58 protein-coding genes and 1 pseudogene (2 of these 59 cut by a window edge) are annotated in these 56,638 nt (G+C 53.2%); 33 read left to right on the top strand and 26 right to left on the bottom strand.

Translation table 11 applies throughout. The features are described from left to right. From CKQ54_RS05630 to npr, 11 genes are all read left to right on the top strand, one after another. On the top strand, positions 1-109 hold the final stretch of the coding sequence (locus tag CKQ54_RS05630; RefSeq protein ID WP_120162161.1) for a calcium/sodium antiporter. It extends 869 nt beyond the left edge of the window; 109 of the gene's 978 nt are visible here — the last part of the coding sequence; its start codon lies beyond the left edge, outside the window; it ends in the stop codon at positions 107-109. A 19-nt stretch (positions 110-128) separates the two neighbouring features. Continuing rightward, positions 129-1,115: an arabinose-5-phosphate isomerase KdsD gene (gene kdsD / locus CKQ54_RS05625; protein WP_112288372.1), complete on the top strand. Its 987-nt coding sequence runs from the start codon at positions 129-131 to the stop codon at positions 1,113-1,115. Between the two features lie 16 nt (positions 1,116-1,131). Continuing rightward, positions 1,132-1,698, top strand: coding sequence for a 3-deoxy-manno-octulosonate-8-phosphatase KdsC (gene kdsC, locus CKQ54_RS05620; protein WP_113876727.1), 567 nt, complete (start codon positions 1,132-1,134; stop codon positions 1,696-1,698). Then, positions 1,695-2,264, top strand: coding sequence for an LPS export ABC transporter periplasmic protein LptC (lptC, locus tag CKQ54_RS05615; RefSeq protein WP_112288370.1), 570 nt, complete (start codon positions 1,695-1,697; stop codon positions 2,262-2,264). Before kdsC ends, lptC begins: the two co-directional genes overlap by 4 nt. Then, on the top strand, positions 2,242-2,799 hold the full coding sequence (lptA, locus tag CKQ54_RS05610) for a lipopolysaccharide ABC transporter substrate-binding protein LptA (RefSeq protein WP_112288369.1): 558 nt from the start codon (positions 2,242-2,244) through the stop codon (positions 2,797-2,799). The genes lptC and lptA overlap by 23 nt, the downstream gene beginning before the upstream one ends. 5 nt (positions 2,800-2,804) lie before the next feature. Next, positions 2,805-3,530, top strand: coding sequence for an LPS export ABC transporter ATP-binding protein (gene lptB / locus CKQ54_RS05605; protein ID WP_112288368.1), 726 nt, complete (start codon positions 2,805-2,807; stop codon positions 3,528-3,530). Positions 3,531-3,632: 102 nt separating this feature from the next. After that, positions 3,633-5,066, top strand: coding sequence for an RNA polymerase factor sigma-54 (rpoN, locus tag CKQ54_RS05600; RefSeq protein ID WP_120162162.1), 1,434 nt, complete (start codon positions 3,633-3,635; stop codon positions 5,064-5,066). Between the two features lie 23 nt (positions 5,067-5,089). Next, a complete protein-coding gene (gene hpf, locus CKQ54_RS05595) occupies positions 5,090-5,377 on the top strand; it encodes a ribosome hibernation promoting factor (protein ID WP_013577259.1) in 288 nt (95 codons plus the stop codon). Positions 5,378-5,475: 98 nt separating this feature from the next. After that, a complete protein-coding gene (gene ptsN, locus CKQ54_RS05590; RefSeq protein WP_192878634.1) occupies positions 5,476-5,958 on the top strand; it encodes a PTS IIA-like nitrogen regulatory protein PtsN in 483 nt (160 codons plus the stop codon). Between the two features lie 67 nt (positions 5,959-6,025). Beyond that, positions 6,026-6,880, top strand: coding sequence for an RNase adapter RapZ (rapZ, locus tag CKQ54_RS05585; RefSeq protein ID WP_013577261.1), 855 nt, complete (start codon positions 6,026-6,028; stop codon positions 6,878-6,880). Beyond that, positions 6,877-7,149 carry a PTS phosphocarrier protein NPr gene (npr, locus tag CKQ54_RS05580; RefSeq protein WP_120162163.1) on the top strand — a complete coding sequence of 91 codons (273 nt, stop codon included), beginning with the start codon at positions 6,877-6,879 and terminating at the stop codon, positions 7,147-7,149. Before rapZ ends, npr begins: the two co-directional genes overlap by 4 nt. 190 nt (positions 7,150-7,339) lie before the next feature. On the opposite strand, the gene CKQ54_RS05575 is transcribed toward npr, so the two are convergent. From CKQ54_RS05575 to CKQ54_RS05530, 10 genes and pseudogenes are all read right to left on the bottom strand, one after another. Next, positions 7,340-9,259, bottom strand: coding sequence for a BglG family transcription antiterminator (locus tag CKQ54_RS05575; protein ID WP_120162164.1), 1,920 nt, complete (start codon positions 9,257-9,259; stop codon positions 7,340-7,342). Between the two features lie 88 nt (positions 9,260-9,347). Further along, positions 9,348-10,547, bottom strand: coding sequence for a lactonase family protein (locus CKQ54_RS05570; RefSeq protein ID WP_120162165.1), 1,200 nt, complete (start codon positions 10,545-10,547; stop codon positions 9,348-9,350). A 120-nt stretch (positions 10,548-10,667) separates the two neighbouring features. Then, positions 10,668-11,408, bottom strand: coding sequence for a 2-dehydro-3-deoxy-phosphogluconate aldolase (gene dagF / locus CKQ54_RS05565; protein WP_120162166.1), 741 nt, complete (start codon positions 11,406-11,408; stop codon positions 10,668-10,670). Continuing rightward, positions 11,405-12,532, bottom strand: coding sequence for a DgaE family pyridoxal phosphate-dependent ammonia lyase (locus CKQ54_RS05560; RefSeq protein ID WP_120162167.1), 1,128 nt, complete (start codon positions 12,530-12,532; stop codon positions 11,405-11,407). The genes dagF and CKQ54_RS05560 overlap by 4 nt, the downstream gene beginning before the upstream one ends. Then, positions 12,522-13,655 (bottom strand): amidohydrolase/deacetylase family metallohydrolase, encoded by a 1,134-nt coding sequence (locus CKQ54_RS05555; protein WP_120162168.1) that lies wholly within the window; start codon positions 13,653-13,655, stop codon positions 12,522-12,524. The genes CKQ54_RS05560 and CKQ54_RS05555 overlap by 11 nt, the downstream gene beginning before the upstream one ends. 79 nt (positions 13,656-13,734) lie before the next feature. Next, positions 13,735-14,381: pseudogene (locus tag CKQ54_RS05550) on the bottom strand (DUF4310 family protein). Between the two features lie 12 nt (positions 14,382-14,393). Beyond that, entirely contained in the window at positions 14,394-15,170 is a 777-nt protein-coding gene (locus tag CKQ54_RS05545) for a DUF4311 domain-containing protein (protein WP_056776226.1), read from the bottom strand. A 32-nt stretch (positions 15,171-15,202) separates the two neighbouring features. Continuing rightward, positions 15,203-15,502, bottom strand: a complete 300-nt coding sequence (locus tag CKQ54_RS05540) for a DUF4312 family protein (RefSeq protein ID WP_047605601.1) — start codon at positions 15,500-15,502, stop codon at positions 15,203-15,205. Further along, complete coding sequence (locus tag CKQ54_RS05535) at positions 15,502-15,867, bottom strand: SFCGS family glycine-rich protein (RefSeq protein WP_112288358.1); 366 nt, start codon at positions 15,865-15,867, stop codon at positions 15,502-15,504. Before CKQ54_RS05535 ends, CKQ54_RS05540 begins: the two co-directional genes overlap by 1 nt. A gap of 44 nt (positions 15,868-15,911) precedes the next feature. Continuing rightward, positions 15,912-16,262, bottom strand: coding sequence for a PRD domain-containing protein (locus CKQ54_RS05530; protein ID WP_120162169.1), 351 nt, complete (start codon positions 16,260-16,262; stop codon positions 15,912-15,914). 398 nt (positions 16,263-16,660) lie between these two features. Here CKQ54_RS05530 and rnk point away from each other — a divergent pair, with 398 nt between their 5' ends. After that, the gene (gene rnk / locus CKQ54_RS05525) at positions 16,661-17,071 is read left to right on the top strand and encodes a nucleoside diphosphate kinase regulator (protein WP_120162170.1); all 411 of its coding nucleotides are present in this window, start codon (positions 16,661-16,663) and stop codon (positions 17,069-17,071) included. A 738-nt stretch (positions 17,072-17,809) separates the two neighbouring features. On the opposite strand, the gene cybC is transcribed toward rnk, so the two are convergent. Next, the gene (gene cybC / locus CKQ54_RS05520) at positions 17,810-18,196 is read right to left on the bottom strand and encodes a cytochrome b562 (protein ID WP_112290439.1); all 387 of its coding nucleotides are present in this window, start codon (positions 18,194-18,196) and stop codon (positions 17,810-17,812) included. A 158-nt stretch (positions 18,197-18,354) separates the two neighbouring features. Further along, positions 18,355-19,695 (bottom strand): metalloprotease PmbA, encoded by a 1,341-nt coding sequence (pmbA, locus tag CKQ54_RS05515; protein ID WP_015690526.1) that lies wholly within the window; start codon positions 19,693-19,695, stop codon positions 18,355-18,357. Between the two features lie 227 nt (positions 19,696-19,922). On the opposite strand from pmbA, the gene yjgA reads away from it, so the two are divergent. Continuing rightward, entirely contained in the window at positions 19,923-20,474 is a 552-nt protein-coding gene (yjgA, locus tag CKQ54_RS05510) for a ribosome biogenesis factor YjgA (protein WP_112290437.1), read from the top strand. 52 nt (positions 20,475-20,526) lie between these two features. On the opposite strand, the gene CKQ54_RS05505 is transcribed toward yjgA, so the two are convergent. The 3 genes from CKQ54_RS05505 to CKQ54_RS05495 all read right to left on the bottom strand — a co-directional run bounded on the left by CKQ54_RS05505 (position 20,527) and on the right by CKQ54_RS05495 (position 22,855). Further along, entirely contained in the window at positions 20,527-20,820 is a 294-nt protein-coding gene (locus CKQ54_RS05505; RefSeq protein WP_112290436.1) for a barstar family protein, read from the bottom strand. Between the two features lie 5 nt (positions 20,821-20,825). After that, on the bottom strand, positions 20,826-21,275 hold the full coding sequence (locus CKQ54_RS05500; protein WP_120162171.1) for a ribonuclease domain-containing protein: 450 nt from the start codon (positions 21,273-21,275) through the stop codon (positions 20,826-20,828). A gap of 119 nt (positions 21,276-21,394) precedes the next feature. Beyond that, a complete protein-coding gene (locus CKQ54_RS05495; protein ID WP_120162172.1) occupies positions 21,395-22,855 on the bottom strand; it encodes an NAD-dependent succinate-semialdehyde dehydrogenase in 1,461 nt (486 codons plus the stop codon). A 185-nt stretch (positions 22,856-23,040) separates the two neighbouring features. On the opposite strand from CKQ54_RS05495, the gene CKQ54_RS05490 reads away from it, so the two are divergent. Continuing rightward, positions 23,041-23,622 (top strand): maltose acetyltransferase domain-containing protein, encoded by a 582-nt coding sequence (locus tag CKQ54_RS05490; RefSeq protein WP_120162173.1) that lies wholly within the window; start codon positions 23,041-23,043, stop codon positions 23,620-23,622. A gap of 66 nt (positions 23,623-23,688) precedes the next feature. On the opposite strand, the gene aaeB is transcribed toward CKQ54_RS05490, so the two are convergent. The 3 genes from aaeB to aaeX are packed head-to-tail and all read right to left on the bottom strand — an operon-like array spanning position 23,689 to position 26,804. Further along, positions 23,689-25,647 (bottom strand): p-hydroxybenzoic acid efflux pump subunit AaeB, encoded by a 1,959-nt coding sequence (aaeB, locus tag CKQ54_RS05485; RefSeq protein WP_120162174.1) that lies wholly within the window; start codon positions 25,645-25,647, stop codon positions 23,689-23,691. Between the two features lie 10 nt (positions 25,648-25,657). After that, on the bottom strand, positions 25,658-26,593 hold the full coding sequence (aaeA, locus tag CKQ54_RS05480) for a p-hydroxybenzoic acid efflux pump subunit AaeA (protein ID WP_120162175.1): 936 nt from the start codon (positions 26,591-26,593) through the stop codon (positions 25,658-25,660). A 7-nt stretch (positions 26,594-26,600) separates the two neighbouring features. After that, on the bottom strand, positions 26,601-26,804 hold the full coding sequence (gene aaeX, locus CKQ54_RS05475; protein ID WP_112290425.1) for a p-hydroxybenzoic acid efflux pump operon protein AaeX: 204 nt from the start codon (positions 26,802-26,804) through the stop codon (positions 26,601-26,603). A 274-nt stretch (positions 26,805-27,078) separates the two neighbouring features. Between aaeX and aaeR the strand changes: the two genes are divergently transcribed. Further along, positions 27,079-28,017: an HTH-type transcriptional activator AaeR gene (gene aaeR, locus CKQ54_RS05470; protein WP_120162176.1), complete on the top strand. Its 939-nt coding sequence runs from the start codon at positions 27,079-27,081 to the stop codon at positions 28,015-28,017. 58 nt (positions 28,018-28,075) lie between these two features. On the opposite strand, the gene tldD is transcribed toward aaeR, so the two are convergent. From tldD to csrD, 8 genes are all read right to left on the bottom strand, one after another. Beyond that, positions 28,076-29,521, bottom strand: coding sequence for a metalloprotease TldD (gene tldD, locus CKQ54_RS05465; protein ID WP_120162177.1), 1,446 nt, complete (start codon positions 29,519-29,521; stop codon positions 28,076-28,078). A 142-nt stretch (positions 29,522-29,663) separates the two neighbouring features. Further along, positions 29,664-33,500, bottom strand: coding sequence for an AsmA2 domain-containing protein YhdP (gene yhdP / locus CKQ54_RS05460; RefSeq protein WP_120162178.1), 3,837 nt, complete (start codon positions 33,498-33,500; stop codon positions 29,664-29,666). Between the two features lie 98 nt (positions 33,501-33,598). After that, positions 33,599-35,068, bottom strand: a complete 1,470-nt coding sequence (rng, locus tag CKQ54_RS05455) for a ribonuclease G (RefSeq protein ID WP_112290421.1) — start codon at positions 35,066-35,068, stop codon at positions 33,599-33,601. Next, positions 35,058-35,651, bottom strand: a complete 594-nt coding sequence (locus CKQ54_RS05450; RefSeq protein ID WP_112290419.1) for a Maf family protein — start codon at positions 35,649-35,651, stop codon at positions 35,058-35,060. Before CKQ54_RS05450 ends, rng begins: the two co-directional genes overlap by 11 nt. A gap of 7 nt (positions 35,652-35,658) precedes the next feature. Beyond that, positions 35,659-36,147: a rod shape-determining protein MreD gene (gene mreD, locus CKQ54_RS05445; RefSeq protein ID WP_112290418.1), complete on the bottom strand. Its 489-nt coding sequence runs from the start codon at positions 36,145-36,147 to the stop codon at positions 35,659-35,661. Then, positions 36,144-37,151 (bottom strand): rod shape-determining protein MreC, encoded by a 1,008-nt coding sequence (gene mreC, locus CKQ54_RS05440; protein WP_112290416.1) that lies wholly within the window; start codon positions 37,149-37,151, stop codon positions 36,144-36,146. Before mreC ends, mreD begins: the two co-directional genes overlap by 4 nt. A 275-nt stretch (positions 37,152-37,426) precedes the next feature. Further along, positions 37,427-38,470, bottom strand: a complete 1,044-nt coding sequence (mreB, locus tag CKQ54_RS05435) for a rod shape-determining protein MreB (protein ID WP_013577291.1) — start codon at positions 38,468-38,470, stop codon at positions 37,427-37,429. Between the two features lie 355 nt (positions 38,471-38,825). Continuing rightward, complete coding sequence (gene csrD / locus CKQ54_RS05430; RefSeq protein ID WP_120162179.1) at positions 38,826-40,760, bottom strand: RNase E specificity factor CsrD; 1,935 nt, start codon at positions 40,758-40,760, stop codon at positions 38,826-38,828. Between the two features lie 388 nt (positions 40,761-41,148). Here csrD and msrP point away from each other — a divergent pair, with 388 nt between their 5' ends. The 18 genes from msrP to CKQ54_RS05335 all read left to right on the top strand — a co-directional run. Beyond that, positions 41,149-42,150: a protein-methionine-sulfoxide reductase catalytic subunit MsrP gene (msrP, locus tag CKQ54_RS05425; protein WP_120162180.1), complete on the top strand. Its 1,002-nt coding sequence runs from the start codon at positions 41,149-41,151 to the stop codon at positions 42,148-42,150. Positions 42,151-42,169: 19 nt separating this feature from the next. Next, positions 42,170-42,772, top strand: a complete 603-nt coding sequence (gene msrQ / locus CKQ54_RS05420) for a protein-methionine-sulfoxide reductase heme-binding subunit MsrQ (RefSeq protein ID WP_112290411.1) — start codon at positions 42,170-42,172, stop codon at positions 42,770-42,772. Between the two features lie 241 nt (positions 42,773-43,013). Further along, positions 43,014-43,466, top strand: a complete 453-nt coding sequence (gene aroQ, locus CKQ54_RS05415; protein ID WP_013577295.1) for a type II 3-dehydroquinate dehydratase — start codon at positions 43,014-43,016, stop codon at positions 43,464-43,466. A 32-nt stretch (positions 43,467-43,498) separates the two neighbouring features. Then, positions 43,499-43,963 (top strand): acetyl-CoA carboxylase biotin carboxyl carrier protein, encoded by a 465-nt coding sequence (accB, locus tag CKQ54_RS05410; protein WP_013577296.1) that lies wholly within the window; start codon positions 43,499-43,501, stop codon positions 43,961-43,963. An 11-nt stretch (positions 43,964-43,974) separates the two neighbouring features. Beyond that, entirely contained in the window at positions 43,975-45,324 is a 1,350-nt protein-coding gene (gene accC / locus CKQ54_RS05405; RefSeq protein ID WP_112290409.1) for an acetyl-CoA carboxylase biotin carboxylase subunit, read from the top strand. A 74-nt stretch (positions 45,325-45,398) separates the two neighbouring features. Further along, positions 45,399-45,641 carry a YhdT family protein gene (locus CKQ54_RS05400; protein ID WP_120162181.1) on the top strand — a complete coding sequence of 81 codons (243 nt, stop codon included), beginning with the start codon at positions 45,399-45,401 and terminating at the stop codon, positions 45,639-45,641. Beyond that, a complete protein-coding gene (gene panF, locus CKQ54_RS05395) occupies positions 45,631-47,076 on the top strand; it encodes a sodium/pantothenate symporter (RefSeq protein WP_120162182.1) in 1,446 nt (481 codons plus the stop codon). The genes CKQ54_RS05400 and panF overlap by 11 nt, the downstream gene beginning before the upstream one ends. A 43-nt stretch (positions 47,077-47,119) precedes the next feature. Continuing rightward, on the top strand, positions 47,120-48,004 hold the full coding sequence (prmA, locus tag CKQ54_RS05390) for a 50S ribosomal protein L11 methyltransferase (protein WP_112290405.1): 885 nt from the start codon (positions 47,120-47,122) through the stop codon (positions 48,002-48,004). Positions 48,005-48,151: 147 nt separating this feature from the next. Beyond that, a complete protein-coding gene (locus tag CKQ54_RS05385) occupies positions 48,152-48,889 on the top strand; it encodes a carbonic anhydrase (RefSeq protein WP_208644583.1) in 738 nt (245 codons plus the stop codon). 388 nt (positions 48,890-49,277) lie between these two features. Continuing rightward, positions 49,278-50,243: a tRNA dihydrouridine synthase DusB gene (dusB, locus tag CKQ54_RS05375; RefSeq protein WP_112290402.1), complete on the top strand. Its 966-nt coding sequence runs from the start codon at positions 49,278-49,280 to the stop codon at positions 50,241-50,243. 21 nt (positions 50,244-50,264) lie between these two features. After that, positions 50,265-50,561, top strand: a complete 297-nt coding sequence (gene fis / locus CKQ54_RS05370) for a DNA-binding transcriptional regulator Fis (RefSeq protein ID WP_004097144.1) — start codon at positions 50,265-50,267, stop codon at positions 50,559-50,561. 221 nt (positions 50,562-50,782) lie between these two features. After that, a complete protein-coding gene (locus CKQ54_RS05365) occupies positions 50,783-51,211 on the top strand; it encodes a DoxX family protein (RefSeq protein WP_112290400.1) in 429 nt (142 codons plus the stop codon). A gap of 417 nt (positions 51,212-51,628) precedes the next feature. Further along, the gene (lpxP, locus tag CKQ54_RS05360; protein ID WP_113876711.1) at positions 51,629-52,549 is read left to right on the top strand and encodes a kdo(2)-lipid IV(A) palmitoleoyltransferase; all 921 of its coding nucleotides are present in this window, start codon (positions 51,629-51,631) and stop codon (positions 52,547-52,549) included. A gap of 99 nt (positions 52,550-52,648) precedes the next feature. Continuing rightward, the gene (locus CKQ54_RS05355) at positions 52,649-52,834 is read left to right on the top strand and encodes a hypothetical protein (RefSeq protein ID WP_120162212.1); all 186 of its coding nucleotides are present in this window, start codon (positions 52,649-52,651) and stop codon (positions 52,832-52,834) included. Positions 52,835-52,979: 145 nt separating this feature from the next. Next, positions 52,980-53,666 (top strand): CTP synthase C-terminal region-related (seleno)protein, encoded by a 687-nt coding sequence (locus CKQ54_RS05350; protein WP_120162184.1) that lies wholly within the window; start codon positions 52,980-52,982, stop codon positions 53,664-53,666. A 372-nt stretch (positions 53,667-54,038) separates the two neighbouring features. Continuing rightward, the gene (locus CKQ54_RS05345; protein WP_112290395.1) at positions 54,039-55,064 is read left to right on the top strand and encodes an amino acid ABC transporter substrate-binding protein; all 1,026 of its coding nucleotides are present in this window, start codon (positions 54,039-54,041) and stop codon (positions 55,062-55,064) included. Between the two features lie 208 nt (positions 55,065-55,272). Next, on the top strand, positions 55,273-56,451 hold the full coding sequence (locus CKQ54_RS05340; RefSeq protein WP_120162213.1) for an amino acid ABC transporter permease: 1,179 nt from the start codon (positions 55,273-55,275) through the stop codon (positions 56,449-56,451). Between the two features lie 9 nt (positions 56,452-56,460). Continuing rightward, positions 56,461-56,638 carry the 5' portion of an amino acid ABC transporter permease gene (locus tag CKQ54_RS05335; protein ID WP_425272781.1) on the top strand. It continues 932 nt past the right edge of the window, so only the first 178 of its 1,110 coding nucleotides appear in the window; it begins with the start codon at positions 56,461-56,463; the stop codon falls past the right edge of the window.

The raw sequence follows: 56,638 nt of genomic DNA, 5'->3' as shown, positions 1-56,638 counted from the left end.
CCTGATGCGTAAACACCGTATCGGCCATCTCGCCGGCGCACTGTTACTGTGTGGATTTATCGCCTATATGGCGGTTCTGTTCCTGTTACCGGACAGCATTGCCTTCTGAACTTTGTCAGGAACTGACTATGGCTAACGTTAACTTCGCCTCCGACTTTGATTTTCAGGCCGTCGGGCGTGATGTGCTGAAAACAGAACGTGAAGGACTTGAGCAGTTAGATCAATACATTAACGGCGATTTTACCCGTGCATGCGAAAAAATCTTCGCCTGCAACGGCAAAGTCGTCGTGATGGGCATGGGCAAATCCGGCCACATTGGTCGCAAGATGGCAGCGACCTTTGCCAGCACCGGCACACCGGCTTTCTTTGTCCATCCGGGCGAAGCCAGCCACGGTGATCTGGGCATGGTGTCGAAACAGGACGTTGTGATCCTGATTTCCAATTCCGGCGAAGCACATGAAATTCTCGGGCTGATCCCGGTACTCAAACGTCTGGACATCACGCTTATCTGCATGACGTCTAATCCGGAAAGCACCATGGGCAAAGCGGCTGATGTGCATCTTTGCGTGAAAGTCCCCAAAGAAGCCTGCCCGCTGGGTCTGGCACCGACCAGCAGCACCACGGCGGTATTGGTCATGGGCGATGCGCTGGCGGTGGCTTTACTGGAAGCTCGCGGTTTCACACCCGAAGATTTCGCCCTTTCCCATCCGGGCGGAGCACTGGGTCGCAAGCTCTTACTGCGCGTGAGCGATATCATGCACACCGGTGATGAAATTCCGCATGTCAGCCGTGACGCTTCTTTGCGTGATGCCTTGCTGGAAATCACCCGCAAGAATCTCGGCATGACGGTTATCTGCAACGATCTGATGCGAATCGAAGGTATCTTTACCGATGGTGATTTACGCCGCATCTTCGATATGGGCGTTAACATCAACGAAGCCTCGATTGCCGATGTCATGACGACCGGGGGTATCCGCGTCCGCCCTTCTCTTCTGGCGGTGGATGCGCTGAATTTAATGCAGGAAAAAAACATAACCTGCGTGATGGTTGCTGATGGTGACCAGTTGCTGGGTGTGTTACATATGCACGACATGCTGCGCGCTGGCGTAGTTTAATTGAGGAATCCCCTGAATGAGTAATAGCGCAGCCCTGGTGGAAACTTGCTACGGTCCGGTCAGCACGCAAGTGCTGGAACGGGCGAAAGCTATCCGCCTGCTGATTTGCGATGTAGATGGCGTGATGTCTGATGGCCTGATCTACATGGGAAATCAGGGAGAAGAGCTGAAAAGTTTTAACGTTCGCGACGGTTACGGTATCCGCTGCCTGCTGACTTCGGACATTGAGGTCGCGATTATTACAGGCCGCAATGCGAAATTACTGGAAGATCGCGCTGAAACCCTCGGTATACGCCACTTGTACCAGGGACAATCGGATAAGCTTTTGGCCTTCCGCGAACTGTTAGATACACTGTCTTTGCGGGCCGAAGAAGTGGCCTACATCGGTGATGACCTGATCGACTGGCCGGTTATGGCTGAAGTTGGTCTTTCCGTGGCCGTTCAGGACGCGCATCCCATCCTGTTGCCGAAAGCGCATTATGTCACCCGAATTGCCGGCGGACGTGGTGCAGTACGCGAATTGTGCGATTTGATTTTACTGGCACAGGGTAAGCTGGAGGACGCCAAAGGGCTGTCGATATGAGTAAAACAAGACTTTGGATTATTCTGGCGCTGACAGCCATCGTTCTGGTGCTGATCGGCTGGTCAATGTCTGACAACAGCGATGACGTCCAGCCGGCGGTCAACGATCAGGATCCGACCTACCAGAGCTCCCACACCGTCACGATGGTGTACGATCCGCTGGGTAGCCTGACGTATAAACTGGTTTCAGATCAGGTGAAATATTACACCACTGATCAGGTGACATGGTTTACTAATCCGGTAGCGACCATGTACGACAAGAACAAAGTCCCGACGTGGGTGCTGCATTCTGACAAGGCCAAGCTGACTCAGGATAAAATGCTCTATCTTTACGGGCATGTGCAGGCAGACAGCCTGACACCTGAGACTTCTCAGTTGCAAAGAATCAAAACGGACAATGCACGGGTTAACCTGACGACACAGGACGTTGCCTCAGATGATGAAGTAACGCTTTATGGCACAGGTTTTACATCTAACGGCATGAAAATGCGTGGTAATCTGCGTGATAAAACAGCAGAGCTGATCGAAAAGGTAACGACCTCTTATGAAATTCAAAGCAAAAAATAAAATCCGTAATCTCCTCATCGTCAGCTCATTGTTAGCCGTCAGCGTTCCGGCATTCGCCCTGAAAGATGACACGACCAAACCGATTACCATTGATTCGGCTAATCAGGCGCTGGACGTGAACACCAATACCGCGACCTTTACCGGTAATGTGGTGGTAAACCAGGGTACGATCCAGGTTAAAGCGGACAAAGTTGTCGTCATTCGCCCGCAAGGCGTTTCCGGCAAAGAAGTGGTTGAAGGTTACGGTAACCCAGTGACCTTCTATCAGATGCAGGACAACGGCAAGCCGGTAAAAGGCCATGCGCAGAAAGTCCGCTATGAAGTGGAAAACGATCTGGTGACCCTGACCGGTAATGCTTACCTTGAACAGCTCGACAGCAACGTGAAAGGCGACCGTATTACTTATCTGGTGCAGAAACAGCAAATGGAAGCCTTCAGTGATAAAGGCAACCGTGTGACGACCGTTCTGGTTCCTTCGCAGCTGCAACAGAAAACACCTGCAGCGGCGGGCCAGCCGACCAAAAAGAGTAACTGATTTTTATGGCTAAATTAATCGCAGAGAATCTGGCAAAAGCCTACAAAGGCCGCAAGGTCGTTGAAGATGTCAGCCTGATGGTCAACTCCGGCGAAATCGTCGGGTTATTAGGGCCAAACGGTGCCGGTAAAACTACGACGTTTTACATGGTCGTCGGCATTGTGCAGCGTGATGCAGGCCGTATTATCGTCGATGACGAAGACATCAGCTTGTTGCCATTGCATACCCGCGCCCGTCGCGGTATTGGCTATCTTCCTCAGGAAGCGTCCATTTTCCGCCGCCTCAGCGTGTTTGATAACCTGATGGCCGTGTTGCAGATCCGCGACGATCTGAACAAAGAACAGCGTAACGATCGTGCCAATGAACTGATGGAAGAGTTCCATATTTCTCATTTGCGCGATAACCTCGGTCAGTCACTGTCCGGTGGTGAACGCCGTCGTGTTGAAATCGCCCGTGCGCTGGCGGCGAACCCTAAATTCATCCTGCTGGATGAACCGTTCGCCGGTGTTGACCCGATTTCAGTTATCGACATCAAAAAAATCATTGAGCATTTGCGTGACAGTGGCCTCGGCGTACTGATCACCGACCATAACGTTCGCGAAACGCTCGACGTGTGTGAACGCGCTTACATCGTCAGTCAGGGCAAGTTAATCGCCCACGGCACGCCAGCCGATATTCTTGCTGATGAACAAGTTAAACGCGTTTATCTTGGTGAAGAATTCCGTCTGTGATCTGTGCCGCCGGAACCGTGCCTGTTTCGCCTTAAAATGAAACAGGCCGTCTCTGACAGAAGTGTTGCCGTTTTCACTCATCAACGGAAATAAAGCCAAGATATGAAGCAAGGTTTGCAACTCAGATTCAGCCAACAACTGGCAATGACTCCACAGTTACAACAGGCCATCCGCCTGTTGCAATTGTCCACGCTTGAGCTCCAACAGGAGATCCAACTCGCGCTGGAGAGCAACCCTCTGCTGGAACAAACCGACCTTCATGAAGAAATCGACTCGGTAGAAACCACCGACAGCGAAGGGTTAGATACCCGCGAAGCGCTCGAGCAAAAAGACATGCCCGAAGAGCTGCCGCTGGATGCGACCTGGGATGAAATCTATACCGCGGGCACGCCTTCCGGCACCGGTAATGATTACAGCGACGACGAGCTGCCGATTTATCAGGGTGAAACCACCCAGACTCTTCAGGATTACCTGATGTGGCAGGTCGAGCTGACGCCGTTCTCAGATACTGATGCGGCGATTGCGACGTCCATTGTCGATGCGGTCGATGACACCGGTTACCTCACCGTTTCTCTTGACGACATTCTGGAAAGCATCGGGGATGAAAACGTCACGATGGACGAAGTGGAAGCCGTGCTCAAACGCGTACAGCGTTTTGACCCGGTCGGCGTGGCCGCGCGCGACCTGCGCGACTGCCTGCTGATCCAGCTTTCCCAGTATGCGACCGACACGCCTTTCATCACCGAAGCCCGTCTTATCATCAGCGAACATCTGGATTTGCTGGCGAACCATGATTTCCGCGCACTTATGCGATCAACCCGGTTAAAAGAAGATACACTGAAAGGAGCGATGCTCCTGATCCAGTCTCTTGATCCGCGTCCGGGCCAGTCGATCAACACCGGCGAATCCGAATACGTGATCCCGGATGTGCTGGTGCGCAAAGTGTCAGGAGTCTGGACGGTTGAACTCAATTCGGACAGCATTCCGCGTCTGAAGATTAACCAGCAGTACGCCGCGATGGGGAATTCCGCACGCAGCGACAGCGACGGGCAGTTTATCCGCAGCAATCTGCAGGAAGCCAAATGGTTAATCAAAAGCCTGGAAAGCCGTAACGACACGCTGTTGAAAGTCACGCGCTGTATCGTTGAGCAGCAGCAGGCGTTCTTTGAACTGGGTGAAGAATTTATGAAACCTATGGTGCTGGCCGATATCGCCAGCGCCGTAGAAATGCACGAATCGACGATTTCACGCGTCACGACGCAGAAGTTTCTGCACAGCCCGCGTGGCATTTTCGAACTGAAGTATTTCTTTTCCAGCCATGTCAGTACAGACAGCGGCGGCGAGGCATCGTCAACCGCCATCCGGGCGCTGGTGAAGAAATTAATCGCAGCGGAGAATCCTGTAAAACCGCTCAGTGACAGTAAGTTAGCGACCCTGCTTTCCGATCAGGGAATTATGGTTGCACGACGAACCGTCGCCAAATACCGAGAGTCTTTGTCCATCCCGCCCTCAAACCAACGTAAACAGTTAGTTTGACCTCAACAGAGAAGGAAGACATTATGCAGCTCAACATTACCGGACATCACATTGAGATCACGGATCCCCTGAGAGAGTTCATCACGTCGAAGCTGGCCAAGCTAGAGCAGTATTTCGACAGGATTAATCAGGTGTATGTGGTGTTGAGCGTGGAAAAGGTGCAAAAAGTTGCCGAAGCGACTTTGCATGTGAATGGAGGCGAGTTACATGCCACCTCGGAACATCAGGATATGTACGCAGCGATTGACGGACTGGTTGATAAACTGGCCCGCCAGCTGAATAAACATAAAGACAAACTGAAACAGCACTGACATTCATGTAGCCAACCCTGTGCTACAAACCTTCGGGCATCGGCTTGTGACCTTCGGGAAACGAGCCGATATAGCTTTAAGGGTGAAACAGCGCAAAAGTGAAAGATGACATGATCAACGATATAGCAATGCAATTAACGTCGGTGCTTAATGCCGAATGCACCAAAAGCGGCGTTCATTGCGCCAGCAAAAAACGCGCACTGGAAATCATCAGCGAACTGGCCGCCAGACAACTGAATTTGTCGCCACAGGTGATTTTCGACGCTATTTTGACCCGTGAACGCATGGGCAGCACCGGGATCGGTGCCGGGATCGCCATCCCGCACGGTAAGCTGGAAGAAGATACGTTACGTGCCGTCGGCGTGTTCATTCAGCTGGAACAACCGATCGCTTTTGATGCCATCGATAATCAGCCGGTAGACTTACTTTTTGCCTTGCTGGTACCGGCAGATCAATGTAAAACCCATTTACATACATTATCTTTGGTGGCTAAGAAATTAGCTGATAAAACAGTGTGTCGCCGCCTTCGTGGTGCGCAGAGCGATGAAGAACTGTTCCAGATAATGACTGAAAACGAATAAATTGCTGATTCCCGGTACGGTGCCGGGAAAATGAATTCTGAACACTGAATGCCAGGGGAGTGACACCATGGTGCTGATGATTGTCAGCGGCCGTTCCGGTTCCGGGAAATCGGTTGCCCTACGGGCATTGGAAGACATGGGTTTTTACTGTGTGGATAACCTGCCGGTGGTGTTATTGCCGCAGCTTGCCCAGACCCTCGTTGAACGTAATACGTCAGCGGCCGTCAGCATCGACGTGCGTAACATGCCGGAAACCCCGGAAGTTTATGAGTACGCGATGTCACAACTGCCGGAGAGCTTCTCACCGCAGCTGTTGTTCCTTGATGCCGACCGCAACACGCTGATCCGCCGCTACAGCGACACCCGTCGTCTGCACCCGCTTTCCAGCAAAAATCTCTCCCTCGAAAGTGCCATTGATGAAGAAGCCGACTTGCTCGAGCCTCTGCGTTCGTCTGCTGATCTCATCATCGACACGTCCGAAATGTCCGTTCACGAACTGGCAGAAATGCTGCGTACCCGCCTGCTGGGTAAACGCGAACGTGAACTGACGATGGTCTTCGAATCCTTTGGTTTCAAACACGGCATTCCGATTGATGCAGATTACGTGTTCGACGTACGTTTTCTGCCGAACCCGCACTGGGATCCGAAACTGCGTCCGATGACCGGCCTCGACAAACCCGTGGCGGCGTTCCTCGACCGTCATACCGAAGTGCACAACTTTATCTACCAGACCCGCAGCTACCTTGAACAATGGCTGCCGATGCTGGAAACCAACAACCGCAGCTATCTGACCGTCGCCATTGGTTGTACCGGCGGTAAACACCGTTCGGTGTATATCGCAGAGCAACTGGCCGACTATTTCCGTTCCCGCGGGAAGAACGTGCAATCCCGCCATCGCACGCTGGAAAAACGTAAATCATGACGGTAAAACAAACGGTAGAAATCAAAAACCGGTTAGGGATGCATGCCCGTCCGGCGATGAAGTTGTTTGAACTGGTGCAGAGCTTTAAATCAGAAGTGATGCTGCGCAACGGCACAGGCATTGAAGCGGAAGCCAGCAGCGTGATCGCGCTGCTGATGCTTGATTCCCCGAAAGGTCAGAAAATCGAAATCGAAGCCACCGGCCCCGATGAAGAACAGGCGCTGACGGCAGTGGTAAATCTGATCAATTCAGGATTTGACGAAGACTAAGCCCCTTCACTCGTAGCCATAGTCATTGGCGTTGCAGCAAGCGAGAGACAAATCGGTCAGGAACCGATTTGAACAGCGCTCGCGCTGGCCCGCAGGGTGAGCCTCAGGTACGAGGCTCATTAATCCCGATGAGCTGACATCAGTCAGTGATTCGGGTGAACGAACGCCGCTGCGGCGTCAAGGACGCAGGCTAAATGCGGCTTAAACAGTCGATTGCAATGGCCTTGAAGCTTTCAAAATTCTCACTGCTCAGCAAACGGCTCATCGACCGTTCCCGCACAAACGTCACGAACAAATCGTAAATCGCCATCGCTTCTTCGTAATCCGCCTTACTGATCGCCAGCAGGAAAATCACGTGCGCGGTTTCCCCTTCTCCCCAGGCAATGCCCTGCGGCGAGAGCAGCGTAATCACCACGGTTTTCTTCGCCAGCAGTCCCAGAGAGTGCGGCAGCGCAATCCCCTCGCCCAGCATGGTTGAGACAATCTCCTCACGCTCGACCACCGACGGGTAAAACGCCTGATCGACATATCCTTCTTCTTCCAGCTGTGAACACACATGGCGGAACAATTCCGCCTGCGTCATCGGCTCGTTGACGATCATGAAGTGTTTTTCGTCGAAGAATTTTTCCAGCATATACGGGCGCGTACGATCGACCAGCACCAGCTTACCGAGCTGTTCCATCTGGTATTCGGTCGGGAAAGGCGACAACACCACCACCGGCTTATTCTTCTCGGTGATGCGGGCGTTGGAAATAATAAAATCTTCGTCGATATGCTCCAGCTGCTCGTAATCACGCAGCGAAACCACCTGTTTCATCACCAGTTGCGGATACTTACGGTTAATCTGTGCCTGGATCATGCGGATGGTTGAATTGCCGGTGTCGCACACCAGCATCACCTGCGGATGCCGCTGGTAACCGATATTGTAATGCCGCTCCAGCCCGACGCCGATATGCAGCACCAGAAAACCAATCTCGTTTTCACTCAGCGTATAGGGCGTGTATTTTCCCCAGCTGGAGACCGCCGCCAGCGTGACGTCATAGGCCATCGGGTAATGCTGTTTGATATTGTTCAGCAGCGGATTCGGGATATTTATCTGATATTTCACCCGCGTAATCATGGTCTTAATGTGCGTTAGCAGGTCAGCACGCAGTTGCTTATCGCCCTGCAAATCATAGTTATAGTGCGAATTGATATACGACAGAATGTAATCGACCAGCGCTTCGTCATCGTCGGCATTAATGTCGGTCGGCAGAATTTGCTGCACGCGGCGGGCGGCGATATTTACCCGCAGATAAGCTTCCTCAGAGGCCGGAATTTCCTTGCCGACCAGATTTCTGAGCTCAGCCGCCAGACGCACGGAAACCTGCTTCACCGCCGGGTCTCCGTCTTCTGCATCAAAATCGGTCAGCGGATAACCGCCGGTAATGCGTTTGATCGCCACCGCGCAGTACAAGATCAGATACTGCTCGCCCTCATCGGTCAGCTGAACAGAAGACTGCGTCAGCACCTGATGCATAAAGCGTGTCAGCGGCACCAGCGCTTCCGGCTCCAGACTTTCCGCCTTCAGCAGCGGATTCGCCTGTTCTTCGGCATCCAGCTGGAACAGCAGATCGGTCAGACAGGCGCGGATCGCCAGTTCTGCACCGAACAGTTTCATACCGTAGCGCGGTTTGGTTTCGATATTCAGGTGATAGCGAGCCAGATGCTCCCTCACCTCAGCCATATCATTTTGCAGGGTTCCCCGGCTGACAAACCATTCATCGGCCAGATCTTCCAGCTTCAATGAAAAAGCTGAGGTCAAAAAGCGGATCAGCAACGTTTTCACCCGCTCAGCGGCAGTGCGCGGCGTCGGATTCGGTTTGCGTTGCGTCGATTGCTGTAACGTTGAGAAAAGCGTCTGATCGTCAATCCGCAGCTGATACCCGCTGCCACGGTTGTGAACAAACGTCGCACCAAAATCGGCGATGATTTCATTCAGCGCAGTAATATCGGCACGCACCGTGCGCGTCGAAACGGACAGACGTTTTGCCAGTTCATCCTGAGGAAGGGTTTCGGTTTGCAGCGCATCAAACAGTTGCGCCAGACGTTGATTGGGAAATCTCACCATTGTTCTTCCATATTATTGCGGATACGCCCTCTGCGCAGTCACCGGTAAAGTTTCCACGCAGATGGTTTAGTTCAGACGCAGTACGTTATCAGGGCGCAATCACCATCTGTGACGGACTGCCCACAGCCACATAATCATCAACGAATGACAGTTTGCCGTTTTCGCCAGAAACCTTGAATCTGGTGATGTTATCGCTTCGTTGATTCATTGCGTAAATATATTTGCCGTCCGGTGACAACGTCAGCGTTCGTGGATAATCGCCACGCGTCCAGGTTTCATCACTCCAGGTCATTGCGCCTTCGCCGGTCACATTAATCTGCGCGATGCTGTTATGCAGACGGTTCGCCACGTACAGATGCCTGCCGTCTTTGCTCAGCACAATCCCTGCCGCAAAGTTGGTGCCTTTGAAACCGGCCGGCAGCGATGACAGACTGTGCAACTCCGTCAGCGTGCCTTGGGTGGTATCAAAGCGATAACTGGTCAGGGTAGAGGATTCCTCGTTGATCAGGAAAACCACTTTACCGTTCGGATGGAACACAAAATGGCGCGGTCCTGCCCCTTCTGAAGAGGCCTTGATGAACGGCGGATCGTTGGCCTCCAGCACGCCGGTTTCGCTGTTGAGTTTCCACTGATAGATCCGGTCAAGTCCGAGATCGGTGGAGAACACAAATTTGCCGGAAGGATCGGTGGCGATCATATGTGCGTGCGGCCCGTTATGGTCGCTGATGGCAAAACTGCCTTCCGCCGCCGCTGCAGGTTTGCCTGCCCCCGCCGGACCGGAATCCTGCTGGCTGTGGCTGGCTTCACTCAGCTTTCCGCTGGCATCCACCGGGAACACCGCCACCACGCCGCTGATGTAGTTCGCCACCAGCAAATGATCACCTTTTGGCGTCAGCGACAAATACACCGGCCCTGCACCCTGCGAATCCACCTGGTTAATCAGCGTGAGGCTGCCGTCTTCCGGCGCAATGCGGTAGGCCGCCACAGCGCCATGTTTGCCGCCGTTGTAATTATCAATTTCACTGCCGATAAACAGCGTTTTGCCGTCGTGGCTGAGCACCATCTGCGCCTGATTCGGCAGCTGGCTGGCGAGCGTTTTATCACTCAGCGCGCCGGTTTTCGGATCGAATTTAAAGCGGTAGACACCTTCCCCGTTCGGGTTGTAGGTGCCGACGTAAGCAAAATAAGGAGTCGTCGAAGTCATTGTTTTTTCTGCTGCATAGAGCGGCATGGCAGACACTGCCAGCATCGCGGAGGTTAAACCTGAAATCAGAAACCAGTTTCTCATACATTTCCTCAGAATTTGGGATATCAGACAAACGAGAGAACCCTGCACCCGCTCAGTCGCTGAGGGATGCAGGGTGTTTAACCGCGCAGACGGCTTACCGCGCAGGAAAGGTCAGATCCTTCAGCCCAGCAGCTTTTTGACGCTGGTCAGCAGGTTTTTCACATCTTCAGGACGGGTGTTACCCGATGCGCTGTCGATGATTGAGCTGTAGATATGCGGGATGATTTTGGTCACTCCCGCCGCCAGCGCGATTTCCATAATCGGCTCAAAGTTTTCTAAATCGATACCGCCGGTCGGTTCCAGCCAGAAATCCTGTTCCGCACAGGCACGGGCCACGGCAGCGAATTCATCGCGGGTTTTCAGGCCGCCCATCGGGAAATATTTCACCGAGCTGCCGCCCATATCTTTCAGCAGCGCGATGGCGGTTTCCACCGGCACGATGGCATCCGCAGAAGCTGAACTCAGTGGTCCGGTATTGATCTTCACAAAGCCGGGTTTACCGGTCGGTGAAATCAGACCGTTGACCACGCTGTCGTTTTGCCCAAGCATTCCACGACTGGTACCGACGCCGGTAAAGACCTGATTGACGTGCTGCGGCTGAACCTGCGCAGAAATCTGGCTAACCATCAGCGACTGACGCGGATCGCCCGCCCCCAGACCGACGGACAATGCGTTTTCAATCAGAGCGGCATACTCTTTCATGTCCGCTACCGCGCTCGCAACATCCGGATAATTTTTGGAAAGCACACCGACCAGCACATGACCTTCTGCCGCTTCGTAGATGTCACGGGCATTGTCTTTGGAGCCCGCCAGCACATTCAGGCACACGCGGTCACGGTAGAAATTTGGGGTCAGCTTCATGCTTTCTCTCCGCTAAAAAGTTGTTTAAAACGTTGTGCGACGACGGCGAGTTGCGGTGGTGTCACGCTGCGCACATCGACTTCAATCTTGCCTTCGTTGGCGCGGTAGCCACGGAAATAAATCGCGATATCGCCGTTTTTCATGGCGTCCACGATGGCTTTGGTTTTCCAGCCCAGCACGGTTTCATCGAAAGTAATTTCCGTGCGGGCGATATCACGTCCTGCGCTGTCCCAGACTACGCGGCCAGTGACGCCGTTGATTTCATTCAGGCTGGCGATAAATGGCGTCATCTTGTCGACCATTTCCTGCCCGGTGGTTTTCGGCAGCGTGATGTAGCTTTCGATCGCCTGCGTCAGGCCAAGAATGCCTTCTTTGCCGACTTTCATCGCACGACCAATCCCGCCCGATTGCAGTTTTACCCATTCGACGTATTGTTTTTTGCCGAGCACCAGACCGCTGGTCGGCCCTTCGATAGCTTTTGCGCCGCTGTAAATCACCAGATCTGCGCCCATCTCGTAGTAGCAGGTCAGGTCTTCTTCTGCGGCCGCATCGACGATCAGCGGCAGATTATGCGCGCGCGCCACTTCAGCGGCTTCCGCAACCGACAGTATGCTTTTCTGCACTGAGTGGTGCGATTTGATGTACATGATGGCGGCGGTACGCGGGGTGATGCAGGCAGCAAGTTGCGCGGCGGAACATTCATTGGCGTAACCGGCTTCCACCACTTTGCCGCCACCCATGGTGACCATCGTCGCGACCGGCGCACCAAAGTTCACGTTATGGCCTTTTGGCAACACGATATCGTGTGGAATTTCCAGCGGCGCGGCGTGCAGGTTTTCCAGCAGCCACGCGTCGTCTTTGACGATCACCGCCGCTACGGACTGCGCGATCCCGGCGGAAGCACAGGACACCACCACAGCATTTTCTACGTTCAGCAATTTCGCGATATAAGCGCCGGTTTTATTCACCAGATCTTTCATCTCGAAGTAATGATTCAGACCGGTATTCACTACCGCGGCGACTTCCTCGCGCGGCGTGGAAACGCCCAGCGCCGTCATACGACCAGACGCGTTAATAACCTGTTTTAAATCATATTTTTCATATAACGATTGTTCAGAAGACATGAGCAGATTTCCCTTCTTCGGTTAACAGGGTGACGCCCGCGACCACAGCGGCCAGAGGCACCAGCAAACTTTCGCCCTTCACGGACTGTCCTTCGGAATCGACAAACACCTGTGGCGCAAAACGCTGCTCGAACAGGGTCAGGTCGGCATCAGCGCCGGCTTCCAGGCGGCCTTTAGCCGGCAGGCGCAGCGCGTCAGCGGCGTGTGAGGTGACGCAATCAATCACCTGCGTCAGGGTCATACCGACGCTAAAGAACTTCGACATGACGGTCGCCAGGCTATGCACCGGGCCGTTCATACGGTTACGGCAGTAAATATCGGAACTGATGGTGTGCGGCAAAATGCCCTGCTTAATCGCCAGTTCCGCCACGTCGAAACTGAAACTCGCGGTGCCATGACCGACATCCAGCAATACGCCGCGGCTCAGCGCACGTTTAATGGAATTGCGCAGCACACCTTCCGGCGAGAGAATGCGGTTCGGTTTGCCGTTGTAGCAGTGGGTGATAATGTCGCCCGACGTCAGCAAATCCGCGATCTCATCGAGATTCGGCGGGTTATTACCGATATGCACCATCAGCGGCAGGTCGTCGTTTTCCTGCTGAATTTCTTTGGCGCGCACCAGTGGCTTGATGCCGTTCTGGCCGACCACGCTGCTGCTCATGCGCGCTTTAATACCGATGATAAAACCGGGATTTCGCGCGATGGCGTCACGCACGCCGACTTTGTCGATCTGCGTCATATCCGCCAGTTCGTTCTGCGTGACAATGCCGGTGCGGGCGATATTCAGAAACGCGTAGACGTTGGTTTTTGCCGCACGGGTTATCTGATAGAAATCGTCGACATCATTCGCGCCGGTGCTGCCGGCATCCGCCACGGTGGTAACGCCACAGGCGACGCCAATCAGGTCAGCGTCGTCATGATAAATCGGCGATTTGGGGTAACAGTGAACGTGGGAGTCGATCCAGCCTGCGCTGGCGTAAACCTTGCCCTGAAGATTGAGAGTCTGGCGGGCAGTGGCATCGGCTGCCAGCGTGCCAATGGCGGCGAATTTGCCGTCCTGAATTGCAATATCAGTCAGGCTGCCGTCTGTGCGTAATGCCTGCCGGATGATTAAGTCATACATACGACGTTCTCCATAATCCGGGCGTCAGGAATATTCCCGACGCCCGCTTTACTGCTGATTTTCTTCTATGTTGCTGTTCTTACAATGAAACCGGGAAGATAGCGCCCAGAATCATGGCACCCAGGATCGCCCCCCGGTGATAGGCTTCTGCCACAGATAAAAACCCAGTGCGCCGAGCAGTGAACCCAGACCGATCGGAATCGAGGCTGCCATCGCTGACAGGATAATCAACGGCCCGAGGAAGCGGCCGGAGGCATTACCCGCGCCCATCATCACGTCAGCGCCGTAGGTTGAATTGCTCTGATTGATGGTGAATTTACGCGCCAGAATGATGATGTAACCGACGGCTAAACCGAGGATCAGACCGGTCACCAGCGAGGCGGCGAAGTTCGCCACCGGGAAAATAAACCCTGCACCCAGCAGCATCGCCGGAACGCCCAGACCGATACCCGTCTGGATTGCGCCGCCGATATCGAGAATACCAACCAGTGAACCTTCGATGATGCGGGCAAACAGGAAGCTGGCACCGAAGGCCGCCACTGCGCCATACACCCCGGTGTCCATGCCCGAGCGCAACATCGACACAAACGCCACTTCGTTAAATGCGCCGATGCCGTACAGGTAATACATGTGTGTCCCGGCGAAGACGCCTGAAGACAGCAGTCCGACAAAAATCGGGAACGACCACTCGGCGTACCAGAAACCACGTTTGGCTTGTTCTTCCATTGTCATGCTCCCTTACTTACCGCTGAGTGAATTGTGAATGCCGTTCAGCCATGTCGGGACGTCCAGCATGAATGACTGCAACAGTTTGACGTCGAAACCACGGAAGAAACCGCTGAGGACGAACAGCGCGATAATCGCCGCCATCATCACTTTGGTCACGTGGTTCCAGCCGCTTTCTTCGACGCCTTTACCGATCAGGATACCCAGCACCAGACCCGGTACGGCGTTACCCATGATCATCTGCGCCAGACCGCCAAAAATGGTGGCCCAGAAACCGGAACGACGCCCTGCATCAATCGCCGCCAGCCAGAAAATCACCGGCATGACAGTGTTCACCAGCAGGTTGGCCGCCGGTACCAGCACTTTAATCGCGGTAACCTGTAATGCCGGAGGAACGGCAGACGCGGTAGTGTTGAGGAAGGCCACCACAATCATGCCGATGATACCGCCGGCAATCGCCATCTTGCGCGGGTCGTGCATGGTTTCAGCCACATTGCGGTTTTTGAACATCAGCGCCGCGGTAGCCCAGTGAGGGATGATGCGGTGGTCAACGTCCTGCGTGAAAGAACCTGCTGCTACGGAAGATGCCCAGGCGTTAAAGAAGAAGCCCAGACCGAATGAGAAATGCGAAGCCGGATCGCCTTCACAGGAGTTTAATTCCCCAAGCGTACGAAAAGCCCCCATTCCTTGCACGGTTGGCGCATGGAACATACGTGCGGCACCCGCACCTACGCCCACGCCAACCAGTCCGCCGATAATAAGCGACTTAAATAAAATAATTAAAAACATCAGTATATCCTTGTCATTTATAGCTAACGTTTTTATTTCGTGACAAAAACTACCTGTTCCGTATTAATAACAGTCAGGTTGACGGTAATGTCTAACGCCACGTAATAACTCTTTCTTTCCCTGGCCAGAAAAAAGAACAGAAACTTTTCTCTTTTCACTGACTCTTCTGCTTTTATTACCTTGACGTCCTGCGGTTCAATACGCAGCAAGACATTATTGGCGGAAGATTTGAGAACAGTCCTCTGAACCTGACTCAGTGCGGAAGAAAAGGCGGCAGCCTTATTTTCGCCTTTTCCTTCAACCCGAACTGTCGTGGTTAATTGTTGCTTCATTACGCCTGACCATACTTCTTGTTAAACGCTTCAACCAGACGCTGACCCAGTTCTTCTTTATCCATAAATCCGAACCCTAATACCAGACAGCCTTCGTTAATTGCCGTGACGCCTTCATCCACTGAGCGCATCCCGTACTTGGCTTTATATCCATATTTATTTTGTGCGGTAATCGCACCCGCGCCGCCACTGCCGCAGAAGGAAATACCTAAGCTGGCACCTTCTGCTTTCATCACGTCGCCGAGTTTCATATCTGCTGCCATACCTGGGACAACAATGGCTTTTCCGCCAGCCGCTTCCACGCCTGCCGCCACTTTCTGGCCTTTACCTAAACGGTCGCCGATCACAACTAATACTTGTCCCATAATTCACATCTCCAGATTAATTAATTCGCGGTATTCTAAAAAAGTTATTTCGGTTCGTTGTCTCTTGCGACTTCAAAATGCACCGAGAGCAAATAGGCTTCCTCAATCGGTAAATTTCCGAACCAGCTGACCACTTCTTCTGCCATTTGCATGGATTCGGCAGAAATTTCATCAAATAAATCTTTTTCGACTTCAGGTAACGGCTCGCCGGTAATGGCGCGTAATACCATGGCTTTTACGTGAGACGTTAACATCTGCAACTGAACATCTGTGGTGTAGATATTCTTCGCGCTTTGCATTGCCTGAATATCTTTTAATACTTGCTCTGTTGTGGCCGGGGCATCTTTCAATTCAATCCGCCCGATTCCTTTCACAGATGCGCTTGCGTTATTCACTCGCGATTACCTCTCTCCTTACCTGACTCACTATTTCAGCCGTTTATTTCGTCTGTCTTTACCCTAACTCTGGGAAGATTTCCTGTGTAGTGGGTCTTTTTCCAGTTCAAAGTGGAAATACGATGAGCTGAGCAGATCCAATTCGCAAAACGAAAAGTTAAGTCGCCATATCACTGAATATTGCTGTCTGTAGCAGCGTATTTCACTGGTAATCGGATTTTTCGCAATGCGGATTAATTCCCTCACAACGCTTTCATTTCCGCTTAAGAGTGCCTAGTATCAAAGAACACATGCAAATCACTGACACCCCTGCGTTAACGCGCGGGGGTGTTATTTTTTGCCGACCGGCACCCCACTCGCATGAAGCGGGTGATGCAAAAGGAACCACGGAGAATGTTATGAGTAAACCGACACTGATCATCAATGAACTTGACGCAGAACGCCTGGACACACTGCTGGCGCAACCGGCTTTTGCCAACAGCCCGGTCGCCGACGCACTGAATGAAGAGTTGGATCGCGCAGAGATTTTGCCACCCGAGCAAATCCCGGCCGACGTGGTTACGATGAACAGCAAGGTTCGCTTTACTGAAGGTAAAGACGGCGAAGAACACATCCGCACGCTGGTGTATCCGGCTGCGCTCAAAGACAGCAACGAGCAACTGTCCGTGATGGCGCCGTTAGGTGCCGCCCTGTTGGGGCTGCGCGTGGGTGGCAATATCACGTGGGAAATGCCGAATGGCGAGAACAGCCGGATTGAAGTGCTGGAATTGTTGTTTCAGCCGGAAGCGGCTGGGGAATTGAGACGTTAAGGGTTTTCTTTTGCAGAGGCCGCTGCAATGGCGGCTTTACTTAAGAATGAGAAAATTTCGGTTTCTCACGTGCAAGAGCCGCTGCACGGCGGCTTTACTACAGACTGAGAGCGTTTCGGTTTCTCACGTGCAGTGATCGCTTGACTCGCAACGCCGAAACCGCCCAAGAGGGAGAAGTGCTTTCTCCCTCTTGGATCTCCCTCCGCTTTTTTACTGCGCGCTGTCGCTGGCTGCTATGTTTCAGGTAACGCGGAGACAGGCTGGAAATCTTGCCGCTGCACGGTCCCTTCTCTCGGTCTTCGAGCCATAGGTCTCGAAGCCGCTCCGTTCAGCAAGATTTCTGAATCGCCCGCAAGTTCCTAAATTCAACAGCGGTTTCTGTATCGCCCGTGGGATCGTGAATTCAACGGCAGAAGGATTTTATCTTTTATTAAAGTCGATTGGCGTGCTCAAAAATGGCACCGAATGAACGGTTCGAGACCTGAGGCTCGACACCTGAAATGAGGGAATCGCGCAGCGATGACATTTTGCGCCACCTGCCAATGTGCCGGAACATGTCCGTAGTGACTGCGATAGCGCGCAGTTTAAGACGTGGAGATTCCAAAGAGGGCTCGTCCTAGCCCTCTTTGGTCGGTTTCGGCGCGAGAGGCCGTCTGATCACCGCGATTGAGAAACCGAAATTTTCACCGCTTTCAGCGCTCTCAGCATTAAGAAGCCGCCTAAGCAGCGGCCATCTGCTTACTTAAACTTCTTGTGGTTCTCATTCCTTGTCGCCTTAAACCCTTCTGCTTCTTTCTTCGCTTCATCGACCTTGCCCGCTTTGGCTAAAGCGGAGGCCTTGTCAATCTGGCCAATCAGCGTATCCAGCCCTTTGTGGTAATCCTGCATTTCCGGGCTGTCCGGTGCTTTGCCTTCCAGTTTCGGTGGCGTGGCTTTTTTCGCGTCTTCGGCAGCGGCTTTCATGTTAGCCAGACCGGTTGTCAGTTCAGCCTGATCGTTGGTTTTCAACACTTTGCCGTAGTTATCAGCAATCGTGTCCATGTCCGTTTCTAAATCTGCCGCCAGTGCCACCGTGCTGCTTCCCAGCATTGCGACTACCGCTAACGCCATCAGTTGTTTACGCATGAGCTTTCTCTCTATTGTTATTTATTTGTTAGATAAAACGACATTGCTTGTAAGGCTTTATAAAAATAGGCGGAGAGAGAGGAAAACGGGATGAATTTTTTGTAAAGAATGGTAGCGGAAGAAACAGCAGCGATCGGGCGATCGCTGCTTTGGAAGCGTTATTCGCCGGCGATTTTCATTGCCGGTAACAGCACGGAACCGCACTGAATGTTGCTGCGGGTTTCGATATCGCTGCCAATGGCGACCATATTGCGCCACATGTCTTTCAGGTTACCGGCGATGGTGATTTCGCTTACCGGATACTGAATCTCACCATTCTCAACCCAGAAACCTGCTGCGCCACGAGAGTAGTCGCCGGTCACACCGCTGACGCCCTGTCCCATCAGTTCGGTAACGACCAGGCCTTTGTCGAGCTTACGCAGCATACCGGCGAAATCATCACCCTGACCGGCGATGCGCCAGTTGTGGATACCGCCTGCGTGGCCAGTGGTTTGCAGACCGAGTTTGCGCGCGGAATAACAAGTCATCAGCCAGTTTTGCAGCACGCCGTCTTTGACGATATCGCGACGCTCGGTGCGCACACCTTCGCTGTCGAACGGCGTCGAAGCCAGCCCCTGCAACAGATGCGGATGTTCTTCGATGGTCAGCCACTCCGGCAGGATTTGCTTGCCGAGGCTGTCGAGCAGGAAGGACGATTTGCGGTAAATGCTGCCGCCGCTGATCGCCCCGACCAGATGACCGAACAGGCCGGTCGCCACTTCGGAGGCGAACAACACCGGTGCCTGCATGGTCGGTAATTTACGCGGTGCCAGACGCGATAAGGTGCGGCGTGCGCACTCTGCGCCAACCCATTCAGGGTCTTTCAGGTCACTCATCTTACGGGCGATGGAATAGGCGTAATCGCGTTCCATGTCGCCTTCGTGTTCAGCAATCACGGAGGCGGAAATCGAATGGCGCGTCGAGCAATAGCTCTGCAACATGCCGTGACTGTTACCGAAAACGCGGATGCCGTAATGGCTGTTAAAGCTGCCGCCTTCAGTGTTGGTGATGCGTTTGTCAGCCTGCAAAGCAGCCTGTTCAGCACGGGCAGCCAGCTCAATGCTGCGATCGGGATCCAGCTCTTCCGGGTGGAATAAATCCAGATCCGGCGCGTCAAACGCCAGCATCTCTTTATCAGCCACGCCCGCGAACGGATCCGGTGACGTGTAACGGGCGATATCCAGTGCCGCCTGTACGGTGCGGGAAATAGCGTCCGGGCTTAAATCGGTGGAAGACGCGCTGCCTTTACGATTCTGATAATAAACGGTGATGCCCAGTGCGCCGTCGCTGTTGAATTCCACGTTCTCGACTTCACCAAAACGGGTGCTGACGCCGATACCGGTGGTTTTGCTGACCGCCACTTCTGCGGCATCTGAACCCGCTTTCGCCAGTTCCAGAGCCTGAGATACGGCCTGTTCCAGAGTTTTACGCTGCTGCGCTACTTGATTCACTACGTTCATCGGCATGTCATCGCTTATGAGATAAAAGGGATTGTTCTACACTGGTATTAAGAAACTTATACCGTTGAGTCTAACAGAGACTCGCCACAATTTCGCATTACCTCCGGCGTTGTTATGCCCAAAGTTGCAACAGAACATGGATGTATGCGGCATAACCCTGCATAATGCCGCCGAAGCAATAAAGCACAATCAAACTGACAGGATTACCTCGTTAAGAGGAAGCGCCCATGACAAAGAAAATTGACGACTGGCACGATGACGTTCCCGAAACCAACGAGAACGAAGATGAAGAAGAAATCATCTGGGTCAGTAAAAGTGAAATCAAACGTGACGCCGAGGCGCTGAAAGATCTCGGTGCAGAAATGGTTGAGCTGGGTAAAAACTCGCTGGACAAACTGCCGCTGGATGACGATCTGCGCGCTGCGATCGACTTAGCGCAGAAGATCAAGAAAGAAGGCCGCCGCCGTCAGCTTCAGCTGATCGGTAAAATGCTGCGTTCCCGCGATGTCGAGCCAATCCAGACTGCACTGGATAAGCTGAAAAACCGTCACAACCAGCAGGTTTCGCTGTTCCATAAACTGGAAATGCTGCGTGACCGTCTGGTTGAAGAAGGTGATGATGCAATCCCGCCGGTGCTGGAACTGTATCCGGAAGCTGACCGCCAGCAACTACGTGCGCTGATCCGCAACGCACAGAAAGAGAAAGCCGCTAATAAGCCGCCGAAATCTTACCGCCAGATCTTCCAGTATCTGCGCGAACTGGCTGAAGGTCAGGACTAAAAAAACAAAAACCCGCCTTTTTACTTAACAGAAAATGGCGGGTTTTTTCTTTTCAGCCTTTAGCCTTTACTGCCGGTTTCTCCAGCAGATTCAGCCGCAGATCCCCTTCCAGCTCCTCTTCGGCCTCTTCAAACAGCAAAATCAGTGCGCCGAAACGCCGCTTGCGGCTGGCATTCAGATTGATGAAATCTATCTCAACCGGCAGCGCAATCCCGCCTGTTACCTCATCCCAGAGTGCATCCAGATTCGCACCGAAGCTGTCGGTCAGACCAAACTGACGGACAAACTCGGCGTAGAATGCGGGTAAATCCGGGATGTGATTAAAATCGAAGCTCACTTTATTCATCGACATTACTCCACCCGAACGAAGTTCTGATAATGGTCTTTACTGACGTAAATCAGCCCGTCGCTGGCAAACAGCACGCGGTCTGCCCCGCGACGCCCGCAGCGATAGTTGATATCTGCCTCGCGCCATACCCGTTTGTTGGCCGATGGCAGACGACCTTCACGGTTTGAAAACCGGTCGCCGCCAATGGCTTTGCCCGGCAACACATCACACAGGTTGCCGGAACGCGCATCCCAGCCCGCTTCACGCGCCTTTTTCTTGGTGATGTAATTGTCAGGCAGTCTGTGATTCTGGCGCAAATAACTCACCACGGATTGCTCATCAGTGCCCGCCACAATTGTGCCCTGGTTGTATGTCGATTTCGCGACAACATGCCCGGCAACACCAGACAGCCCGAGAATGACCGCAGCTGCCATCATCAGTTTGCGCGAACGCAGCCAGTTAAATGCCTTCATTGACGTCCTTTTTTTGTAGCCAATTGTTTGTAGCCAATTGCTTGTAGCCAGAGACCGGTAACCAAAATGAATCTTTTCCTGTTTATTGTTTCTCAAAAAGCGATTTCTGGAAAGCTGACTTAAAGATTTCCTAAATGCAGCGTTTTCACCTGCAGATATTCTTCCAGCCCCAGCACCGACCCTTCGCGTCCCAGACCAGATTCTTTCACACCACCGAACGGCGCGGCTTCGTTGGAAATCGCACACTCGTTTATCCCGATCATGCCGCTTTCAATTGCATCAGCCACGCGGAAAATACGTTGCAGATTCTGGCTATAGAAATACGCCGCCAGCCCGAAAGGCGTGTCGTTGGCGCGTTTAATCACTTCTTCTTCCGTTTTGAAACGGAAACAGGCCGCCAGCGGGCCGAAGGTTTCTTCATGCGCCACTTTCATGTCATCGGTGGCATCAATAATGACCGTCGGCTGGAAGAAGTTGCCACCGAGTTTGTGGCGCTCACCGCCTTCCATCAGACGCCCGCCTTTCTCCAGCGCGTCTTTAACATGCTCCTCGACTTTCTCCAGTCCCTGAATGTTAATCAGCGGCCCTACGGTCACACCTTCGTCCATACCCTTACCGACTTTCAGCTTGCGCACCTCTTCCGCCAGACGTGAGGTGAATGCCTCATAAACGCCGTCCTGCACGTAGATGCGGTTGATACACACGCAAACCTGGCCGGTATTACGGAATTTACAGGTAATGGCGCCCTTCACGGCAGCCTCGATATCCGCATCATCAAAGACGATATACGGCGCGTTACCGCCCAGCTCCATTGACACCTTTTTCATGGTGTCAGCGCTGTTACGCACCAGCGTTTTGCCGATTTCTGTAGAGCCGGTGAACGACACTTTACGCACCGCATCGCTCGCCATAATCACCTGGCTGATGGCGCTCGTATCACCCGCTACGCCGTTGATCACGCCATCCGGCACGCCGGCATCTTTTGCCAGTTGCAGCAGAGCAAAGGCCGAGAGCGGCGTATTACTGGCCGGTTTGATCAGGCCGGTACAACCTGCTGCCAGTGCGGGACCAAGTTTGCGGGTCAGCATCGCCAGCGGGAAATTCCACGGCGTGATCGCCGCCACCACGCCGACCGGTTCACGTGTCGCCAGAATGCGTGAACCGGATTTAGCCGGAGGAATGATTTCCCCGTTGGCGCGTTTGGCTTCTTCGCTGAACCATTGCAGATAACTGGCGGCATAATCGACTTCGCCCAGCGCTTCTTTCAGTGGCTTGCCTTGTTCGGCCACCATCAGCTCGCCGAGAAACTGTTTGTTTTCCAGCATCAGTTCATACCAGCGGTGCAAAATTTCAGAGCGTTCTTTGGCTGTGGTTTTGCGCCAGGCCGGGAAAGCATCACTGGCGGCTTTGACGGCGGCTTCTGTTTCGGCTTTTCCTGACTTAGAGACTTTGGCGACCACATCGCCGGTCGCCGGATCCAGCACATCGAAGGTCTCTTTGGCTTCGAGCCATTTTCCGCCGACAAAATAGCCGGTCTTAAACAATGGATGCGTGGAAAGTTTATGAGGTTGGGCTGACATGAGGATCCTCCTGATTTATGCCGTTTTAAGCGAACTATCAGGTAAGTATAGCGGTTTGAGCAGAAGCGTCTGTCAGACAGCACTGAGAGACACAGATCGCAAAGTGAATTGTCATACGTTCACAGTTTCCGCATCCCTCAGTAAACTGCGGGGAACTCCACCCTATTTTTACAAAGGAATAAGGCATGTCGACGCGCGAAAAAATGAATATCGGTGAACTGTATACAGACATGGGCGAAGGATTGCCGGAGGAACGCCGCGCCGGAAAAGAGCGGGTGTACGACTACAACCTGACCCGTCCTTCAGAAGAAGAAAAACGCCAGCGGATGCTGAAAGACATGATGGGCAGCCTGGGTGAAAACGGCTGGATTGAGCCGCCGCTGCGTGTCGCGTATGGCACGCATATTCATATCGGCAACAACTTTTACGCCAATTTCAATCTCACGGTGGTGGATGACGCAACCGTCACCATCGGCGATAACGTGATGATTGCGCCGAACGTCACCCTGGCGACAGCCGGACATCCGATCGATCCGGAAATCCGCGCCACCGGACAGCAATTCTCCCTGCCGATCGTCATTGAAGACAACGTCTGGCTGGGCATGGGTGTGATGGTGAATCCGGGTGTGACCATCGGGCGTAACAGCGTGATTGGTGCGGGAAGTGTAGTGACAAAATCCATTCCTGCCGATGTGGTGGCGGCTGGCGTACCGTGCCGGGTAATACGCCCGATCACCGCCGCTGACCGCAAAACATTCATGAAATGATGCCCGGATTTTGGTGATAAAAAAGGCCGGTGCGTTTAAACACCGGCCTTTGTTTTTTACGGGCTGTTACGCCACAAACGAATGCTGATAACGATGGAGCATCTCGGTCAGACGTCGCACCGGCTCGGTCACTTTCAGGGGCGCGTCGTAATCGACCAGCTTTTGCTGATACTCACCCAGCTCTTGTAGCAGACGCTGATAATAGTAAGTCCGCTTACCTTCGCCTGACGCCGAAACCACGTGATCGGCGGTGTTACGGATTTTTTTGTGGAACGCCGACAGCTCATCATTTACCGGCACTTCGGCAAGTTTCATGCGCTGATGAGCGATAATCAGCATCAGCGCCAGACGGTATTTACCGATGTCATTCGGGAACATCACCAGCAACTGATTGAGCTGATGGTAAAGCGCCGGCAGGTGGTTTTCACGACGACGGTACGCTTTGGTGGTCAGCGCCGATACCGCACTGCTCATAAAGCGGTTCAGCAACGTGCGGCCGGTTTTATCGCGGGACTTATCGCGAATAATCAGCAACACCGCCATCGCAATCACCGTACCGATCGCCTGCCCCAGCGCGTTGTCGAGAAAAGAGGTCACGTTGAATTTCATCGGGTTACTGAGCACCAGAATGTTGATGGTGCCCGCCAGCAAACCGAGCATGCCGAGACGGCGCTTGGTCACTTCGATACCGATAAAGAAGGTGAAAATCCCCAGCATCAGACACAGCAGGAACAAACTTTGCTGCGTCGAAGGCATGATCAACATAAACATCATCGAGCCGACCGGGATCGCCAGCAACATGCCGACAATAAAGTCCATCGCCATGCCTTTCGGGTTCGGGGTACGCATCGCCAGCGAGGTCACCACGGCGATAATAATCACGCAGCCGCTGGCGGACGTCCAGCCGGTCCATAACCACATCAGACACCCAATCGCCGTCGCGGTAAATGTGCGCAGGCCGTTGATCAGCGCATGATGCCGCTCAGCCGACACCGGACGAACCACCACTTCACCTTCCAGCACACCGCTTTCAATACTGCTGATGCTGCTGTTGGTCTGGACGCCTTTCATCAGCAACAGCGCACGCGTGCCGGCGCCGGTCCAGGCACTGAGCGTCACCAGCACATTATCGCTGTGCATGCCGGTAATAATCTGGCGCAGCTGTTTCAGGCGGCGGTGAACATCGGCAACGGTTTCTGCCGGTTCAGCAAACAGCGCTTTAAGCTCAGGCGACAGCCTTTCCGGCGTGTCTTGCATAATCAGATAGGTTTCACAGGCCTGGGTGATCATGCTCAGCGAGGTGCTGTGCAGCGCTTTCAGACGCTGGTTGCAGCGCTGCCAGCGCGAGGATTCCATCATCAGGCTGCCGCGCATACCGTTCAGCGCCGTGGTGCTTTTCACCAGGTTGTTCCAGGACTTATCGATGTCTTCCTTCGTGCCGTTATTCACGCAAATCCGCATCAGCGCAAACTGATCCAGCATCAGCTGACTGACGGCACGATCGATATCTTTTTTAATGGAACGGGGAGAAAACAGCAGATCAGCCACGATGGCGCAGCAAATCCCGATAACGATTTCACTGCAACGCTCGACGGCGAACTGCGGTGTCTGTAACGGCGCACTGGCTGAGGTCACCACAATAATCAGCGCGGTATAACCCGCCAGCCCAAGTGCGTAGGAATTCTCGATGCGCACCAGTGAAGACCACCAGGTGCAGACACCCGCCCAGATACAGCACAGAAGCAGCATCACGACCGGTGCGCGGGCAGTGGCGATAACAATCACCAGCGCCGCGATGCAGCCGATAAATGTACCGATAACACGCAGAAAACCACGGTGACGAATAGCACCGGCAAAGGGTTCGCCACCCGCCACCAGCGCCGGGCCGGAGGTCACAATGGCGGCGGTCATCGCCGACCAGCGTGGTGTCTCGAGTTGCAGATAGAACCCGAGAACCAGCGCGCCGAGGATCGCGAACGTCAGCTTGCAGGCAAAACGCACGCGCGGGATAAGTACGCTATTCATCTTTCCGGCCTTAGCCAAACTCTCTCAGGCGATGCAGGAGACGAAGGAAAGGAGAACCTTCATCTTGTTTGCGGTCATGCTGACCGGTAATAACCACGGTCGCGGTCGTGCCTGCCGGATAAGGATGTTGCTGGTCTTCATCATCGAGCAGGATTTTCACCGGCACGCGCTGCGCCAGACGCACCCACTCGAGGTTGCTGTCGATGGTCGCCAGACCATTCGTTGCAGCAGAAGAAGAGCTGTTGGTGACCGCCGCGGCCACGCTGTCCACGGTACCGTGCATGATGCGGTTACTGCCCAGCGGGGTGATTTCCGCACGGTCGCCTTTGTTCAGCCCCGGCAATTTGGTTTCTTCCAGATAGGCGAGAATGTAGAAGGAGTTTTTCTTCACCAGCGCCACAGCGGTCGAACCACGATTGATGTAGTTACCCGGATGAACGGTCAGGTTAGTGACCCAGCCATCGGCAGGTGCAACCACCACGGTACGTTCCAGATCCAGCACCGCCAGATCACGTGCCGCCTGCGCTTTTGCCAGCTGATGTTCAGCGGTTTGCAGGACGTTATTGGCCTGATCGATTTCTTCCTGCGACATGGCCTGAACGCCCAGTTTTACACGACGTCCGGCTTCACGTTTTTTCTCTGCTGCCAGCGCCTGATAATACGCGACGTCAGCACTCGCTTCGTCCAGCGCCTGCTGGTAGCGCGGCTGGTCGATTTTAAACAACACCTGGCCCTTCTTCACCAGCTGGTTATCGACCACAGGCACATCGGTAATCAGACCGGTAACATCGGGAGCGATAGACACCACGTCAGCGGTAAATTTGGCATCACGGGTCCACGGAGATTCGGTATAGAACGCCCAGGCTTTGAAAATTGCGATGATAGCCAGCACGACCAGAATCAACGTTATTGCATAACGTATTATTTTTATAGAGAAATTTTTCACAACGCCCTCAGACGAACATGCAGGAGATCAGGTAAAAAAGACAGCAGTACAAAGCTGTGTTGAACAACGCCGGATGCCAGACAAAGTCATAGATACCGGTGGGTTGCAGTACACGCCGCAGCACGAAAAACACCACCAGCGCCAGCAGTATTTCAAAAAACACCGGAGGAAACGACAATCCGAAAATCACCATTACCGGAAGCAAACTCATCAAAAATTCCTTACATTATGACGACGGACAAACACGTATCGTCCCGCGCACGCATTATTCATTATTTTAGGCAACAGCACGCGACCCCGGTGGAAAATAATTCAGCGGGAGCAGATCAATGAAGCCGTGGAGTTGCCAGGGAAGTGTGCGAAGGTAAGCATTATGTCAGGAAAACTGAAACCTGAGCATTATCGCCCGGAAGGGTATATTAGCGTGCTTATTATCAAGTAATCAACGTTCTGTGATCTAAATCACTTTTAAGCCAGAGTTAACAATGGACCGATTAAAACGCATGTCGATTTTCGCTCAGGTGGTAGAAAGCGGTTCTTTTACTGCCGCTGCGCGACGCCTCGACATGAGCGTATCCGCCATCAGCCAGACTGTCTCAAAGCTGGAAAACGAGTTACAAATCAAATTATTAAACCGCAGCACGCGCAGTATTGGTCTGACGGAAGCGGGCAAGCTTTACTATCAGGGTTGCAGGAAAATGCTGCACGATGTGCGTGAAGTGCATGAACAATTGTATGCCTTCAACAACACGCCAACCGGGACCTTGCGCATCGGCAGTTCATCAACAATGGCACAAAATGTTCTTGCTGCGATGACTGCCGAAATGCTCAGCGAATATCCCGGACTGACGGTCAATCTGGTGACCGGCATTCCCGCTCCCGATTTAATCGCTGATGGTCTGGATGTGGTGATCCGCGTCGGCGCGTTACAGGATTCCAGCCTGTTCTGCACCCGCTTAGGCTCAATGCCGATGGTGGTGTGCGCAGCGCGCAGTTATCTGGCCCAGCACGGCACACCGGAAAAACCGGCTGATATGGTGAATTTCTCATGGCTGGAATACAGCGTGCGCCCCGACAGCGAATTTGAGCTGATCGCCCCTGAAGGCATTTCGACCCGCATTACACCGCAAGGGCGCTTCGTCACCAACGATTCGCAAACCATGATCCGCTGGCTGAAAGCCGGTGTCGGGATCGCGTATGTGCCGCTGATGTGGGTGATCGAGGAAATTAACGCAGGCGAAGTGGAGATTTTGTTCAGAAGCTATCAGTCCGATCCGCGACCGGTCTATGCGCTGTATACCGAAAAGGACAAACTGCCGCTGAAAGTGCAGGTCTGCATTGATTATCTGACGGATTATTTCAAACGGGTCAGCAAGGTGTATCAGGGATACCGGCAGGGGAAAAAGGGGACGCAGTGGAGTTGAGTTCGTCTCTAAACAAAACTCCACCTGACCTCCCCTTTGACAAGGGCAGGAAAAAAATTTAAGCAGTACCACCCACCGTCAGATTATCCAGTTTCAGGGTTGGCTGACCGACACCGACCGGCAAACTCTGGCCTTCTTTACCGCACACGCCGACGCCTTTATCGAGCGCCAGATCGTTACCGACCATAGAAATCTGCTGCATGGCTTCAATACCGGAGCCAATCAGCGTCGCGCCTTTCACCGGTTTAGTGATCCGGCCTTTTTCGATCAGATAGGCTTCTGAAGTCGAGAACACAAATTTACCCGACGTGATATCCACCTGGCCGCCGCCGAAGTTTGGCGCATACAGACCAAATTCCACGCTGCTGATGATATCTTCCGGCGTCGATTTCCCGGCCAGCATGTAGGTATTGGTCATCCGTGGCATCGGCAGATGCGCATAAGACTCACGGCGGCCGTTGCCGGTCGGCGCAACACCCATCAGGCGCGCATTCAGTTTGTCCTGCATGTAACCTTTCAGCACACCGTTTTCGATCAGCACGTTGTACTGGCCCGGCACACCTTCATCGTCAATCGCCAGTGAACCGCGCAGACCCGGCATAGTGCCGTCATCGACCACGGTACACAGCTCAGACGCCACCAGTTTACCCATCTGGCCGCTGAATACTGACGTGCCGCGACGGTTGAAATCACCTTCCAGACCGTGACCGACCGCTTCATGCAACAGCACGCCCGGCCAGCCTGCGCCGAGTACTACCGGCATTCCGCCAGCCGGAGCGGCTACCGCGGTCAGGTTCAGCAGCGCCATGCGCACAGCGTCACGGGCGAAAGCTTCGGCACGAACTTCGCCGTTAACGGTTTCGAGGAAGTAGTCATAACCGACTCGACCGCCACCGCCGCTTGAGCCGCGTTCGCGACGTCCGTCCTGTTCGACCAGAACGCTGACAGACAAACGCACCAGCGGACGGATATCTGCCGCCAGCGTGCCATCCGTCGCCGCAACCAGCACGGTTTCGTATACGCCGGTAATACTGGCACTGACTTCCTGCACGCGTTTATCTGCCGCACGGGCGATTTTGTCTACACGATGCAGAAGTTCGATTTTTGCTTCACGCGGCAGGCTTTGGAGCGGATCCAGCGGAGAATAAAGAGATTTGTACGCAATTTCGCCCAGCGTGTGCGCTTTGCCATTGCCCTGCTCGCGGACAATGCTGCGGGCCGCTGTTGCGCTCAGGTTCAGGGCATTCAGCGTAATCTGGTCGGCATAAGCGAAACCGGTTTTTTCACCGCTTACCGCACGGACGCCGACGCCCTGGTCGATATTGTAAGAACCATCTTTGATGATGCTATCTTCGATAACCCAGGCTTCGTGGAAACTGGACTGGAAAAAGAGATCGGCATAATCAAGGCGACGTTCAGACAACTGGCCCAAAACGGAAAACAAATCCTGATGACTCAGATTATTAGCAGTTAGTAACTGCTCACTGACTAAGGCCAGACTCATAAATGTTCACTCTCTTTTTAGACGAAAATCCGGCGGGCTGAGCGTTATAAAAACGTCGACCCGCCGGACAATCCATTGTTTCAAGGTTATTAACAGCCTAACACAGCCGGAACGAGGTTTCCTGCCACCTTCGCCGCTGACATTACTGAGCGGCAGCGGCTTTTGGATGTTCTACCGGTTTACGCAGAATTTCGTTGATGTGTGGATCTGCGATAGTGCCGCTAATCTGATAACGAATCAGCGAAATTTTATTCCACAGCGGCGCCAGCACTTTACTGGCAGCAAATACCGCCACGCCCACCACCGGGTTGATGACGAAGGCGGTAGCCACGCCCACGGTGGCTGAGATCTCAGGCGCGATAACGGCTTCCAGATCGAGGCGCTGATTAACAAAATTCACCTGACCGGTAATGGCAATATCCGCTTCCAGACCATCAACCAGCAGGTCATCGGTATGCAGTACGCCGTCTTTAATCCAGGCGGTGGATTTGATCGAATCGAAATAGAATCCCTGACCGAAGGTATCACTGAAATCGAGGCGCAGTTTACGCAGCAAGGCGTCGAAACTGACCAGACGCAGCAATTGCCCGGCCCGGCCCGTGCCGACGTCAGCGATCTCGCCTTTGCCCAGCGTGTTTTTCAGCGTGCCGTTAAGCGTGCTGATATCCGGTTTCCATGGCACTGATTTCCAGTGCAGGTCGAAGTTAATGTCGAACGGCGCGCCTTTCAGTGGCGTGGTCACACCAAAGAATGACATCGCCTGTTCAATGTTTTTACCCGCCAGTTTGCCTTTCAGACCGGTACTTTCGCCCTGTGCGTTCTGCTTCCAGTCGCCCTGAACGTTGAGGCGCGCTACGCCGGTGTCGATCAGGCCGTTGCGCAGCATCAGCTGATCGCCCTGCGGGGTAAGATCGGCGTTCACTTTGCGGAAGTTCTGTCCGAGGAACCAGCAGGCCTGGCAACGCAGTTGCAGCGCAGGCCAGTTAGCGAAGGAAATCTTGCTGGTCGCGAACGGATTTCCGCCCGGCTGACCGCTGCTGGTAACATCAGCCACGGTCCATTGCGGATTGAAATACACATATTTCAGGTTCGCCAGCCACGGTCCGTTGTCATTCATATTCAGCTGACCGTCAATTTCTTTGCCTTTGGCGATAATTTCCATTCCCTGACGCCCCTGCACCGAAGTCAGGGCCAGATCATTCCACACCTGTCCACCCAGCGTCAGTGCTGGCGTAGTCAGGGTTATCTGATGCGGGAAGCTGAAACCGGCCATTTTGCTGCTGTTGCCCCTGGTACTTTGCGCCGCTTTATCCGGCGAGAGCAGGCCCAGCCAGTTTTCGCCATCCAGCGGCGGCAGATTAAGTGTCAGGCTGCTGTCTGCCGGCAGGGGTGGCGTTTTCTTCGCGTTAGCCTGCCAGGATGCGCGATCCAGTTTCAGCTGTTTGCCCAGCAGCCAGCGGCTGTTGAAACGGTCTTTTCCGGCCAGTACACCTTCAAGATTAAAACTGTGCAGATCGCCTTTCACATTGACCACCAGCGGCATCGCGTGGCCGGCCTTTTTGCTCAGCGGATCGGGTAAGTGACTGCTCACATCTTTCAGGTCGGCGTTCACATCGACGGTATAAGTCGGCGTGCCTTTGTGCGGCAGCGTGATATTCACATCGCCTTTCCACGGAGTGCCGCCAGAAATTTTGCTGGCTACCGCGGCCGGCAGACCCGGGATTTTTGCCAGCTGCCAGTTAGCATCCAGACCAACCTGCACTTTAAAGTCATCCGCCAGTTCCTGTGTGCTGAACATCACATTTACCGGCTGGCCGAACCATTCACCGGTAAGACGGTTACTTTGCAGGTTGCCGTTGTCATAGCTGAACTGACCGCTGAGATGGCTGATTTTGCTGTCCAGCGGTTTAATCAACAGACTGTTGTCGTTTAACGTCACCCCGCCGGAAGCACGAACCATCTCACCATCCAGCGGAATATCCAGATGTAAGCGACCATTCACTTCGCCGCCAATCTGCAATTCCTGTAGCGCCGAACCCAGCGAATCATGCAGCGGCGTACCCATGAAGTAGTCGCCGATATCTTTGCCCTGACCGCGCAGGTCGGCATCGATAAACAGCTTTTCTTTCATGTAATCAGGAATATTGGCGACCACATTGTTGCCATCAACATTGCCCAGTCTGGTGTGCGCGGCTTTCATAAACAGGCCGTCATTGAGGAAATCGAGATCAATATCCAGATCAGTCAATGCCGGCCAGCCTGGCTGGAATTCGAAAGTTGAGTGGCGCAAAGGCACCCACACTTCAAACTGCCCTTCGTTCTTTTTGAACGGGAAATCATGCGGATTGCCGTTGAACGTTAACGTCGCGTTATCGACCTGGCCGGCCTTTATGGCACCGCTCAGATAATCCACCAGATGTTTACCCATCAGCGGCTCAGGGAAATAGCGCCACGCCTGTCCGGCGTCATATAAGCGGATACCCGCCAGAATATTTAGCCACGGCTCGCCTTTAACGGGCTGGTGGTAACGGAAGTCGCCTTTCGCCCACAACGCGTTAGCCTGGACATCCACATCTTTGCCCGACAGCGCCCAGCCGTCCTGAGTGTTAGTCCAGTTAAAGGTCCCGGTCGCGGCGCTTATCTCCAGCGGCGCACGGAACATGTCGCCATAAGGTAAGACACTGTCTTTGAGATTAACCGCCAGCTGGCCACCCGCCACGCTGCCTTTGAGGCTGCCGCTGAAATGACTGACGCCCGGCAGCATCTTCCAGAGCTGCCAGCTGACATCGTGCCAGCTGGCATCAAAGCGGGTCTGATCCGGCTGTTTGATCGGGATATCCAGCGCGAGCCTGTCGACGTTACCGGCAGGTTTTAAATCCTGCCAGCGTTCCAGCAAGGCGGGCGTCAGGAATGAGAAGGTCGGGATGACCGGCCCTAAGCGTTCGAGTTGCAGATTTGCGCCACGGATACGCAATTCTTCGCCCTGCGAGGGGCCGAGGAAATCATTATTTTCAGGCAGATAAAGCGCTTCAAGGCGACCTTTTGGCCACGCAACGCCATCCGTTTTCAGATTCAGTTGCTGCGTGCCGACCTGCCAGCCATTTCCCTGACGGCTGCCATGCAAGGTGAGATTATCAACATCGAGGCGGTGCTCATCGTCACCGGTTTTCCAGGTCGCGGAACCCGTTTTCAGCAGCGCATCACCGGCATAAATATCGCCATTGTGAACCGTCAGCCAGGCCGCCAGGCTAAAGTTAGCGCTTTCCAGACCTGTGTTACTGCGCAGCCACCGGCTGAACCACGGTTTCATATCAATATCATCGGCTTGCATATAAATCTTGCCGTTATTGAGCAGACCGTTTGAGTCGTTAAGATCCATACGCAGTTGCACAACGCCGTGCTGACCGTTAAAGCTCGAGAGGCTGAGCTGCCCTTCGGCGCGATGGCGGTTGCGGGTGTTCAGCCAGGTCAGCTGGGGAATATCGAATTCGGCACGCGAACCGGAAGGCGTAGGGAACGTAATGCGGCTGTTGCGCAGGTCAAAATGGTCAACCTGACGCAGAAAAATATCGCTAACACGACCGGGCTTGATGCCGTTGCCTTTATTGGCCTCGCCACCGAGCGGGGTGTTTAAATCCAGTTGCAGGTTATAGAAAGTGAGATCGCGGAACTGCCAGCGAAAATGCAGCAGTGATTGCCAGACGTCCAGCGCCATCGTGATGCGCTGAACCCGCCATTTGGCATCCGGCAATGTAACCTGAAGGCCACGGACTTCCATGATCGGGCCAAAGGTTTTCCAGCTGGCGCTGATTTGCGACAGTTCAATCGGTACGCCGGTGACCGCCTCTACTTTCCCGACCAGTTGATCCTGAAAGCGGCTAAGCTGCGGCAATGCAAGACGCAGGCCGCTGATCACCAAAGCCACTATCACGACAAGGGTTGCGCTGGTGGTTAATAAAATACCGGGCAGTCGCCTCAAACCTCTCTCCTTGTTTTCCATTCCATGCTGGTTTTCACCCGCACAGACGGCAATGGAAACCTTTAACACCCAGATGCTTCAAGCCAGTCATCCGCAGATCACATCATGACGACGTCGAACTGTTCCTGACTGTAGAGCGGCTCAATCTGTACCTTAACCTGCTTGCCGACGAAGATTTCCACTTCAGCCAGCGCATGGGATTCTTCTCCCTTGAGGGCTTCCCCCACGGCAGCAGACGCGTAGACCAGGAAACGGTCGGAATCGTAGGCATGATGCACACGTACGATCTCACGCAGAATTTCATAGCAGACGGTTTCAACGGTTTTGACCGTACCGCGTGCATGACATGTCGGACAGTCGCTGCACAGAACATGCTCGACGCTTTCACGCGTACGCTTACGGGTCATTTCCACCAGACCGAGCGCAGAGAAACCGTGAATGCCGGTCTTCACGCGGTCTTTTGCCAGCGCCTGCTCGAGGCTGTGCAACACGCGACGGCGGTGATCTTCATTCGACATATCAATGAAGTCGATGATGATAATGCCGCCGAGATTGCGCAGACGCAGCTGACGGGCAATCGCCTGTGTCGCTTCGGTATTGGTGTTGAAAATAGTGTCTTCGAGATTGCGATGGCCGACAAACGCACCGGTATTGATATCCACGGTGGTCATGGCTTCGGTCTGATCGATAATCAGGTAGCCGCCGGATTTGAGTTCCACCTTGCGCTCCAGCGCACGCTGGATTTCGTTCTCAACATCGAACAAATCGAAAATAGGTTGCTTGCCGCTGTAATGCTCCAGCTTGCTGGTCATTTCAGGCATGTATTCGCTGGTGAATTCCACCAGCAATTCGTAGGTCAGACGGGAGTCAACGCGGATACGATCCAGCGCTTCGCCGGCAAAATCACGTAAAACACGATGCGCCAGCGCCAGTTCGCCATACAACTTGCACTTGGTTTTGTTGCGACGTTTACGCTCCATCACCTTAGTCCACAAGCGTTTTAAGTAGGCGGCATCCTGCTTAAGTTCTTCTTCGCCCACGCCTTCGGCGGCGGTACGAATAATGTAACCACCGTGCTCGTCGCAATATTCGGAGACGATACGTTTCAGACGGTCGCGTTCCGCTTCGCTTTCAATACGCTGGGAAACCCCAACGTGAGAAGCCCCGGGCATGAACACCAGATAGCGGGAAGGCAACGTAATGTCAGTCGTCAGGCGCGCGCCTTTGGTGCCCAGCGGGTCTTTCACCACCTGCACCATCAGATCCTGGCCCTGATGTACCAGCTCTGCGATGTCACGCACATGGAAATTTTTCTGCTCATCACGCGCCACACATTCGGTGTGAGGCATGATGTCTGAAGCGTGTAAGAACGCTGCTTTCTCAAGGCCGATATCCACGAATGCTGCCTGCATACCCGGCAGAACACGACTGATACGTCCTTTATAAATGTTGCCGGCAATCCCGCGTTTGGTCTCACGCTCAATATGGATTTCCTGCAGAATGCCACCGTCAATGTAGGCCACGCGGGTTTCAGACGGGGTGACATTGACCAGTAATTCAGCTGTCATGTTTTCTCCTAAGCTCGCGTAAGGCAGAAAATTCATTTAGCAGTTCCTGAGTTTCCACCAAAGGAAGCCCCACAACTGCATAGTAACTGCCGCGAATTTCACGGACGAAACAACCGCCCTTTCCCTGAATACCATAAGCGCCCGCTTTATCCATGGGCTCACCGCTCAGAATATAGTGTGCAATGTCGTCGGAGGATAGTGAACGGAAAGTGACATCTGTCACAACCAACGTATTGAGACAATCCTGCCGGTCGGCAAACGCAATCGCGGTCATCACCTGATGCTGTCTGCCAGACAATGCATTAAGCATAACAGCGGCTTGCGCTTCGTCACGTGGCTTTTCCAACACATTACCGTCAAGTACCACAATCGTATCTGCGCCCAGCACTGGCAAATCTTCTGCTGCTACCGCCACACCGGCCTGCGCCTTGTCTTTCGCCAGCCGCAAAACATAATCTTGCGGCGCTTCGCCAGGCTGACGTTCTTCTGCCACGTCCGTAGACAGGCGCTCGAAAGGCAACTCCAGCAACGTCAGTAATTCACGGCGGCGCGGTGACCCGGAGGCCAGATAAAGTGCGGTCATAACATCCTCATTGCACGGCAAACTGACGACGAATTTTACGCATCAGCAGGAACAGCCATGGCCACAGAACACCGTCAACCACACTACTCCAGAAAACTTCAGGCCGGAACGAAACGTTAACGACCAGGAATTCACCCCAGAACACCATCACGTCCACGGCCAGTGAAAGCACCATGACAATCAGCGCCTGTTGCCATAGCGCCAGATTACGGAATAACTGGAATTTGAACGCGACCAGATAGGCGGTGATAGCAAATGCCAGCGCCCGGATGCCGAGCGTCGATCCCAGGATCAAGTCCATGATGAAGCCGACAATAAAACCGGTACCCACGTTGACGCGATGCGGTAACGCCATCACCCAGTAAATCAGGATCAGCATCAGCCATGACGGCCTGAACATGTAAATTTGTTCCGGCCACGGCATGACCTGCAACAGCATGGCTATTAAGAAGGATAGCCAAATAATCCAACGCCCGTGGCTCCGGTAACTGTTCATCGTGTCGCTCCCTGAACAGCAGGCGTGCTGACAGGTGCGGTCACCGTACCGGTAGCCGGTGGCGGAACCGGTGCAGGAGGCCCCATATCACCCGGAGGTGGCAGGACTTGCGGCATCATTTGCATCAGACGTTCGTTGGCAACGCGATGGACTTCATCAGGCGGCAGAGGATGTTCACCATTACGGTCCGAACCCCATAACAGCAGCAAATAACGCAGACGTTGCAGACCGGCGGTCGGACGCGCCTGAATCACGGTATACGCACGCTGGTTGTCCACTTTGACAGAGGACACCACACCCACCGGATAGCCTTCAGGGAAACGGCCGCCAAGACCTGACGTAACCAGCACATCGCCGACACGAATGTCGGTATTGCTTGGCAGATGCTCGAGTTGCAGGTCATCGGCGCAGCCGCTACCGGCTGCAATCACGCGGATGTCGTTACGCAGCACCTGAATCGGTAATGCGTGCGACGCATCGCAAATCAGCAATACGCGGCTGGTCAGAGCGGCAACGGCAACAACCTGACCGACAACACCTTTGTCGCTGATCACCGGTTGTCCGATATACACGCCATTGTTGCTGCCTTTGTCGATCACCACCTGATCACTGTACGGATCGTTGCTGGTAGACAGAACCTGCGTCACCATCTTGTGCTCGTCCTGACGCAACGGCGACCCTAACAGTTCGCGCAGACGGGCGTTTTCTTGTTTGTATTGGCCAAGCAGCATCAGATCGCTGTTTTTCAGCAACAGTTCCTGACGCAAAGCGCGGTTTTCGAGCTCCATCTGACCACGAGTGGCAAATGTAGAAGAGACCTGATCTAAGAATTCACGCGGGGCATTGGACAAAAAATAGAAGGGACTGACGGCAGTATCCATATAGGTGCGAATTTTAACAAACGTACCTATTTTACTGTCGGCAACAATCAGGACAATGGCCGTGAGAATAGCCAAAAAAAGTCGCAGTTGCAGGGAAGGTCCCCTGCTAAAAATTGGCTTCATAAAATATGCGAGTTCCTCGGCAACAGAAGGTTTCAGCCAGTCGAAGTAAAGACTTCCCCTGACAGAAAAGGCGGCAATCTCATGGGATAGACAAAACACCGGCAAAGCGTTTATCGCTCAGCCAGTGTTTGCGCGGATCCACATTGAACACTGCACACTTCACGTTGCAGGTTTTACCTGACGGACAACCACCTTCCCGGGCAGACTGATTTTGTTCACTACGACAAGGCTTGCTGACAACAAGCCCTGCCCAAAACCACAAGTCTTCGCTCAGATTACTCTTCGCTGAATAAGTCGCCGCCGTGCATGTCGATCATTTCTAATGCTTTACCACCGCCGCGGGCTACGCAAGTCAGCGGATCTTCTGCGACGACAACCGGAATACCGGTTTCTTCCATCAGCAGACGATCCAGGTTACGCAGTAATGCGCCACCGCCGGTCAGCACCATGCCGCGCTCGGAAATATCAGAAGCCAGTTCTGGCGGACACTGTTCCAGTGCAACCATCACCGCGCTGACGATACCGGTCAGCGGTTCCTGCAGGGCTTCCAGGATTTCGTTGGAGTTCAGCGTGAAGCCACGTGGAACACCTTCAGCCAGGTTACGGCCGCGAACTTCGATTTCGTGCACTTCATCGCCAGGATAAGCAGAACCAATGCTGTGCTTAATACGTTCGGCAGTCGCTTCACCAATCAGTGAACCGTAGTTACGACGAACGTAGTTAATGATAGCTTCGTCGAAACGGTCGCCACCAATACGTACAGAAGAGGAATACACCACGCCGTTAAGGGAGATCACCGCAACTTCCGTCGTACCACCACCGATATCCACCACCATTGAACCGGTCGCTTCAGATACTGGCAGGCCTGCACCGATTGCCGCAGCCATCGGTTCTTCAATCAGGAACACTTCACGCGCGCCTGCACCTTGTGCAGATTCACGGATAGCACGGCGCTCAACTTGCGTTGCACCGACTGGCACACACACCAGCACGCGCGGACTTGGGCGCATGAAGCTGTTGCTGTGAACTTGCTTGATGAAGTGTTGCAGCATTTTCTCAGTCACGAAGAAGTCAGCGATAACGCCGTCTTTCATTGGACGAATGGCTGCGATATTGCCAGGAGTACGACCCAGCATCTGTTTAGCGTCGTGACCAACAGCAGCAACGCTTTTAGGTGAACCAGCACGATCCTGACGAATAGCCACTACAGATGGCTCATTCAACACGATGCCTTGTCCTTTTACATAGATAAGGGTATTGGCGGTACCCAGGTCGATGGACAAGTCGTTGGAAAACATGCCACGAAATTTCTTAAACATAACGAAAGGATAATCCTGCAAGCTGGGGGCGGAAAATAAAATCCGCCTACTTTACCAACCACGCGAAGCAGCGACAAGGCGCAAAAACGTCCTGCTTCCGTGAAAATTGTCAGCGATGTCGCCATTCACTTGTTGTTACTTTTTGAGGCTGATGGCACTGCGAAATAATTCTTTATCGCAGGCTCGGTTTACCTCGGGCAGGCACCCAGGCGAAGTAGCAACACCGCACATAAATTCTTACACTTTTACCGAAATTTTCCGCTCATCTGCGGCCTGATAATAAGCACCGGAGGCCAGGCAAGGGAGTCGGTCAAAAGCTGGCTCATTCTACGTTAAATAATCCCATAACGGTCACTTAAACATCGCGGTTATGTGAATATTTTTTACCGACCGGGTCAACAGGCTCCGGCACAGCAAAGAAATCGCCCTGACCGCCGTGGATCCCACTTTTCAACAGGACGGCCCACTCCTCTTTTGTCCTCACTCCGGAGGCAAAAACCAGGGCCTGAGTTCCTTCACATGCACTGAGCAAACTTTGTACAAAAAGCTGGTTTTCCACCCTCTTATCAATATCGCGCACTAACCCCGGGTGAAGCTTGACTCTCTCCACCGGGAAAGTTTTCAGATAAGAGGTGCTGACGACCGACAAACCTGCCTGCGTCACGGCCAGACGACAGCCTAAACCTTGCAATAGTCTGATAGCCGGACGCAGCCGGTCGGTATGTTGACAGAGATCTGCCTCTGCAAGTTCAATCAAAATTCGATTTCGTTGGGTTCTTTCGCACTGAAGCAACGTATCGCGCAGCCAGCGAACAAACGAGCGCTGCAATAATGAATCAACCGTCAGGTGAAATGCCAACGTTTCATCCGGCCAGCGGTTAAGTAACGGAATAATCTGACTTAACATGACCCGGTCAAAGCTCTGAGACAGGCCAAACTGAACCACCAGAGGAATAAATTCTGCGGCCAGCAGTTCCTGTTCTCCGTCAAAGACGCGACGCTGCACTTCCCGGTGGTCAAGCTTGCCGCCTTTTGAGAATGACGGTTTCTGGTATAAACGCGGGCCGCCGCGCGCCAGGGTATTTTCCAGCAAAGTCCGCCAGCGCACGCTTCCCCGGCCCTTTTCCGGCACGTTTTTATCGTAGATAAACCAGCTGTTACTTCCCTGGAACGCCGCGTGGCGGGTGGCCTGCTCAACCATATCCATGACCTGATCCGGCGTCTGCCCGAAACGATACGCACTGATGCCGATGTACATCAGTGCGTCGCGGTCGATCAGCGAAGACGTCGGCAACACGCCCAGCGCATTAACCAGCTGAGCCGCCATCACTTCCGCTTCTTTCAGGGTGCGGTGCGGCAGCAGCACCGCAAAATCACTGTGGAAATAGCGGGCCAGTAAAGCATCCACGTGGCGCATAACAAACGTCGATAATAAATTCACCATCGCCGAACGTAATTCTTCAACCACCGCCTGACCGTGGGTTTCGCGCATCATATCGAAATCAGGTAAACGCAGCAGCATCACCACGCCATGCGCACCCTTTTCTTCCAGTTGTGTGGCGAGCTGGTTATCAAAGAACAGGCGGTTACTCAGCCCGGTTTGTGCGTCCTGCTGGGCATACGCGCGTATCAGGGTGTCCACGCGGCTACGCTGTTCACGGGCTTCGTTCAGATCAGTCAGCAACACATCGATAGCACTGCTGGCAGAATGGGGCCATTCCCCAACATCCCCGGTCAGACCCTCGCGTTCTCCGCGTAATATGCGCACTGCGCGGTCTTCCAGTTTTTCCACGCCATCGGTTTCCTGTCGCAACCAGCGGAAACTGAGCATCAGCATGCCCAGCATCACCAGAATGGCGAGACCAATTGCAAACGTAGAACGCAGGGAGCGGATATAGGTGCTGATCGGATCGATATAGGACATTTGCAGAGACATCGCATGGTTCTGCATCAGCGGGAAAGTTGCCGTCTCGAATTCAGGGATTACGCTGTCCCACGAACGGCGCAAATTGGGCTTTTCATGATACTCATACACGGTGGTGTTATTGAGTTTGAGCTCAACATCCGTGATATCAAGCATGCGCATCGCCGGCGGCATCCAGCGTTCGGCTTCCGCGGGGGTATGGGTCAGAAGCGCCTGATCATAGGCCGTCGCCAGCGCCTGAAGATGCTGCCCGGTACTTTGTTTATTGAGATAGAGAAAACTGAAAGTGACGCCCAGCAACATCAACAGCATTGCCAGCGCGACTAACATCGAAATCAGTGCCGATAGTCTGGTAGTAAATCGCATCCCTGTGCCTTACTCGCTACGGTTAGGTGAACACAAACCCGTTGTCTGAGCCTGCTGCGTAAAACGCCGCTACTATAAAACAGAAAAAGGGAGGGACTGGAGAAATTTACGAAAAAGGATTAATCGCATATTTCGTTATTTCTGCCACATCGGGCGCCATTTCATTCCTTTATCAGGCCGAAAAGTACCCTTTGCTTACATTGATAGCATAGCAACACAAAAAACAATCAATTCAGAATTCTTATACAAATGGATAAAAATCAGCCAAAGGCGGTTTTTTTAAATCGGGTATTTGGAGGGTTCATCTCGCAAAACCCCCGGTTTCACGCCATGCTCTGTCTATATCCATAAAAATTAACCATATAAAAAGAGAATGCCGGAGAATGCTATGTACAAACCCCGCAAACTAACGGAAGCCGATGTCACACCCGAAGACATCTTCCATGACCGGCGCAAAGTATTACAGGCGCTGGGTATCAGTGCGGCGGCACTGGCCATCCCGCAAGATGCCCGGGCTGATCTGCTTTCCTGGTTTAAAGGCCATGACCGGCCGTCTGCGCCTGCGGGCAAGCCGCTGGATTTCACCAAACCTGCTGCATACCAGAATGATCTGCCGCTGACACCGGAAGATAAGGTTTCCGGCTATAACAATTTCTATGAATTCGGACTGGATAAAGCAGATCCGGCAGCGAATGCCGGGCAGCTGGTCACATCGCCATGGACGTTAAAAATAGAAGGTGAAGTCGCTAAACCGATGACGCTGGATATGGACGACATTATGAAGCGTTTCCCGCTCGAGCAGCGGATTTACCGCATGCGTTGCGTCGAAGCCTGGTCAATGGTGGTGCCGTGGGTCGGATTCCAGCTCAGTGAAATTCTTAAACTCGCCGAGCCGACCAGTAATGCGCGTTACGTCGCATTTACTACCTTATATGACCCTGAACATATGCCGGGGCAAAAAGACCGGTTTATCGGCGGCGGACTGAATTACCCGTACGTTGAAGGATTGCGTATAGATGAGGCGATGAACCCGCTGGCGATGATGACGGTCGGTGTGTATGGCAAAGCACTTCCGCCGCAAAACGGCGCGCCCATCCGCCTGACCATTCCGTGGAAGTACGGCTTCAAGGGGATTAAATCCATCGTGAACATCAAATTCACCAAAGATGAGCCGCCGACCACCTGGAACCAGATTGCCTCGAATGAATACGGATTTTACGCCAATGTGAACCCGCAAGTTGATCACCCGCGCTGGTCGCAGGCGACGGAGCGATTTATCGGTTCAGGCGGATTGCTCGACGTGCAGCGTCAGCCAACCTTACTGTTCAACGGTTATGCCGAACAGGTGGCGTCGATGTATCACGGTATGGACTTGCGTAAGTTCTATTAAGGAAGGAGAAGTTTCACCTATGCGTCGTTTAAGCCCTGCAAATATTACCTGGCTGAAGGTGATCATCTATCTTTGCGCCATTTTGCCTTTTTTCTGGATTGTGCTTTCGATTAATCAGGGCTGGTTCAGCGCCGATCCCGCCAAAGATATTCAGCATTTTACCGGTAGGATGACTCTGAAATTTTTACTGGTCACACTGCTGGTCACGCCTGTCGCTCGTTACGGAAAACAGCCTCTGCTGATCCGCACCCGTCGTTTGCTGGGTCTATGGTGTTTTGCGTGGGGAACACTGCATCTTCTCAGCTATTCCTTCCTCGAACTGGGCATCAGTAATCTCCGGTTGCTGGGCAGTGAACTGATATCACGCCCGTATCTGACGCTGGGCATCATCTGCTGGGTTCTTCTGCTGGCACTGGCCTGCACCTCTCCAATGTGGGCACAGCGCAAATTGGGGTCAAAATGGCAGAAGTTGCACAATTTCATTTATCTGATCGCGGTACTTGCGCCGATCCACTACCTTTGGTCGGTAAAAGTGTTATCACCGCAACCCGTCATTTACGCATTACTGGCGGTCATCTTGTTGGCATTTCGTTATAAAAAATTCCGCCAGTGGCTGCGATAAGCGGTGGAACTTTTCTGTGTTCTGCCCCTCATAATTCCGGCAATCACACTCACATTCTCCGGGCGAGGGTTGATTATCTTCGCTGATAAGACCAGTATTTAGCTGCGAATTGCCACGATATCATTATAATGCCCGACCTCATGCCGAAGAGACGGGTCGATTTGCCGCGAAATAGGTGACAAATCGGTGACATCAGGGTATTTTCTACAATCTTTGTCTAATTGCCGGAGATAGGCTCACAATGGCGCATAAGTTTGACATTTTGCTACTGAACGGTCCTAACCTGAATTTGTTAGGCACCCGTGAGCCTGAAACGTACGGACACACCACGCTCAACGATATTGTTAAAGGTTTGGAAGTTCAGGCTGCTGCTGCTGATGTAGCACTCAGCCATCTGCAATCCAACGCAGAACATGTCCTGATTGAACGCATTCATCAGGCACGCGGAAACGTCGATTTTATTCTGATCAATCCCGCGGCCTTTACCCATACCAGCGTGGCGCTGCGCGATGCATTACTGGGGGTGTCGATTCCGTTTATCGAGATCCATCTGTCGAATGTACACGCCCGCGAAGCGTTCCGGCATCATTCCTATCTTTCCGACATCGCAGTGGGCGTTATTTGCGGACTTGGCGCAGATGGCTACCACTTTGCATTACAGGCAGCGGTTAATCGCTTGTCAAAAACCCACTAATTTCTACGCAAAAAGAGTACGGAATCACACCCATGGATATTCGTAAAATTAAAAAACTGATCGAACTGGTTGAAGAATCAGGCATTTCTGAACTGGAAATTTCTGAAGGCGAAGAATCAGTACGTATCAGCCGTGCTGCACCTGCGCAGGCTTATCCAATGATGCAACAGGCTTATGCTATGCCTGTACAACAACAGCCAGGTCTGGCTGCTGCGGTCGCGCCAGCTGCTGCGCCTGCAGAAGCGGCTCCGGCTGCCATCAGCGGTCATATCGTTCGCTCACCGATGGTAGGTACCTTCTACCGTACGCCAAGCCCGGACGCTAAAGCCTTCATCGAAGTGGGTCAGAAAGTGAACGCCGGCGATACCCTGTGTATCGTTGAAGCGATGAAAATGATGAACCAAATCGAAGCAGACAAATCCGGTGTTGTTAAAGCAATTCTGGTAGAAAGCGGCCAACCGGTTGAATTCGACGAGCCGCTGGTCGTCATCGAATAACGAGGCGTACCATGGTAGATAAAATTGTTATCGCGAACCGCGGCGAGATTGCCCTGCGTATTTTGCGTGCCTGTAAAGAAATGGGCATCAAAACCGTTGCTGTGCACTCCACTGCTGACCGTGACCTGAAACACGTGCTGCTGGCAGACGAAACCGTCTGTATCGGTCCTGCACCTTCAGTAAAAAGCTATCTGAACATCCCTGCCATTATCGCTGCGGCAGAAATCACTGGCGCGGTGGCTATTCACCCTGGCTATGGTTTCCTGTCCGAGAATGCTGATTTTGCAGAGCAGGTTGAGCGTTCTGGTTTTATCTTCATCGGCCCGAAAGCTGAAACTATCCGCCTGATGGGCGACAAAGTTTCTGCGATCCACGCGATGAAAGCGGCTGGCGTACCTTGCGTACCTGGCTCTGACGGCCCGCTGGGCGACGACATGGATCAAAACCGTGCCTTCGCTAAACGCATCGGCTATCCGGTCATCATCAAAGCTTCTGGCGGCGGCGGTGGTCGTGGTATGCGTGTTGTGCGCAGCGACAAAGACCTTGAGCAATCCATCAACATGACCCGTGCGGAAGCCAAAGCGGCTTTCAACAACGACATGGTTTACATGGAAAAATACCTGGAAAACCCACGTCACGTGGAAATTCAGGTACTGGCTGACGGTCAGGGCAATGCGGTTTATCTGGCTGAACGTGACTGCTCTATGCAGCGTCGTCACCAGAAAGTCGTGGAAGAAGCGCCAGCACCGGGCATCACTGAAGAACTGCGTCGTTTCATCGGCGAACGTTGTTCAAAAGCCTGTGTGGATATCGGCTACCGTGGCGCAGGTACTTTCGAGTTCCTGTATGAAAACGGTGAGTTCTTCTTCATCGAAATGAACACCCGTATCCAGGTTGAGCATCCGGTTACCGAGATGATCACTGGTGTGGATTTGATCAAAGAGCAGCTGCGCATTGCGTCCGGCCAGCCACTGTCGATCAAACAAAGCGAAGTGAAAGTCAAAGGCCATGCGGTGGAATGCCGTATTAACGCGGAAGACCCTAACACCTTCCTGCCAAGCCCGGGCAAAATCACGCGTTTCCACGCACCTGGCGGCTTCGGTGTTCGTTGGGAATCGCACATTTACGCAGGCTACACTGTGCCTCCGTACTACGATTCCATGATTGGTAAACTGATCACTTACGGCGAAACCCGTGAAGTGGCGATTGCCCGCATGAAAAATGCACTGGCAGAACTGATCATCGACGGCATCAAAACCAACATTGATCTGCAAATGCGCATTATGGACGACGAGAACTTCCAGCACGGTGGGACTAACATCCACTATCTGGAGAAAAAACTCGGTTTGCAGGAAAAATAATAAGACCGTACCGTCGCGTACATCTTATCAAGGCCGGATATTCCGGCCTTTTTTTCATTTATGGGGAAGTGGAAATGGATCAACGTTTCTTACAAGCCAACCGCGAAGCCCGCTGGGCGTTTGGGCTGACGATTGCCTATCTGCTGGCATGGTGTTTTGCCGCCTATATTCCTGACGATAAACAGGGCATCACCGGCCTGCCGCACTGGTTTGAAATGGCCTGTCTGCTGGTACCGCTGGTATTCGTTCTTTTAAGCTGGCTGATGGTTCGCGTGATTTATCGCGATATTCCGCTGGAGGATCATCATGCAGACTGAAGTCTTGTTGCCGCTGATTGCCTATCTGCTGCTGGTATTCGGGCTGTCTGTGTATGCCTACACGCGTCGCGAACAGGGCAACTTCCTCACCGAGTATTTCCTCGGTAACCGCTCGATGGGCGGCTTCGTACTGGCCATGACTCTCACCGCTACCTACATCAGCGCCAGTTCGTTTATCGGCGGTCCCGGTGCTGCATACAAGTTTGGCCTTGGCTGGGTGTTGCTGGCGATGATCCAGCTGCCTGCTGTCTGGCTTTCACTGGGCGTACTGGGCAAGAAATTCGCCATTCTGGCGCGCCGTTATAATGCAGTTACCCTGAATGACATGCTGTTTGCGCGCTACCAGAGCCGCCTGCTGGTCTGGCTGGCGAGTCTGAGTCTGCTGGTGGCATTTCTGGGTGCGATGACCGTGCAGTTCATCGGTGGTGCGCGTTTGCTGGAAACCGCCGCCGGTATCCCTTACGACACCGGTCTGCTGATTTTCGGCATCAGCATCGCGTTGTATACCGCGTTTGGTGGCTTTCGTGCCAGCGTGCTCAATGATGCCATGCAGGGTCTGGTGATGCTTCTGGGCACCATTTTGCTGCTGGTAGCGGTGATCCATGCCGCCGGAGGGCTGCACAGTGCCGTTGATAAACTCCAGCAAATCGACCCGAAACTGGTTTCCGTACACGGCGGAGATGACGTCCTGTCGTTACCGTTCATGGCCTCGTTCTGGATTTTAGTGTGCTTTGGGGTGATTGGCCTGCCGCACACTGCCGTGCGTTGTATTTCCTATAAAGACAGCAAAGCGGTGCACCGCGGCATCGTGCTGGGCACCATCGTGGTCGCCGTACTGATGCTCGGTATGCATCTGGCTGGCGCACTCGGGCGCGCGGTTTTACCTGATCTTAAAATCCCCGATCAGGTGATCCCGACGCTGATGATCACCGTGCTGCCACCTTACGCCGCCGGGATTTTCCTGGCCGCACCGATGGCTGCCATTATGTCGACCATCAACGCACAGCTTTTACAGTCATCTGCGACTATCGTTAAAGACTTATACCTCGGCATTAAACCGGAGCAGTTAACCAACGAACGTAAGCTGAAGCGGTTCTCGAGCTGGGCGACTTTTGTGCTGGGATTGCTGGTATTACTGGCCGCATGGCGTCCGCCGGAAATGATTATCTGGCTGAACCTGCTGGCGTTTGGCGGGCTGGAGGCAGTGTTCCTGTGGCCGCTGGTGCTCGGTTTGTACTGGGAGCGCGCCAACGCTGCCGGGGCGCTGAGCTCAATGATTGTTGGCGCAGTTTGTTATACCCTGCTTGCCAGTATCGACCTGCACATCGCCGGTCTGCATCCGATTGTGCCGTCGCTGTTGCTGAGCCTGCTGGCATTTTATGTCGGCAATAAGTTTGGTAAACAGCCACGCGAAACCGTACTCAAGCCGTCCTGACCGGGCGGCACTGATTTTACAGATTGTTAAGAAGAGAATGGCTATGCCTTGGATCCAACTGAAAATTAATACCACCGGTAACGACGCGGAAACGCTGAGTGACGCGCTTATCGAGAGTGGCGCCGTGTCCGTGACTTTCCAGGATACCCACGATAATCCGGTGTTCGAACCCCTGCCTGGCGAAACCTTGCTGTGGGGCGATACCGACGCTATCGGCCTGTACGATGCGGAAACCGACATGGAAGAAGTGGTCGCCATGCTGGAAAACGAACCGCTGCTGGGCAAAGGTTTCGTGCACAAAATCGAACAACTGGAAGACAAAGACTGGGAACGCGAATGGATGGATAACTTCCACCCGATGCGTTTTGGCGAGCGTCTGTGGATTTGTCCAAGCTGGCGCGATGTGCCGGATCCGAATGCTGTCAACGTGATGCTCGATCCGGGCCTGGCATTTGGTACCGGTACCCATCCGACCACCGCGATGTGTTTGCAATGGCTCGACAGTCTGGATCTGACCGATAAAACGGTGATCGACTTCGGCTGCGGTTCGGGCATTCTGGCGATCGCTGCGCTGAAACTGGGCGCAAAACACGTGGTCGGGATCGACATCGATCCGCAGGCGATTCAGGCCAGCCGTGATAACGCCGAGCGTAACGGCGTTTCAGAGCGTCTGTCGTTGTACCTGCCGAAAGACCAGCCAGAGAACCTGTCAGCCGACGTGGTCGTCGCTAACATCCTTGCAGGCCCTCTGCGCGAACTGGCACCGCTTATCAGCGTGCTGCCGGTTGCAGGCGGTCATCTGGGGCTTTCCGGCGTTCTGGCCAGCCAGGCTCAAAGCGTGGCGGATGCGTACAAAGATAAATTTGAACTGGATGCGGTGGCCGAGAAAGAAGAATGGTGCCGTATTACCGGCGTTAAAAAAGCCTGATAGCTGTCACCCGCTCTTTCTTTTTGTGCATAAAGAGCGGGTTTCCCCCCAAAAACCTCTTCTGAACTTTTCTTATATTTATCCTGCCGCACCAAACCCTTACACTTCGCATGGTATTTATTACTCAACGAACGAAAGGGATATCTTTTGAAAGGAAAATTGCTGTTTATTGCACTTGCTGCATTTTCAGTGTCTGCGGCTGCGACAGATGCGCCACACTGGTCCTATGACGGCGATGCCGCCCCGCAAAATTGGTCTAAACTCAGCCCGGATTTCCATCTGTGCGAACAGGGCAAAGCACAGTCGCCTATCAATATCAAAGAGGCGTTACCGGTGCATCCCCGCCCGCTTAAACTCAGCTATCAGTTACCGCCGGTGAGTGTCATTAATAACGGCCATAGCGTGCAGGTCAATGTTCAGCAGGGTGATTTTGCCACGCTGGACGGGGATAAATTCGTCCTTCAGCAGTTCCACTTCCACTCCCCGAGCGAAAACACTCTCAACGGTAAATCCTTCCCGATGGAAGCGCACTTTGTGCATATGGATGCTGAGGGTGAAGTTGCGGTGATTGCGGTGATGTTCGAGACCGGTAAGGCTAATCCGGAACTGGAAAAGATCTGGCAACAGATGCCAGAAAAAGCGGGCGAATCAGTCATGCTGAAAGAGAAAGTCAGTCTTGATGGCCTGCTGCCTAAAGATCTCACCCATTACCGCTTCAGCGGATCGCTGACCACGCCGCCTTGCACAGAAGGCGTTCGCTGGCTGGTCGTGAAACAGCCTCAGACGCTGTCTGAAGCGCAACTGGAAAAATTCCAGCATGTTATGCATCATGCAAATAATCGTCCTGTGCAGGGTCTGCATGGCCGCGTGGTGGTCGACGAATAATCTAGCCTGAACCCGGAGACGCAGACAAAGCTTCTGCGTCTCTTTCTGTTGCCTTTCTTAGTTTCTGAAAATCAGTCACTTTTTAACCAAAATACGATCTGCGTCACGGAATTTTGTGGTGATTGCTGCTTAAAACGTCAAATCTGCCCTTAGATTCAACTGATATATCAGGATGTTTCAGAGAGATATTAGGAATTTGCATAAGCGCACAATTTGACCTTCGTCACATAACTCAATGTAAAACCAAGACAAAAAATATAATTGCGCTGAATTTCACCATTGGCAAGGTATTTTCTTATCCAATTGCTCAAAGTTTGGCCTTTCATATCGCAACGAAAATGCGTAATATACGCGCCCTTGCGGACATCAGTATGGTCATTCCTAGTTCATGCGCATCGGACACCACCAGCTTACAAATTGCCTGATTGCGGCCCCGATGGCCGGTATCACTGACCGACCATTTCGTGCCTTATGTCATGCGATGGGGGCTGGAATGGCAGTATCTGAAATGCTCTCCTCCAATCCGGAGGTGTGGCGGACGGATAAATCACGTTTGCGCATGGTACATAACGATGAACCGGGGATCCGCGCCGTGCAAATTGCCGGTTGTGACCCCGAAGATATGGCGGCTGCTGCACGAATTAACGTGGAAAGCGGTGCGCAAATCATTGATATCAATATGGGCTGCCCGGCCAAGAAAGTGAACCGCAAACTGGCAGGTTCTGCATTATTGCAGTATCCGGATTTGGTCAAACAAATCCTCACTACCGTAGTGAATGCGGTAGATGTGCCAGTCACGTTGAAAATTCGTACTGGTTGGGCACCGGAACACCGTAACTGTGTACAAATTGCCCAATTGGCTGAAGACTGTGGAATTCAGGCCCTGACTATTCATGGCCGAACCCGTGCCTGTCTCTTCAATGGAGAAGCAGAGTACGACAGTATTCGGACAGTTAAGCAGAGTGTTTCCATTCCGATTATCGCGAATGGCGACATAACTGACCCGCATAAAGCCAGAGCGGTGCTCGACTACACCGGAGCTGATGCTCTGATGATAGGACGTGCCGCTCAGGGGAGACCCTGGATCTTCCGGGAAATCCAGCATTATCTGGACACAGGGGAGCTGTTACCTCCACCGCCTATGGGTGAGGTGCAGCGCTTGTTACTAGGGCACGTACGGGAATTGCACGACTTTTACGGTCAAGGCAAGGGATTTCGTATCGCTCGTAAGCATGTTTCCTGGTATCTCCAGGAGCATGCCCCGAATGACCAGTTTCGGCGCTCCTTCAACGCCATAGAGGATGCCAGCGAACAGCTGGAGGCGTTGGAAGCATATTTCGAAAATCTTGCGTAACAAAAAAGAGCTGACAGAACTATGTTCGAACAACGCGTGAATTCTGACGTACTGACCGTTTCTACCGTTAATTCTCAGGATCAGGTAACCCAAAAACCCCTGCGTGACTCGGTAAAACAAGCACTTAAGGGCTATTTTGCTCAATTGAATGGTCAGGACGTGAATGACCTGTATGAGTTGGTATTGGCTGAAGTTGAACAGCCACTGTTAGACATGGTGATGCAGTATACCCGTGGCAACCAGACTCGTGCGGCCCTGATGATGGGTATCAACCGCGGTACGCTGCGTAAGAAATTGAAAAAATACGGCATGAACTGATACTAATCAGTCGATGTCTTAAAAAGGCGCTTTTCCGCAAGGGGAGCGCCTTTTTGTTTTCTGTTTTTTTATATTTACCGATTCTTTCGCAGCACCCCTTTAGCCCAAAATTTGCGCAAAACCTAACCCAGATCAACCCAAATGAGAATAATTCTCCCCTGCATTCCGCGATAAAGAACTACCTTATACGGACAATAAAAATGTCTCCGGGAGTCACACTGATGAAGCCACTTTATCTACGTTTTACCGCGGCAATGAATAAACCTGATCTGGCTATTTTACTGCTGCGTATCACTTACGGTCTGCTGATTTTTCATGGCTGGCATAAGCTGCATGACGGACTGGGCGGTATACAGGGGATGCTGGCAGGTTATGGTATTCCGGCGTTTGTCGCCTACGGCGTAATTATCGGTGAGGTCATCGCGCCGATCATGATGATATTGGGGATCTTCACCCGTCTCGCCGCTCTGTCTGCTGCAGCGACGATGGTCGTGGCCTGGCTGATGGTCGGTATCCACCATACGTTTGCATTGTCACCGGTGGGTGCCTGGGCCATTGAAGACATCGTGTATTACTTCATGGCAGCCATCGTGATCGCGCTGTACGGTAGCGGGCGTTATTCCATTATGAGCAATCCGCTCTACCGCTGATATTCCTTTTCAGCATGTCTGATCCGTCAGGCATGCTGATACCGCATATCAACCATTTTATTTTCCAAAAGCTAATCTCTTCTTTACGTAGCGTTTTCGTTTGTCTGTCCAAAAGTAGACGTAAAAAAATGGTAAAGAGTCCGTTTATCGGACAATTTCCCCCACCGGTTAGATCAAGCAGCATGTTATACTCTGTGTAAGAGTCGTATTCGCTCGCTCAACGCCTACGGACAGCCCTTCAGCTTCGCGATCCCGCCTTTTAAAAGTGTCTTCTTAGAGTAAAAATTGCGTCAACTTGTGTCTTTTCAAAAACGTTTGCCGGCACATGCTGTCCCACTCTATGTCAGACAATCCGTATCGCGAATGAGCCAACTCCTTACGCGTTACCCCGATTTTTATGCAGATGATTAGGCTTTTATGACTTCTCCTCGCTTTCGTGCTTCATTTTTACATCCACGCTACTGGCTGACCTGGTTTGGCCTGGGTGTACTGTTCCTGCTGGTTCAGCTGCCTTATCCGGTGTTAAACCGTCTGGGTATCTGGCTTGGCCGAACGTCGATGCGTTTCCTGAAACGCCGCGTGTCAATAACGCGCCGTAACCTGCAATTGTGCTTCCCGGATCTGCCTTCTGATCAGGTTGAAGCCCGCATTGTCAGCAACTTTGAATCCCTCGGTATGGGCTTACTGGAAACCGGCATGGCCTGGTTCTGGTCGGATGCCCGTGTGAAACGCTGGTTTGACGTCAGCGGCCTGCACAACCTGAAAAAGGCGCAGGAAAACAAAAAAGGCGTACTGGTGATTGGGGTGCATTTCATGTCGCTGGAACTGGGCGGGCGTGCGATGGGCTTATGTCAGCCAATGATGGCGATGTACCGTCCGCACAACAATAAAGCGATGGAATTTGTGCAGACCTGGGGTCGTATGCGCTCCAACAAGGCAATGCTCGATCGCAAAGATTTACGCGGTATGGTTCACGCTCTGAAAAAAGGCGAAGCGGTCTGGTTTGCGCCGGATCAGGACTACGGCCCGCGCGGCAGCGTCTTTGCCCCCCTGTTTGCCGTCGACCAGGCTGCCACCACCAGCGGTACCTTCATGCTGGCGCGTCTGGCGAAACCGGCGCTGGTCACCGTAGTACTGGTGCGCAAAGCCTTAGGTAAAGGCTATGAGCTGGTGATCCAACCTGAGTTGCAGGATTACCCGATCGATGACGAAATGGCGGCTGCGGCTTACATGAATCGCGTTATCGAGAAAGAAATTATGCGTGCGCCCGATCAGTATCTCTGGTTGCACCGCCGCTTTAAAACCCGTCCGGCAGGAACGCCTTCTCTTTATAGATAAGTGCTTTATAGATAAGTGCCAGACGTGATAAAACGGAAGCCCGATGCAATGCGTCGGGCTTTTTCATTGAACAGCATCCATAAGAGATTTGTAATTTTCATGGCTAAAAAACCTGACGCGACACCTTCCATCTTTGACCATCTCAAAGAGGAAGACAGCTTTGACCTCTGGGGACGCTCCGGCCTCAGCACTGCACTGAACAAAGCCAAACCTAAAGCGCCGGATAATGAGCAGATTGCCGCCGCACGTAAGCTTATCAAAGGCAATGCCGACAAGGGCGAATGATGTGAAAACATCGCCTGACAGAAACCCACTCCATGTGGGTTTTTTAATGGCTTTTATCTGCACAAACAGGCTGATGAAAATAATTCTCACGACAGATTAATCGCTTTTCTGTAACCTCTCTTTTTACCTGCCCTGGAGAGAAGTGATGAAAACCTCTGTTCGTCTGGCGCTGGTCGGAGACTACCACTCCGCCATCACGGCCCACCAAGCTATCCCCCTTGCTATCGACCTTGCAGCACAACACTTCAGCACTGAAATTCACGCCGACTGGCTTGCGACCGACACCATTACCCCTGAGATTTTACAAAAATACGACGCTTTCTGGTGTGTCCCCGGCAGCCCGTATCACTCCACCGAAGGTGCCCTGAGCGCTATCCGTTTTGCCCGCGAAAACCACAAGCCTTTCCTCGGAACCTGCGGCGGTTTTCAGCATGCGATCATCGAATACGCCCGTAACGTGATGGACTGGCAGGATGCAGGACATGGCGAAACCGATACCGAAGGCCGGCTGGTGATCAGCGCCCTGTCGTGCGAAATGGTGGAAGTTAAAAACACCCTCACCTTTATCCCAGACAGCCTGCCAGCACGCGCCTATGGCAGGCTGGAAGTCGAAGAGGGTTATCACTGCCGTTACGGCATCAATACCGAATTTCAGGCGGCGCTTGAGGCACAGCCGTTGCGGATGGTGGGTCATGATGCCACCGGCGAAGTTCGCGCCATCGAATTGCCCGGACATCCGTTTTTTGTCGCGACCTTATTTCAGCCGGAACGCGCCGCACTAAAAGGTCAGCTTCCGCCGCTGGTGGCTGCATTGATAAAGTCCGCTCTCTGAGCCTGCCTGTTTCTGAATATCTCTCAGGCCATCCGGCCTGAGAGATTTACTCATCGTTTTGCCTCATTTTTTTACCCAATATGACACCGTATTTCACTTCCCTTCAAAGACCGCGATCTGCACTCCAATATTGAAATAATCCGCTCCCTTTTAAAGCAGCCACATTGACCGCGCACCGAAACAGGGCAATAAATTTTATACACCTCGTCAATGTTACTGAGCAATTCCTCTACGCGACTTGATTGATGGGGTGTTTTCGATGTTGGCACTCCCTTTGCAAAGACAGGTGCAGAGGGCGTTGCCCCATAAACAGACAGGGTGCTCAGGCACTCACACAATAATAATTTTCAATTTTGTCTCACAGGACGCTTAATGAAAAAAATATTGCTCTCAACGCTGATTGCCGCAGCAAGCTTCGTGACACTGGCTGGTCAGGCTCACGCAGGTACCACTCTGGATGCAGTTAAAAAGAAAGGATTTGTTCAATGCGGTATCAGCGACGGCCTGCCAGGCTTCTCTTACGCTGACTCCAAAGGCAAATTCACCGGTATCGACGTTGACCTCTGCCGCGCAGTGGCTGCTGCCGTGTTTGGTGATGCTGAGAAAGTGAAATACACCCCCCTAACCGCGAAAGAGCGTTTCACCGCGCTGCAGTCTGGCGAAGTGGACATCCTGTCACGTAATACCACCTGGACCTCTTCCCGCGATGCGGGCATGGGCATGATTTTCGCCGGCGTAAACTATTACGACGGTATCGGCTTCCTGACTCACCAGAAAGCCGGCCTGAAAAGCGCCAAAGAACTTGATGGCGCCACCGTCTGTCTGCAGGCCGGTACGGATACCGAGCTGAACGTAGCTGACTACTTCAAAGCCAACAAAATGACTTACACCCCGGTCACCTTCGACCGTTCAGACGAAAGCGCCAAAGCGCTGGACTCAGGCCGTTGTGACACCCTGGCCTCTGACCAGTCTCAGCTGTACGCACTGCGTATCAAACTGGGCAAACCGGATGACTTCATCGTTCTGCCAGAAGTCATTTCTAAAGAACCTCTGGGGCCGGTCGTTCGCCGTGGTGACGAAGACTGGCTGGCTATCGTGCGCTGGTCACTGTTCGCGATGCTGAACGCCGAAGAAATGGGCGTGACGTCTGCCAACGTCGATCAGCTGGCGGCAAACCCGACCACGCCTGACATGAGCAACCTGCTGGGCAAAACCGGCACTTACGGCGCTGATCTGAAAGTGCCTAATGACTGGGTGGTTAAAATCGTTAAACAGGTCGGCAACTACGGCGAAAGCTTCGAACGTAACGTCGGTCAGGGCAGCGAGCTGAAAATCAAACGTGGTCAGAACGCATTGTGGAATAAAGGCGGCATCCAGTACGCCCCACCAGTCCGCTAATTTTATCCTTCGTACCTGACGTTGCACCGGCGTTGGCGGCACTCGGTCACCCGAATCACTGACCCGTGTCAGCTCATCGGGATTCCCTCCCTTGCTGCAACGCCAGTTACTTTGGATAAACAAAAGTTCAGTCTGAGAAAGGAAGCTGATGCACCGGTCGTTCCCCGGCGCATCACTTCCACTGTTTTACCTGCAGGTCGAGGTTAAAATGTCGCAACGCCCAACCGGAAAAGTCTCGTTCTCGCTGACCAACCCAGCGGTACGAGCCTGGATTTATCAAATTTTCGCGGTGGTGTTGCTGGTAGCCTGTCTGGGTTACCTGCTCCACAACACCATTACCAATCTGACTACACGAGGGATCACCTCGGGATTTGCGTTTCTTGAAAAGGGTGCCGGTTTCGGCATTGTTCAGCATCTTATCGACTACCAGGAAGGCGACACCTACGCCCGCGTATTTGTTATCGGTCTGCTGAATACGCTGCTGGTTTCCGCGCTGTGTATCGTTTTTGCTTCCATCCTCGGGTTCATTATCGGTTTAGGACGCCTTTCCGATAACTGGCTGATCCGTAAAGTCTCGACGGTGTATATCGAGACGTTCCGTAACATTCCACCGCTGCTGCAAATCTTCTTCTGGTACTTCGCCGTACTGCGCAACCTGCCGGGCCCGCGTCAGAGCCTGAATGCGTTCGACCTGGCTTTCGTCAGTAACCGCGGCCTGTATCTGCCGTCGCCGGAACTGGCGCCGGGCAGTCTGGCGGGATTTATCGCCCTGCTGCTGGCGATTTTTGGCATCGTCGCGCTGCAACGCTACAACCACTTCCGCCAGATCCATACCGGACGCGTCTGGCATATCTGGCCATGGGCGATTGTTATGCTGGTTGTGTTTCCGGCGCTGGCGCACCTGATTTTCGGGCCTGCCCTGCACTGGGATGTGCCTGCGCTGCGCGGTTTTAACTTCCGCGGCGGCATGGTTTTGATTCCGGAACTGGCGGCGTTAACGCTGGCGTTATCGGTGTATACCTCGACGTTTATCGCCGAAGTGATCCGCTCCGGCATTCAGTCTGTTTCGCACGGCCAGCACGAAGCCGCCCGTTCGCTCGGCCTGCCGAACCCGGTCACGCTGCGACAGGTGATTTTGCCGCAGGCGATGCGGGTGATCATCCCGCCGCTGACCAGCCAGTATCTGAACATCGTGAAAAACTCCTCTCTGGCCGCCGCTATCGGTTATCCGGATATGGTGTCGCTGTTCGCCGGTACGGTGCTCAACCAGACCGGTCAGGCGATTGAAACCATTGCTATCACCATGTCGGTTTACCTGATCATCAGTCTGGTGATTTCGTTCCTGATGAATATTTACAACCGGCGTATCGCGCTGGTCGAGCGTTAAGGGAAACCCATGACGATGACAACACTTCCTCCCGGAGTCAGAGCCGTGAAACCCGGAACGCCGCTCGGTACCGCCCTGCTCTGGGCGCGTAAAAATCTGTTCTCCAGCTGGTTCAACAGTTTGCTGACGCTGTTTTGTTTATGGCTGATGTGGCTGGTGATCCCTCCGCTGCTGAACTGGGTGATTT

The organism is Rahnella variigena (assembly GCF_003610915.1).
GTDB lineage: Bacteria > Pseudomonadota > Gammaproteobacteria > Enterobacterales > Enterobacteriaceae > Rahnella > Rahnella variigena.
The sequence above is the reverse complement of the archived record's forward strand: the minus strand, read 5'-3'. Positions and strand labels throughout refer to the sequence as shown.

What these genes read in the sequence shown, in the direction of transcription:
- lptB (WP_112288368.1), top strand. Translation starts at nt 2,805, where the DNA reads ATGGCTAAATTAATCGCAGAGAATCTGGCAAAAGCCTACAAAGGCCGC.
- accB (WP_013577296.1), top strand. Translation starts at nt 43,499, where the DNA reads ATGGATATTCGTAAAATTAAAAAACTGATCGAACTGGTTGAAGAATCA.
- accC (WP_112290409.1), top strand. Translation starts at nt 43,975, where the DNA reads ATGGTAGATAAAATTGTTATCGCGAACCGCGGCGAGATTGCCCTGCGT.
- msrP (WP_120162180.1), top strand. Translation starts at nt 41,149, where the DNA reads ATGTACAAACCCCGCAAACTAACGGAAGCCGATGTCACACCCGAAGAC.
- csrD (WP_120162179.1), bottom strand. Translation starts at nt 40,760, where the DNA reads ATGCGATTTACTACCAGACTATCGGCACTGATTTCGATGTTAGTCGCG.
- CKQ54_RS05560 (WP_120162167.1), bottom strand. Translation starts at nt 12,532, where the DNA reads ATGTCTTCTGAACAATCGTTATATGAAAAATATGATTTAAAACAGGTT.
- tldD (WP_120162177.1), bottom strand. Translation starts at nt 29,521, where the DNA reads ATGAGTCTGGCCTTAGTCAGTGAGCAGTTACTAACTGCTAATAATCTG.
- dusB (WP_112290402.1), top strand. Translation starts at nt 49,278, where the DNA reads ATGCGCATCGGACACCACCAGCTTACAAATTGCCTGATTGCGGCCCCG.
- CKQ54_RS05540 (WP_047605601.1), bottom strand. Translation starts at nt 15,502, where the DNA reads ATGAAGCAACAATTAACCACGACAGTTCGGGTTGAAGGAAAAGGCGAA.
- lpxP (WP_113876711.1), top strand. Translation starts at nt 51,629, where the DNA reads ATGACTTCTCCTCGCTTTCGTGCTTCATTTTTACATCCACGCTACTGG.
- aaeR (WP_120162176.1), top strand. Translation starts at nt 27,079, where the DNA reads ATGGACCGATTAAAACGCATGTCGATTTTCGCTCAGGTGGTAGAAAGC.
- rnk (WP_120162170.1), top strand. Translation starts at nt 16,661, where the DNA reads ATGAGTAAACCGACACTGATCATCAATGAACTTGACGCAGAACGCCTG.
- rng (WP_112290421.1), bottom strand. Translation starts at nt 35,068, where the DNA reads ATGACAGCTGAATTACTGGTCAATGTCACCCCGTCTGAAACCCGCGTG.
- CKQ54_RS05490 (WP_120162173.1), top strand. Translation starts at nt 23,041, where the DNA reads ATGTCGACGCGCGAAAAAATGAATATCGGTGAACTGTATACAGACATG.
- yjgA (WP_112290437.1), top strand. Translation starts at nt 19,923, where the DNA reads ATGACAAAGAAAATTGACGACTGGCACGATGACGTTCCCGAAACCAAC.
- CKQ54_RS05350 (WP_120162184.1), top strand. Translation starts at nt 52,980, where the DNA reads ATGAAAACCTCTGTTCGTCTGGCGCTGGTCGGAGACTACCACTCCGCC.
- kdsD (WP_112288372.1), top strand. Translation starts at nt 129, where the DNA reads ATGGCTAACGTTAACTTCGCCTCCGACTTTGATTTTCAGGCCGTCGGG.
- mreC (WP_112290416.1), bottom strand. Translation starts at nt 37,151, where the DNA reads ATGAAGCCAATTTTTAGCAGGGGACCTTCCCTGCAACTGCGACTTTTT.
- CKQ54_RS05365 (WP_112290400.1), top strand. Translation starts at nt 50,783, where the DNA reads ATGAAGCCACTTTATCTACGTTTTACCGCGGCAATGAATAAACCTGAT.
- hpf (WP_013577259.1), top strand. Translation starts at nt 5,090, where the DNA reads ATGCAGCTCAACATTACCGGACATCACATTGAGATCACGGATCCCCTG.
- aaeB (WP_120162174.1), bottom strand. Translation starts at nt 25,647, where the DNA reads ATGAATAGCGTACTTATCCCGCGCGTGCGTTTTGCCTGCAAGCTGACG.
- CKQ54_RS05400 (WP_120162181.1), top strand. Translation starts at nt 45,399, where the DNA reads ATGGATCAACGTTTCTTACAAGCCAACCGCGAAGCCCGCTGGGCGTTT.
- CKQ54_RS05340 (WP_120162213.1), top strand. Translation starts at nt 55,273, where the DNA reads ATGTCGCAACGCCCAACCGGAAAAGTCTCGTTCTCGCTGACCAACCCA.
- prmA (WP_112290405.1), top strand. Translation starts at nt 47,120, where the DNA reads ATGCCTTGGATCCAACTGAAAATTAATACCACCGGTAACGACGCGGAA.
- cybC (WP_112290439.1), bottom strand. Translation starts at nt 18,196, where the DNA reads ATGCGTAAACAACTGATGGCGTTAGCGGTAGTCGCAATGCTGGGAAGC.
- kdsC (WP_113876727.1), top strand. Translation starts at nt 1,132, where the DNA reads ATGAGTAATAGCGCAGCCCTGGTGGAAACTTGCTACGGTCCGGTCAGC.
- CKQ54_RS05575 (WP_120162164.1), bottom strand. Translation starts at nt 9,259, where the DNA reads ATGGTGAGATTTCCCAATCAACGTCTGGCGCAACTGTTTGATGCGCTG.
- lptA (WP_112288369.1), top strand. Translation starts at nt 2,242, where the DNA reads ATGAAATTCAAAGCAAAAAATAAAATCCGTAATCTCCTCATCGTCAGC.
- CKQ54_RS05555 (WP_120162168.1), bottom strand. Translation starts at nt 13,655, where the DNA reads ATGTATGACTTAATCATCCGGCAGGCATTACGCACAGACGGCAGCCTG.
- dagF (WP_120162166.1), bottom strand. Translation starts at nt 11,408, where the DNA reads ATGAAGCTGACCCCAAATTTCTACCGTGACCGCGTGTGCCTGAATGTG.
- pmbA (WP_015690526.1), bottom strand. Translation starts at nt 19,695, where the DNA reads ATGAACGTAGTGAATCAAGTAGCGCAGCAGCGTAAAACTCTGGAACAG.
- npr (WP_120162163.1), top strand. Translation starts at nt 6,877, where the DNA reads ATGACGGTAAAACAAACGGTAGAAATCAAAAACCGGTTAGGGATGCAT.
- aroQ (WP_013577295.1), top strand. Translation starts at nt 43,014, where the DNA reads ATGGCGCATAAGTTTGACATTTTGCTACTGAACGGTCCTAACCTGAAT.
- aaeX (WP_112290425.1), bottom strand. Translation starts at nt 26,804, where the DNA reads ATGAGTTTGCTTCCGGTAATGGTGATTTTCGGATTGTCGTTTCCTCCG.
- panF (WP_120162182.1), top strand. Translation starts at nt 45,631, where the DNA reads ATGCAGACTGAAGTCTTGTTGCCGCTGATTGCCTATCTGCTGCTGGTA.
- CKQ54_RS05355 (WP_120162212.1), top strand. Translation starts at nt 52,649, where the DNA reads ATGGCTAAAAAACCTGACGCGACACCTTCCATCTTTGACCATCTCAAA.
- CKQ54_RS05450 (WP_112290419.1), bottom strand. Translation starts at nt 35,651, where the DNA reads ATGACCGCACTTTATCTGGCCTCCGGGTCACCGCGCCGCCGTGAATTA.
- CKQ54_RS05500 (WP_120162171.1), bottom strand. Translation starts at nt 21,275, where the DNA reads ATGAAGGCATTTAACTGGCTGCGTTCGCGCAAACTGATGATGGCAGCT.
- CKQ54_RS05535 (WP_112288358.1), bottom strand. Translation starts at nt 15,867, where the DNA reads ATGGGACAAGTATTAGTTGTGATCGGCGACCGTTTAGGTAAAGGCCAG.
- fis (WP_004097144.1), top strand. Translation starts at nt 50,265, where the DNA reads ATGTTCGAACAACGCGTGAATTCTGACGTACTGACCGTTTCTACCGTT.
- lptC (WP_112288370.1), top strand. Translation starts at nt 1,695, where the DNA reads ATGAGTAAAACAAGACTTTGGATTATTCTGGCGCTGACAGCCATCGTT.
- CKQ54_RS05545 (WP_056776226.1), bottom strand. Translation starts at nt 15,170, where the DNA reads ATGTTTTTAATTATTTTATTTAAGTCGCTTATTATCGGCGGACTGGTT.
- rapZ (WP_013577261.1), top strand. Translation starts at nt 6,026, where the DNA reads ATGGTGCTGATGATTGTCAGCGGCCGTTCCGGTTCCGGGAAATCGGTT.
- mreB (WP_013577291.1), bottom strand. Translation starts at nt 38,470, where the DNA reads ATGTTTAAGAAATTTCGTGGCATGTTTTCCAACGACTTGTCCATCGAC.
- CKQ54_RS05495 (WP_120162172.1), bottom strand. Translation starts at nt 22,855, where the DNA reads ATGTCAGCCCAACCTCATAAACTTTCCACGCATCCATTGTTTAAGACC.
- CKQ54_RS05345 (WP_112290395.1), top strand. Translation starts at nt 54,039, where the DNA reads ATGAAAAAAATATTGCTCTCAACGCTGATTGCCGCAGCAAGCTTCGTG.
- msrQ (WP_112290411.1), top strand. Translation starts at nt 42,170, where the DNA reads ATGCGTCGTTTAAGCCCTGCAAATATTACCTGGCTGAAGGTGATCATC.
- CKQ54_RS05570 (WP_120162165.1), bottom strand. Translation starts at nt 10,547, where the DNA reads ATGAGAAACTGGTTTCTGATTTCAGGTTTAACCTCCGCGATGCTGGCA.
- CKQ54_RS05505 (WP_112290436.1), bottom strand. Translation starts at nt 20,820, where the DNA reads ATGAATAAAGTGAGCTTCGATTTTAATCACATCCCGGATTTACCCGCA.
- mreD (WP_112290418.1), bottom strand. Translation starts at nt 36,147, where the DNA reads ATGAACAGTTACCGGAGCCACGGGCGTTGGATTATTTGGCTATCCTTC.
- rpoN (WP_120162162.1), top strand. Translation starts at nt 3,633, where the DNA reads ATGAAGCAAGGTTTGCAACTCAGATTCAGCCAACAACTGGCAATGACT.